Annotated in this window: 46 protein-coding genes and 2 tRNA genes (1 of these 48 running past the window's edge); 20 read left to right on the top strand and 28 right to left on the bottom strand. The window is 44.7% G+C overall.

Annotated features, from left to right (window positions below; genetic code table 11):
• The 10 genes from ACNPNW_RS17460 to pilM form a co-directional block, all read right to left on the bottom strand.
• Positions 1 to 552: FAD-dependent monooxygenase (locus ACNPNW_RS17460; RefSeq protein WP_448767259.1), on the bottom strand; the 552-nt coding region annotated here is incomplete at its 3' end.
• A 72-nt stretch (positions 553 to 624) separates the two neighbouring features.
• Positions 625 to 5,100 carry a glutamate synthase large subunit gene (gltB, locus tag ACNPNW_RS17465; RefSeq protein ID WP_448767287.1) on the bottom strand — a complete coding sequence of 1,492 codons (4,476 nt, stop codon included), beginning with the start codon at positions 5,098 to 5,100 and terminating at the stop codon, positions 625 to 627.
• Between the two features lie 449 nt (positions 5,101 to 5,549).
• Positions 5,550 to 6,428 carry a hypothetical protein gene (locus ACNPNW_RS17470; RefSeq protein WP_448767260.1) on the bottom strand — a complete coding sequence of 293 codons (879 nt, stop codon included), beginning with the start codon at positions 6,426 to 6,428 and terminating at the stop codon, positions 5,550 to 5,552.
• A 10-nt stretch (positions 6,429 to 6,438) separates the two neighbouring features.
• Positions 6,439 to 7,518, bottom strand: a complete 1,080-nt coding sequence (gene aroB / locus ACNPNW_RS17475) for a 3-dehydroquinate synthase (protein WP_448767261.1) — start codon at positions 7,516 to 7,518, stop codon at positions 6,439 to 6,441.
• 28 nt (positions 7,519 to 7,546) lie between these two features.
• Entirely contained in the window at positions 7,547 to 8,083 is a 537-nt protein-coding gene (gene aroK / locus ACNPNW_RS17480; protein WP_005101380.1) for a shikimate kinase AroK, read from the bottom strand.
• A gap of 36 nt (positions 8,084 to 8,119) precedes the next feature.
• Positions 8,120 to 10,288: a type IV pilus secretin PilQ gene (locus ACNPNW_RS17485; protein ID WP_420937435.1), complete on the bottom strand. Its 2,169-nt coding sequence runs from the start codon at positions 10,286 to 10,288 to the stop codon at positions 8,120 to 8,122.
• A gap of 17 nt (positions 10,289 to 10,305) precedes the next feature.
• Entirely contained in the window at positions 10,306 to 10,833 is a 528-nt protein-coding gene (locus tag ACNPNW_RS17490) for a pilus assembly protein PilP (protein ID WP_004732447.1), read from the bottom strand.
• Entirely contained in the window at positions 10,833 to 11,543 is a 711-nt protein-coding gene (gene pilO, locus ACNPNW_RS17495) for a type IV pilus inner membrane component PilO (RefSeq protein WP_448767262.1), read from the bottom strand. The genes ACNPNW_RS17490 and pilO overlap by 1 nt, the downstream gene beginning before the upstream one ends.
• The gene (locus tag ACNPNW_RS17500; protein ID WP_071851535.1) at positions 11,540 to 12,178 is read right to left on the bottom strand and encodes a PilN domain-containing protein; all 639 of its coding nucleotides are present in this window, start codon (positions 12,176 to 12,178) and stop codon (positions 11,540 to 11,542) included. The genes pilO and ACNPNW_RS17500 overlap by 4 nt, the downstream gene beginning before the upstream one ends.
• On the bottom strand, positions 12,178 to 13,236 hold the full coding sequence (gene pilM / locus ACNPNW_RS17505; protein ID WP_005263891.1) for a pilus assembly protein PilM: 1,059 nt from the start codon (positions 13,234 to 13,236) through the stop codon (positions 12,178 to 12,180). The genes ACNPNW_RS17500 and pilM overlap by 1 nt, the downstream gene beginning before the upstream one ends.
• A gap of 165 nt (positions 13,237 to 13,401) precedes the next feature.
• On the opposite strand from pilM, the gene ponA reads away from it, so the two are divergent.
• Entirely contained in the window at positions 13,402 to 15,927 is a 2,526-nt protein-coding gene (gene ponA / locus ACNPNW_RS17510; protein WP_448767263.1) for a penicillin-binding protein PBP1a, read from the top strand.
• A 50-nt stretch (positions 15,928 to 15,977) separates the two neighbouring features.
• On the opposite strand, the gene ACNPNW_RS17515 is transcribed toward ponA, so the two are convergent.
• The 9 genes from ACNPNW_RS17515 to ACNPNW_RS17555 all read right to left on the bottom strand — a co-directional run bounded on the left by ACNPNW_RS17515 (position 15,978) and on the right by ACNPNW_RS17555 (position 26,420).
• Positions 15,978 to 16,781, bottom strand: coding sequence for a putative RNA methyltransferase (locus ACNPNW_RS17515; protein WP_448767288.1), 804 nt, complete (start codon positions 16,779 to 16,781; stop codon positions 15,978 to 15,980).
• A 54-nt stretch (positions 16,782 to 16,835) separates the two neighbouring features.
• Positions 16,836 to 17,954: a phospho-N-acetylmuramoyl-pentapeptide-transferase gene (mraY, locus tag ACNPNW_RS17520; RefSeq protein WP_420937899.1), complete on the bottom strand. Its 1,119-nt coding sequence runs from the start codon at positions 17,952 to 17,954 to the stop codon at positions 16,836 to 16,838.
• Positions 17,955 to 19,358: a UDP-N-acetylmuramoyl-tripeptide--D-alanyl-D-alanine ligase gene (locus tag ACNPNW_RS17525; protein ID WP_420937898.1), complete on the bottom strand. Its 1,404-nt coding sequence runs from the start codon at positions 19,356 to 19,358 to the stop codon at positions 17,955 to 17,957.
• A 9-nt stretch (positions 19,359 to 19,367) separates the two neighbouring features.
• On the bottom strand, positions 19,368 to 20,864 hold the full coding sequence (locus ACNPNW_RS17530; RefSeq protein WP_448767264.1) for a UDP-N-acetylmuramoyl-L-alanyl-D-glutamate--2,6-diaminopimelate ligase: 1,497 nt from the start codon (positions 20,862 to 20,864) through the stop codon (positions 19,368 to 19,370).
• Between the two features lie 11 nt (positions 20,865 to 20,875).
• Entirely contained in the window at positions 20,876 to 22,699 is a 1,824-nt protein-coding gene (ftsI, locus tag ACNPNW_RS17535; protein ID WP_180086801.1) for a penicillin-binding protein PBP3, read from the bottom strand.
• 15 nt (positions 22,700 to 22,714) lie between these two features.
• Positions 22,715 to 22,981 carry a cell division protein FtsL gene (ftsL, locus tag ACNPNW_RS17540; protein WP_370940785.1) on the bottom strand — a complete coding sequence of 89 codons (267 nt, stop codon included), beginning with the start codon at positions 22,979 to 22,981 and terminating at the stop codon, positions 22,715 to 22,717.
• A 76-nt stretch (positions 22,982 to 23,057) separates the two neighbouring features.
• Positions 23,058 to 23,969: a 16S rRNA (cytosine(1402)-N(4))-methyltransferase RsmH gene (gene rsmH, locus ACNPNW_RS17545; RefSeq protein WP_085064331.1), complete on the bottom strand. Its 912-nt coding sequence runs from the start codon at positions 23,967 to 23,969 to the stop codon at positions 23,058 to 23,060.
• 185 nt (positions 23,970 to 24,154) lie between these two features.
• Positions 24,155 to 25,174, bottom strand: a complete 1,020-nt coding sequence (locus ACNPNW_RS17550; RefSeq protein ID WP_129717172.1) for a sulfate ABC transporter substrate-binding protein — start codon at positions 25,172 to 25,174, stop codon at positions 24,155 to 24,157.
• Between the two features lie 244 nt (positions 25,175 to 25,418).
• Positions 25,419 to 26,420, bottom strand: a complete 1,002-nt coding sequence (locus tag ACNPNW_RS17555) for a sulfate ABC transporter substrate-binding protein (protein WP_448767265.1) — start codon at positions 26,418 to 26,420, stop codon at positions 25,419 to 25,421.
• A 393-nt stretch (positions 26,421 to 26,813) separates the two neighbouring features.
• Here ACNPNW_RS17555 and ACNPNW_RS17560 point away from each other — a divergent pair, with 393 nt between their 5' ends.
• The 5 genes from ACNPNW_RS17560 (at position 26,814) to ACNPNW_RS17580 (ending at position 29,498) form a co-directional block, all read left to right on the top strand.
• Positions 26,814 to 27,116, top strand: coding sequence for a hypothetical protein (locus ACNPNW_RS17560; protein WP_004281126.1), 303 nt, complete (start codon positions 26,814 to 26,816; stop codon positions 27,114 to 27,116).
• Positions 27,117 to 27,243: 127 nt separating this feature from the next.
• Positions 27,244 to 28,752, top strand: a complete 1,509-nt coding sequence (gene gltX / locus ACNPNW_RS17565) for a glutamate--tRNA ligase (RefSeq protein WP_448767266.1) — start codon at positions 27,244 to 27,246, stop codon at positions 28,750 to 28,752.
• Positions 28,753 to 28,809: 57 nt separating this feature from the next.
• Positions 28,810 to 28,885: transfer RNA gene (locus ACNPNW_RS17570), tRNA-Ala, on the top strand.
• A 38-nt stretch (positions 28,886 to 28,923) separates the two neighbouring features.
• Positions 28,924 to 28,999: transfer RNA gene (locus ACNPNW_RS17575), tRNA-Glu, on the top strand.
• A 157-nt stretch (positions 29,000 to 29,156) separates the two neighbouring features.
• The gene (locus ACNPNW_RS17580) at positions 29,157 to 29,498 is read left to right on the top strand and encodes a membrane protein (protein ID WP_004281123.1); all 342 of its coding nucleotides are present in this window, start codon (positions 29,157 to 29,159) and stop codon (positions 29,496 to 29,498) included.
• 77 nt (positions 29,499 to 29,575) lie between these two features.
• Here ACNPNW_RS17580 and ettA read toward each other — a convergent pair whose 3' ends face one another.
• Positions 29,576 to 31,237 carry an energy-dependent translational throttle protein EttA gene (ettA, locus tag ACNPNW_RS17585; RefSeq protein WP_005263915.1) on the bottom strand — a complete coding sequence of 554 codons (1,662 nt, stop codon included), beginning with the start codon at positions 31,235 to 31,237 and terminating at the stop codon, positions 29,576 to 29,578.
• 308 nt (positions 31,238 to 31,545) lie between these two features.
• Between ettA and ACNPNW_RS17590 the strand changes: the two genes are divergently transcribed.
• The 11 genes from ACNPNW_RS17590 to ACNPNW_RS17640 all read left to right on the top strand — a co-directional run bounded on the left by ACNPNW_RS17590 (position 31,546) and on the right by ACNPNW_RS17640 (position 44,611).
• A complete protein-coding gene (locus tag ACNPNW_RS17590) occupies positions 31,546 to 32,823 on the top strand; it encodes an O-acetylhomoserine aminocarboxypropyltransferase/cysteine synthase family protein (RefSeq protein ID WP_005263916.1) in 1,278 nt (425 codons plus the stop codon).
• A 295-nt stretch (positions 32,824 to 33,118) separates the two neighbouring features.
• Positions 33,119 to 34,006: an SDR family NAD(P)-dependent oxidoreductase gene (locus tag ACNPNW_RS17595; protein ID WP_174894126.1), complete on the top strand. Its 888-nt coding sequence runs from the start codon at positions 33,119 to 33,121 to the stop codon at positions 34,004 to 34,006.
• A gap of 226 nt (positions 34,007 to 34,232) precedes the next feature.
• Positions 34,233 to 35,015 (top strand): bifunctional phosphoribosyl-AMP cyclohydrolase/phosphoribosyl-ATP diphosphatase HisIE, encoded by a 783-nt coding sequence (gene hisIE / locus ACNPNW_RS17600; protein WP_253100411.1) that lies wholly within the window; start codon positions 34,233 to 34,235, stop codon positions 35,013 to 35,015.
• A gap of 15 nt (positions 35,016 to 35,030) precedes the next feature.
• Positions 35,031 to 36,533 carry a UvrD-helicase domain-containing protein gene (locus ACNPNW_RS17605; protein WP_004281118.1) on the top strand — a complete coding sequence of 501 codons (1,503 nt, stop codon included), beginning with the start codon at positions 35,031 to 35,033 and terminating at the stop codon, positions 36,531 to 36,533.
• Positions 36,534 to 36,574: 41 nt separating this feature from the next.
• Entirely contained in the window at positions 36,575 to 37,957 is a 1,383-nt protein-coding gene (locus tag ACNPNW_RS17610; RefSeq protein ID WP_168730878.1) for an ATP-binding protein, read from the top strand.
• 436 nt (positions 37,958 to 38,393) lie between these two features.
• Entirely contained in the window at positions 38,394 to 41,231 is a 2,838-nt protein-coding gene (locus tag ACNPNW_RS17615) for a monovalent cation/H+ antiporter subunit A (RefSeq protein ID WP_448767289.1), read from the top strand.
• Between the two features lie 4 nt (positions 41,232 to 41,235).
• Entirely contained in the window at positions 41,236 to 41,601 is a 366-nt protein-coding gene (locus ACNPNW_RS17620) for a Na+/H+ antiporter subunit C (protein WP_114541783.1), read from the top strand.
• Positions 41,601 to 43,409, top strand: coding sequence for a monovalent cation/H+ antiporter subunit D (locus ACNPNW_RS17625; RefSeq protein ID WP_448767267.1), 1,809 nt, complete (start codon positions 41,601 to 41,603; stop codon positions 43,407 to 43,409). The genes ACNPNW_RS17620 and ACNPNW_RS17625 overlap by 1 nt, the downstream gene beginning before the upstream one ends.
• Positions 43,409 to 43,927, top strand: a complete 519-nt coding sequence (locus ACNPNW_RS17630; protein WP_448767268.1) for a Na+/H+ antiporter subunit E — start codon at positions 43,409 to 43,411, stop codon at positions 43,925 to 43,927. The genes ACNPNW_RS17625 and ACNPNW_RS17630 overlap by 1 nt, the downstream gene beginning before the upstream one ends.
• Complete coding sequence (locus ACNPNW_RS17635) at positions 43,924 to 44,199, top strand: monovalent cation/H+ antiporter subunit F (RefSeq protein WP_448767269.1); 276 nt, start codon at positions 43,924 to 43,926, stop codon at positions 44,197 to 44,199. The genes ACNPNW_RS17630 and ACNPNW_RS17635 overlap by 4 nt, the downstream gene beginning before the upstream one ends.
• 10 nt (positions 44,200 to 44,209) lie before the next feature.
• The gene (locus ACNPNW_RS17640) at positions 44,210 to 44,611 is read left to right on the top strand and encodes a Na+/H+ antiporter subunit G (RefSeq protein ID WP_253147987.1); all 402 of its coding nucleotides are present in this window, start codon (positions 44,210 to 44,212) and stop codon (positions 44,609 to 44,611) included.
• A 79-nt stretch (positions 44,612 to 44,690) separates the two neighbouring features.
• Here ACNPNW_RS17640 and ACNPNW_RS17645 read toward each other — a convergent pair whose 3' ends face one another.
• The 5 genes from ACNPNW_RS17645 to cxpE form a co-directional block, all read right to left on the bottom strand.
• Positions 44,691 to 45,995, bottom strand: coding sequence for an IS4 family transposase (locus ACNPNW_RS17645; RefSeq protein WP_005104965.1), 1,305 nt, complete (start codon positions 45,993 to 45,995; stop codon positions 44,691 to 44,693).
• 106 nt (positions 45,996 to 46,101) lie between these two features.
• The gene (locus ACNPNW_RS17650; RefSeq protein ID WP_448767270.1) at positions 46,102 to 48,513 is read right to left on the bottom strand and encodes a CSLREA domain-containing protein; all 2,412 of its coding nucleotides are present in this window, start codon (positions 48,511 to 48,513) and stop codon (positions 46,102 to 46,104) included.
• A gap of 9 nt (positions 48,514 to 48,522) precedes the next feature.
• Positions 48,523 to 50,322 (bottom strand): rhombotarget A, encoded by a 1,800-nt coding sequence (gene rbtA / locus ACNPNW_RS17655; protein ID WP_448767271.1) that lies wholly within the window; start codon positions 50,320 to 50,322, stop codon positions 48,523 to 48,525.
• A 120-nt stretch (positions 50,323 to 50,442) separates the two neighbouring features.
• Positions 50,443 to 51,147 carry a DnaA regulatory inactivator Hda gene (gene hda / locus ACNPNW_RS17660; RefSeq protein ID WP_278357081.1) on the bottom strand — a complete coding sequence of 235 codons (705 nt, stop codon included), beginning with the start codon at positions 51,145 to 51,147 and terminating at the stop codon, positions 50,443 to 50,445.
• Positions 51,148 to 51,161: 14 nt separating this feature from the next.
• Complete coding sequence (cxpE, locus tag ACNPNW_RS17665; RefSeq protein ID WP_448767272.1) at positions 51,162 to 52,382, bottom strand: chloramphenicol efflux transporter CxpE; 1,221 nt, start codon at positions 52,380 to 52,382, stop codon at positions 51,162 to 51,164.
• A 135-nt stretch (positions 52,383 to 52,517) separates the two neighbouring features.
• On the opposite strand from cxpE, the gene purM reads away from it, so the two are divergent.
• On the top strand, positions 52,518 to 53,588 hold the full coding sequence (purM, locus tag ACNPNW_RS17670) for a phosphoribosylformylglycinamidine cyclo-ligase (protein WP_448767273.1): 1,071 nt from the start codon (positions 52,518 to 52,520) through the stop codon (positions 53,586 to 53,588).
• A 6-nt stretch (positions 53,589 to 53,594) separates the two neighbouring features.
• Positions 53,595 to 54,224 (top strand): phosphoribosylglycinamide formyltransferase, encoded by a 630-nt coding sequence (gene purN, locus ACNPNW_RS17675; RefSeq protein ID WP_448767274.1) that lies wholly within the window; start codon positions 53,595 to 53,597, stop codon positions 54,222 to 54,224.
• Positions 54,225 to 54,289: 65 nt separating this feature from the next.
• Here purN and ACNPNW_RS17680 read toward each other — a convergent pair whose 3' ends face one another.
• Both ACNPNW_RS17680 and sppA read right to left on the bottom strand, forming a co-directional pair.
• Positions 54,290 to 55,093 (bottom strand): alpha/beta fold hydrolase, encoded by an 804-nt coding sequence (locus ACNPNW_RS17680; RefSeq protein WP_448767275.1) that lies wholly within the window; start codon positions 55,091 to 55,093, stop codon positions 54,290 to 54,292.
• A complete protein-coding gene (gene sppA / locus ACNPNW_RS17685; protein ID WP_004279134.1) occupies positions 55,090 to 56,112 on the bottom strand; it encodes a signal peptide peptidase SppA in 1,023 nt (340 codons plus the stop codon). Before sppA ends, ACNPNW_RS17680 begins: the two co-directional genes overlap by 4 nt.
• A gap of 125 nt (positions 56,113 to 56,237) precedes the next feature.
• Here sppA and ACNPNW_RS17690 point away from each other — a divergent pair, with 125 nt between their 5' ends.
• The gene (locus ACNPNW_RS17690; RefSeq protein WP_004279136.1) at positions 56,238 to 57,212 is read left to right on the top strand and encodes a lysophospholipid acyltransferase family protein; all 975 of its coding nucleotides are present in this window, start codon (positions 56,238 to 56,240) and stop codon (positions 57,210 to 57,212) included.
• Here the strand turns inward: ACNPNW_RS17690 and ACNPNW_RS17695 are convergent.
• A protein-coding gene (locus ACNPNW_RS17695; RefSeq protein WP_448767276.1) for a DNA internalization-related competence protein ComEC/Rec2 crosses the window boundary here: on the bottom strand, positions 57,201 to 57,671 show its 3' end. 1,992 nt of this gene lie beyond the right edge of the window; the window shows 471 of its 2,463 coding nt (coding positions 1,993–2,463); the start codon falls outside the window, past its right edge — the gene reads right to left on this strand; its stop codon occupies positions 57,201 to 57,203. The genes ACNPNW_RS17690 and ACNPNW_RS17695 overlap by 12 nt on opposite strands.

Here is a 57,671-nt window from a genome sequence, read left to right on the forward strand (position 1 = left end):
GATTTCTGGACGTTTGTCAACCACGACAGGTTTTACCCCGTTACGCACCAGAATATCCGCACAGCCAAGTCCTGCAGGACCTGCCCCGATAATCGCGACTTTTTTATTGGTCCATTGCACATTGGACATATCTGGACGCCAGCCCAATGCAAAGGCGGTATCATTGATATATTTTTCTGCATTTCCGATCGTCACTGCACCGAAACCGTCGTTCAGGGTACATGCCCCTTCACACAGACGGTCTTGCGGACAAACACGGCCACAGACCTCCGGCAAGGTATTGGTCTGGTGACACAATTCAGCGGCTTGGAATAGACGGCCTTCAGACACCAGTTTTAACCAGTTTGGAATGTAGTTATGTACCGGACATTTCCACTCACAGTAAGGGTTACCGCAGCCTAGGCAGCGATGCGTCTGATTGGCTGCAATTTCCGCTGTATAAGGCTTATAAATTTCCACAAATTCTGCTTTGCGGACCTCAATCTCTTTTTTCTCTGGATCTTGGCGTGCGACATCCAGGAATTGAAAGTCATTATTCAGGCGTTCTGCCATGTCTCTCTCCGTGGGGAGATGTAAGGGGTTCACAGTTGCCTTACATCTGCCTATGTTTCTGCAGTAGTGGAATTATTGTGGATCAGCTTGAGTTGTTTTTAACAGCGTTTGCAAGTTGGCTGCTTTTGGTTTTACCAACCAGAACTTGCGGCTGTAAAAGTCAAACTCATGGCGGATCTTGTACGCCCAAGCACTACCCGTTTCTTTAATATGTTCATCCAGGATACGACCCAGGAAGGCTTTATGCTCTTCCATCGCTTCGGTGGAAATACGGTTCAGCTCAATCAGTTCATGGTTATAATGATCAACGAAGTCATTATCCAGATCAAGTACATAAGCAAAACCACCAGTCATACCTGCACCGAAGTTATGCCCGACTTTACCCAACACAGTCACGATACCGCCAGTCATATATTCACAACAATGATCACCTGCACCTTCAATCACCGCAAATGCACCCGAGTTACGCACCGCGAAACGCTCGCCCGCTGTACCCGCTGCATATAACTTACCGCCAGTCGCACCGTACAAACAGGTGTTCCCAATAATCGCGGTATTTTGGGTCTGGAATGGCGAACCTTTCGGTGGGAAGATCGAGATACGACCACCGGCCATACCTTTACCAACATAGTCATTGGCATCGCCTTCCAGGCTGATATGCAAGCCACCAGCATTCCAGACACCCAGCGACTGACCCGCAGTACCATTCAAGTGAACTTTCACCGGATGGGCTTCCATGCTCAGGTTGCCATAACGTTTCGCAATTTCACCAGACAGGCGTGCACCAATCGAACGGTCACAGTTACCGATCGTGAAGCTATATTCACCGCCAGTTCCTGCTTCGATGGCAGGTAGAATCTCATCCACCATTTTTTCAGCCAGAATCCCTTTATCGAATGGTGCATTGCCTTGAACCTGACAATACTGTGCTTTACCTTCTGCAGCAGGATGCGACTCAAGCAATTTGCTTAAATCAAGATGTGCATGCTTTGCAGTTTCACCCGGCAAGACTTCCAGCAGATCAGTACGACCAATCAAGTCTTTCAGACTCGATACACCAAGTGCTGCCAGCCATTCACGGGTTTCTTCAGCAATAAAAGTGAAGAAGTTGATCAGCATTTGTGGCTCGCCAATATAATGCTCTTGACGTAAATGGTCTTGCTGGGTTGCCACACCGGTTGCACAGTTATTCAAGTGGCAGATACGCAGGTATTTACAACCCAATGCGATCATTGGGGTTGAACCAAAGCCGAAGCTTTCTGCACCCAGAATTGCTGCTTTGACAACATCCAGACCGGTTTTTAAACCGCCATCTGTCTGTACGCGAACTTTACCACGCAGGTCATTCACACGAAGGGCCTGATGTGCCTCAGAAAGACCCAGTTCCCACGGTGAACCTGCATGATGAATTGAAGAAAGTGGAGAAGCCGCTGTCCCGCCATCATAACCAGAAATGGTAATGAAATCGGCATACGCTTTCGCTACACCTGCCGCAATCGTACCGACACCCGGTTCAGAAACCAGCTTAACTGACACCATCGCCTGTGGATTAACCTGTTTTAAATCAAAGATCAACTGTGATAAATCTTCAATTGAATAGATGTCATGATGCGGAGGTGGCGAAATCAGGGTAACGCCCGGCACAGAGTAACGTAAACGGGCAATGAGACCATTCACTTTACCACCCGGCAACTGACCACCTTCACCTGGTTTTGCACCTTGCGCGACTTTAATCTGGAGAACTTCTGCTGATGTTAAATAAGCAGGCGTTACACCAAAACGGCCCGATGCAATTTGTTTGATTTTCGAGTTACGGATAGTGCCGTAACGCGCTGGATCTTCACCGCCCTCACCCGAGTTTGAACGACCGCCAATCGTATTCATGGCAATCGCAATCGCTTCGTGCGCTTCAGGCGACAATGCACCCAAAGACATGCCGGCAGAGTCAAAGCGAGGTAGGATCTCTTCCACAGATTCCACTTGTTCGACTGGAATCGAGTTGTCTGTTTTCAGTTTAAATAAGTCACGGATCGTTGCGATCGGACGGTTGTTCACCAGTTCTGCATATTCTTTAAAGTCTGCATAATTACCCGAACGTACTGCTTTATGTAGCGAGTTGATTACATCCGGGTTAAAGGCATGGTATTCCTTGCCGAATACAAATTTCAGCAAGCCGCCCTGATCAATTGGTTTACGGTTTTTCCAGGCAATATCCGCCAACTGTTTCTGGTCATTTTCAAGATCGACAAAAGTGGCACCCTGAATACGGCTTGGCACACCGATGAAGCATTTATCCACCACTTCATTAGATAAACCCACTGCTTCAAACAACTGACCACCACGATAAGAAGCAACCGTAGAAATACCCATCTTCGAAAGAACTTTCAGTAGACCTTTTTCAATCCCCTTACGGAAATTGTTTTGTGCATAAATCGGATCACCCAATAACTCACCTTTGGCAACCAGATCATTGATCACGTCATAAGCAAGATATGGATAGATTGCCGTTGCACCAAAACCAAGTAGCACTGCAAACTGATGTGGATCACGGGCAAAACCGGTTTCAACAATCAGGTTGGCATCGGTACGTAAACCAGTCTGGATCAGGTGATGATGCACCGCACCGGTGATCATGAAAGCATTGGCAGGCAAGTAACCTTCACGGATTTTCTTGTCTGAAAGTACCAGCAAAGTTTTACCATCACGAATCGCCTGTGCAGATTCTTCACAAATACGCGCAATCGCCGCTTGCAGACCTTCGGTTTCAGCATAGTTCAGGTCGATATCTGCAATTTCATAACCGGCACGACCTAGCGTACGGATCTGATGCATTTTCGAATTAGACAGTACAGGGCTGGAAATGATCAAGCGGTCGGCATGTTCAGGTCCTTGTTCAAAGACGTTTTGTTCACGACCTAAACAGGTTTCCAGTGACATCACAATCGATTCACGTAACGGATCGATCGGTGGGTTGGTCACCTGTGCAAACTGCTGGCGGAAATAATCCGACACATGACGCACCTGACGAGACAATACCGCCATTGGCGTATCATCACCCATTGAGCCAACCGCTTCCTGACCGCTTTCAGCAATCGGACGCAACAACTGGTCACGCTCTTCAAAGGTCACCATGAACATTTTTTGTGCCGCTTTCAGGCCATTACCTTTTAAGCCTTGATCACATAAATATTCTTCCAGCTCTGGACTGCCTTGCAAACGTACAGAATTTTCACGTAACCATTCACGGTATGGACGCATACGTTTCAGATGATTATTGACATCTTGCGTATCCAGCACCTTGCCGGTTTGCGTGTCGATGACCAGCATTTGGCCAGGACCGACACGGCCTTTAGAAATTACATCTTCAGGTTGATAACCCCAGACACCAATTTCAGAAGCCAATGTGATATAACCATTTTTGGTGATGACCCAACGCGCAGGACGCAGACCGTTACGATCCAGCATACAGATCGCATGACGACCATCCTGAATCACCAGACCTGCAGGACCATCCCAGGCTTCCATATGTTTTGAGTTGAATTCATAGAAAGCACGAAGATCAGCATCAAGTGTTTCCACGTTCTGCCAGGCAGGCGGAACCAGCATACGGAGTGCACGGAACAGATCCATGCCACCGCCAACCAGAATCTCCAGCATGTTATCCAGGCTTGAAGAATCTGAACCGGTACGGTTCACAATTGGATTCAGTTCAGTTAAACCCGGTAATAACGGATTTTCAAATTTTGGTACACGCGCCATGGCCCAGTTACGATTCGCAGTAATGGTATTGATTTCACCATTGTGTGCCAGGTAACGGAACGGTTGTGCCAAAGGCCAGCGTGGCAAGGTATTGGTCGAGAAGCGCTGATGGAAGACCACAATATGTGATTCCAAACGTGGATCAGCCAGATCTGTATAAAAATCTGCAATCGCTTCCGGCATCATCAAGCCTTTATAGCTGATGACCGTTGAGCATAACGTCGTGACATAGAAAGACGTATCATTGCTTAACAGCTGCTCTGCACGACGGCGTGCCAGGAATAACTTACGGTTAAATTCAACCTCAGTCACCCCCATTGGACAGTTAACAATAATCTGTTCAAATGCCGGCATTGATCGCAACGCAATTTCACCCAATGCATCTACATTGGTGGGAATCACACGCCAAGCTAAAACGATTAGACCTTCAGCTTCAATCTCTTTGTTTAAAACCTGTTTGGCGTGTGCCGCAAGTGCAGGATCAAGATTTAGGAATACTGAACCTACAGCAAAGACTTCACTTAAGGTGGTATCGCTTAAGCGTTTTGCTTCTTCACGGAAGAATTTTTTCGGCATTGCCAAGAGCAGACCACAACCATCTCCCGTCTTGCCATCTGCGGCAATACCACCACGATGGGTCATACAACTCAAACTATGAATCGCGGTCTTGACGAGATCATGGCTAGCATCACCCTGCATATGGGCAATTAAACCGAAACCACAGTTATCTTTAAACTCATCCGGTTGGTATAAACCTTGAGCGGGAGCTACATTATTAGGCGATGGCATGTGCATAGCGTACCCTTCTTTCACGAAGCCTCAACAGGCTATTAAACAATCTAAATTTTTCTCTGCGCTGGCGTCTAATGGACTTTCGAAGACCGTCTTGGTAGAGCAAAAGCATTTTTCTTTATTTCTTCAGACTAGTCCTTTTTTAGACTAAATGCATAACAAATAAAGTTTATTCTGCTCATGAATAACATAAAAATCTGGAATAAATATGACATTCATACGGTGTCATCGAATCATTTTTCGCGCTAAAACAGGGAGATTAATTCAATTCATGCACCAATAAAGCAAATTCCATGCCAACAAACAGCGCATAAATTAAAACAATACAGATGACAAAGATTTAGCGCAGAACAGCACTCTAAGGGTTAATTTTAATGTGCATTTTTTGCACCAAAAGCGCTCATTTTTAATTCTTTAATTTTTTTGATGCGCTATTTTAGACCGAACTAATTAAATGGATCACTAATCTCGTTATTTTGAGGACGAGGATTACCACCCTGAGCAGGTCGATTATTGTTATTTTGCGGTTGAGGCGTGCCTTCTACAGCACTTTCAGATTTCTGTACATCGACTACATTTCCCGATGAATCACGGCGCACAATGGTGGTACTAGTAGTTGCAGCATCAGAGCTACGCGGCTTAGGCTCAGCTTGGGTTTGCTGCTGTCTAAGTCGTACAGATTCATCTACTTTCGGCAAAGGCACATTTTTTAAACGAATTTCGTAAAGCTTTTGATTACTGGCCAATTCCTCTGAACCCAGATTATTGACCTGACTGACATATTGCTGCATTTGCACGACTTCAGGTTTAACTGAAGCCGGTAAATTTAACTTCAGTGTAGAGAGTGCCTGATTGGCTTGTGCCGCCGTCTTATATTGACCATACAACAATACATATTGTTCTGGCTGATTTTCACCCGAGATTCTTAAATAAATAAAAGGCTTACGATCGGACTGTTTTTTAAGAAAACTTTTTAAAATGGCTTCATTGGTCACACGAAATAATTCAATTGCATGCTGGTTTTTCGCTTCATTGACAAATTTGGTACCGCGAAATTCCGGCTCATGACTGGCATTCACGACGGTACGTGTATTCAGGTCCAGCGGTTTCACTTCCTGAAAAAGCGCACCAAGATGGGTCATTGTGGCTACTTTTTCCGGCTGAATCTGCAACTGAACTTCAGTTTCAGGCTTTTTTTCAATTTCGACGATGTCATCTGAATCAGTCACCGCCCAAAAAACTAAGGCAGCAAATAGGCAGCATACACCACAGACCAGCCAGAAATAATGCTGAATCTTTTGCCAAGGAGTATGTAATGCTGCCATAAAACTAAACCTATGCCTGACTGGCTAAAATTGCCTGTTTCATTAACTCGAGATCAAAGTCTCGGGTAATCACTGCTTCGCCTAATTGCTTTAATAACACCAGACGCAATTGTCCATTTAAGACTTTTTTGTCATGGGCCATATAGGCCAGAAAATCATCCAGAGGGATTTTAGGACAAACGATAGGTAATTGGGCACGAGAAATGATTTTTTTTGTACGTTCTAAATCTTCTTGAGAAATCCACCCCATACGCTGTGACAGATCCGCAGCCATCACCATACCGGTGGCAACAGCCTCACCATGTAGCCAGACACCATACCCCATGTAGGATTCAATCGCATGCCCAAAGGTATGACCTAAATTGAGTAAAGCACGTTCCCCTTGCTCCTTCTCATCATTGGCTACAATCCGCGCCTTATGCGCACAGGAACGATAAACGGCTTCAGCCAATAATTTCTCATCACGAGCGACCAGCGCATCCATGTGTTCTTCAAGCCAGACCAGAAATGACTCATCGCCTAGCAGCGCATATTTAATCACTTCAGCCAGACCTGCTGAAAGTTCGCGGTCCGGCAAAGTAACAAGCTGCGACATATCCGCCAGCACCACCTGCGGCTGCTGGAAAGCGCCAATCATATTTTTACCCAGAGGGTGATTAATCCCGGTTTTTCCACCAACACTTGAATCTACTTGCGACAGCAAAGTCGTCGGTACTTGGATAAAGTATACACCGCGCTGGAAACAGGCCGAAGCAAACCCGGCCATATCTCCAATGACACCACCACCCAGCGCAAGCACAGTACAGTCCCTGTTAAAACCGGCTTCAAGCAGTGCATCAAAAATCAGATTCAGATGCTGGCTATCCTTGTATTTTTCACCATCAGGCAAAATACAGGTCGCAACACGTTTGTCCAGAGCCTCAATCGCCGTTTGATAACGCTGCAAATAAAGTGGTGCAACCGTAGTATTGCTCACAATCATTACTTGCTTGCCATGAATATAGGGTGCCAATAAGGCCTGTGGATCCAGATCGCTCCCGATAAAAATAGGGTAACGACGTTCTCCGAGTTCTACATATAAGGTTTGCATGCTTGATTAACCACTTTATTCAATGAACTTAGTTTTTGGAAGTAATGAGATTGAGAATCCGCTGCGCCAGATCACGCGCAGCACCCTGATTGGTCTCAATAATATGATGCGCTACTTCACGATACAAGGGATCGCGGACCGCCAATAAATCACGTAACTTTTGTTCCGGATTTTCGACTTGGAGGAGGGGACGGTTTTTATCGCGATAGGTACGTTGCAGTTGAATTTCAACCGGCGTATAGAGATAGACAACAATTCCGCGCTGTTTCAGATAATCCCGATTTAAGGTCTGAGTAATGGCCCCACCACCAGTGGCTAAAACCAGATGGGGACGTGAGGTAAGGTCATTAATGACAGCAGTTTCACGGTCACGAAACCCCTGCTCCCCTTCTTTTTCAAAAATCCAGGGAATGGTCGCGCCTGTTTTACGTTCAATTTCATGATCACTGTCTAGAAATTCACGCCCTAACAATTCTGCGAGATGTCGTCCTACTGTTGTTTTACCGGCCCCCATCGGCCCTACCAAATAAATATTTGGCAGGGTTTCAAACTCTTTGCTTGGCAAGGAGTCACCTATTCGTTTTGTTAAATTCAAAATATATTAATGATTTCTTGAAACACTGTCATTAACAATTCGAGGTGTAACGAAAATCAGTAGCTCACGTTTATTATCCGACTTTAAATCTTTACGGAATAAACGTCCTACATAAGGAATATCCCCCAGGAAAGGTACCTTAGTTTGTGCATTACGGGTTTCTTGCTCAAAAATACCGCCTAGAACCACGGTTTCGCCATTGTCCACCAAGACATTGGTAGTGATCTGGTTTTTGTTAATAGTGAGCTGTCCAGTCGGTGTCGGGTTACCCGGTGAGTCACTGGTAATATTGAGTTCCATCTGTACTTTGCCATCTGGCGTAATGCTTGGTGTGACATCCAGACTTAGCGTAGCATCAATAAATTCCGTAGTAGATACTGCATTCGCACCACCACCCTCTGCTGACTGATACGGAATTTGAGAACCAGAGGCAACAGTTGCTTTCTGCTTGTCTGCAGTCAGTACTTTAGGGGTAGAAATCACCTCACCATAGCCATCTGCCTGAAGTGCAGAAAGCTCAAGATCCAGCATAAAATCAGAAAGGCTGATCAAACCAAAGGAAATACGACTGGCACCTGAACTGGTTACCCCCAAATCCACATTTAAGTTATCTGGTCTTTGAATATCGTAGGTCCAGCGACCTGTTTCACTATCTAGTTCTGGCTCTCTAAGATCCCATAACGTCGTGTCACTACCACCGACCAGAAGATTATTATTGTTGGTAATTCCTTGAGACAGAATCCCCCACTTCACTCCCATTTCTTTGGTGAAGTCCGTGGTAGCTCGCACAATACGTGCTTCAACCATTACCTGCTTTACCTGTACATCGAGCAGATCTACCATATTACGGATTTTATCAATAAAAGGCTGGGTATCATTCACAATAATAGTATTGGTTCGTGCATCAATAGACACAGAGCCACGTGAACTCAATAAGCTTTCTCTCTCATCATTATTTGTAGTGTTACTCGAACTACCTGAACTAGATGCGCCTTTATTCTGCGTAATCAGTTTCTCAATATCAGCGGCTTTGGCATAACTGAGCTGCATATATTCCGTTTGGATAGGCGCAAGTGCAACACTCTGCTTAATCGCCTTAGCTTCTTCCTCTTCAGCCTTTATCAGCTCTGTAACTGGTGCGATCCAGATCACATTGCCATTGCGCCGTTTATCCAGATTTTTGGTTTTCAGCACAATATCCAGCGCCTGATCCCAAGGTACCTCTTTCAAGCGCAAAGTAATATTGCCTTGTACACTGTCTGCGGCCACCATATTAATATCAGTGAAGTCAGCTAAAAGCTGTAAAACACGACGGACTTCGATATCTTGGAAATCTAAGGAAATTTTCTTGCCGGTATAAGCCACAGTTTTAGGACGTAATGGGCTCTTAGCTTCCGGACGTTTCAAGCTGATGGTCAGCTTGTTATCAGTCTGATAAGCCATATATTCATAACTTTCCGCAGACTGAATCGTAATGACTCCTGAACCATTTTGATTCACAGCATCCACACTTGATACCGGAGTCGCAAAATCAGTCACATTAAGACGGCGGGTCAAATGAGCCGGAATCTTGGAACCTAAAGTGCGCACAATAACCTTGGTACCCTGCTGCTGTACATCAACAGGAGTATTATTCCCTAATAGATCAATAACGACCTGGCCCTCACCTTGCGCACCGCGCTGGAAACCAATGTTGCTAATACCCTGAGCTGACTGTTGCTGCACAGGTTGAGTTATGGCCACAGGAGTTGCCGAGTTAATTTTAAGAATAAAGGTATTGCCTTCCACGCGAGTCGTAAAGGCTCCGGCTTCGGTCAGATTTACCGTCAGACGTGCCCGCTGCGCATCCGAAGTGACATCGACCGAACTGGCTTCACGTGTTGCCACCGGAATACTGCTTTGTTTTAAATTCTGTTGGGCCTTGTCAAAGTCCAGAATCAAACGTGATGGTGATTCTAATTGATAGGCCTGTGGTTGTGGCGGCAAACCATTGAACATCACCCGAATCTCAGTTCCTTGTCCAGGAAGCTGCATGGGTACTACATTGGTCATTGAAACCTGCGCACTGGCCGCTTGCATCACCGCAATCGCAACAGCACCCATGGAAAACTGACGAAACACACGATTCATTGTATTAACATCCCCAAAAATAAATTCTTTAATACTCTTATTCATTGTTATTCCTTTAAAACTTATGGCGCCGGCCCGATAAGAACCAGACTTCGCGGACGTTCCACATATCCCTCACGGCCATCTGGAATAATCTCAATCAAATCGATCTGTGTTGGTGTAATTCCAACCACACGACCATGATTAAGTCCCATATAGCTACCACGTTGAATCCGCTCAACCTCACCATCAGGCGTCTGGATTAAAGCCAGAATTTGTCCTGCCTGATTGCGCATACTGCCTTTCATGGTCAATGTTTCGAGCGGATAACTTTCTAGCGGTTGCAGTTGACGTGATAGGTTTGGATAAACCCGTTTCCCCGCCATAATTTTCAGTTCAGCAGCCAGAGAGCTTGGTAAAAAAGGGCTTTTGATCTGATGTGCTGCATAGTTGAAGGTTTCAACTGGCATAAAATCAGGAGCCGGTTCAATTGGCAAAGGTGGCTGATTACGAATATTGGCCATTTCCTGATTGACAGCATCAATGCGTGAATCGCATCCCAATAATAAAAACCCAAGTGTTAAAGCCGAAGTAATCTTAATGTTCTTCATTACTGCGCCCCCTGAGTAGTGCTATTAGCTGCAGCGCTTTCCGCATTACCGACATAACGATAAGTTTTGGCTTTCACCACATAATCAATGACCGGAATTTCAGATTTTTTCTCTTTGTTTTCAGTACCGGTAATGGTGAAATCATGTAGTGTAACGATACGCGACAAGCCGGCAATACTGCTCACAAAGGAACCAAAAGCATGATAATCGCCGGTCGCTTCAATTGAAATCGGCTGTTCAATAAAGAACTCTTGTTTAATTTCAGGTTCCAGACGGATATTTTTAAACTTCAGGCCTGAATTCACACCGCTCAGGTTAATATCTTCAACCAGACCCGGAATTTCAGTTTCTTTCGGTAACTGTTCTAACTGCTGGTTAAAACGAGCTTCCATTTCCTGAAGCTGGATTTGATATTGTTGTAAGTTGCGTAATTTGGATTCTTTTTCACGGAATTCATTCAGCAGGTTTTGTTCCTGGGCACTGGCTTGTGAAATTGACTCAATCGTGCTTCTGATCATAACGAAGTAAATCACAGCAAAGGCCAGTGCGACAATAAAAATCCAGCAGGTAATTTTGACCGATAAAGGCCAGCTACCATAGTTATTTGGATCTAATGTATTGAATTGCTGAAAAAACTTTTCAACAGTCATTTTATTTTTGGGTACAGCGACGACATCCTGGCTGAACTCATCGAATTCTTCATTACTCATGATGATGCCCCCGTAGTTGTAGTGACTGCTTGTTGTTCTTCGTTAAGTACTGGCTGAGCGATCTGATCCAGATCTACCGTCACGGTAAAACTACCATAGGACTCTTCCACACGTGGAATAATCGAGCTCGGCGCCTTTTCTTTGACTTCTTCAGCCACTAGAAAAGCGTTCATAAAGGCATTTCGATACCAAGATGAAGCTTCCAGATTACGGAGCAGTTCTGCTACCGTATTTGGACTTTCAGCCCGACCTTCAATGGTAAACTTGTCGCCGATACGCTGGAATTTGGTGATATACATATTGCTTGGGGTCACCCGTACAATTTCATCAATCAAATGCACCGCAATCGGACGCTGGGTTTGTAAACCTTGAATGAGTTTCATTCGTTCGACAATCGCATTACGCTGTTCTTGCAAACCTTCAAGCGCCTTTAACTGCACATCCAGATTCTGGTTGGTGCTTTGAATCAGCTGATTGGCCTGCTCCTGATCTTGAAGCTTGTGATCATAATAAAACCAGGTTGAACCCGCTGCCGCTAATCCCAAGAAAAGCGCCCCCACGCAGATTGCCACGAATTCATTATTTCTTTTAATTCTTAGCTCATCACGCCAAGGAAGTAAGTTAATTCTTGCCATTAATCAAAACTCCTTAATGCCAAACCGCATGCAACCATGAGTGATGACGCGTCATTTTCGATTTTTTTAATATCAATTTGAGGAGAAAATCCCATTTGTAAAAATGGATTCGCGATCGTGACACGGTAACCGAGTTTTTGTTGTAATAATTTTGCCAGACCTGGAATATTGGCATTCCCGCCGGCCAGTAAAATATGGTCAATCTCATTGAACTGAGAGGATGAAAAGAAGAATTGTAATGAACGGGCTGCCTGTTGTACGACAGCATCCAGAAATGGTTCTAGGACTTCAATATCATAATCATCCGGCAAGGCACGGGTTTTTTTAGCACGCCCAGCTTCTTCAAAGGATAATCCATAACGATTCTGAATTTCCTGAGTCAATTGCTTGCCGCCAAAGACCTGCTCACGGGTATAAATAATCTTGTTGTTCTGCATCACCGACAAGGTCGTCATACTATGACCGATGTCTAAAATACCAACCGTATTGACCCCCATCGGTAAAGTGTCAGAAAATACCTTAAAGGCATTTTCCAGCGCAAAACTTTCTACATCTGCAATCTTAGGCGTTAGACTGCTAATCTCTAAAACTTCAGAACGCGCTTCGACATTTTCAATTCGGGTAGCGACCAGCAGCACATTGACCCGGTTCGGATTGGCAAGACGGTCTGGCAGAACTTCAAAATCCAGACTTGCTTCATCGAGTGGGAAAGGAATGTATTGTTCCGCATCTTCACGAATCTGAACTTCACGTTCATCATCTGACATGTCTGCATCCATCTCAATGATTTTGGTGATGACCATTGAAGTTGGAATTGCAAAAGCGGCCTGATTCGACTGGGTATTACCCAAATTAATTGCACGCCCAAGGGCATCAGCGACTGCTTCTGGGTTTAAAATGTTTTTTTCAACAACACTGTTTTCCGATAATGGGATCAAAGCATAGCTCTCTACCCAGTAACGGCCACTTTTTACAGAAAGTTCTAAAACCTTAACAGAAGTCGAACTAATATCGACTCCTATTAACCCCTTATTTGGTTTACGATATAACCTGCGCACAATACACTTCCTATTATTTTTTTATCCCCAATTTAATCTAACTTACCAATTGGTCCAGTCTATAATTTTATATAGATACAATAACTCATCTAACAATATGGATATCGACAGGATATACTGACCGGTAATTAGTTCGCCATTAGCTCTTATTAAAACTTACTTGTTATGAAAAAGCTATCTTGTTCAGGCCTTGTTCATCCATTTTTTTTGATCATTATCATTATACTGATCTCAATTCCGATGGGTTTCTATGGCATGTATCTCTATATTGCCCCATCTTTGCCTGAAATGTCTACGCTTAAAAAGGCCCCTTTATTAAAGCCTTTACAAGTTTTTAGTTCAGATAATGAATTAATTGCCGAATATGGAGGCAAGCTTTCTGTTCCCGTGAAATATGAACAAATTCCGCCCGAGTTTATTCATGCTTTCCTCGCCGCCGAAGATTCCAGCTTTTTTGAGCATAGCGGAATCAGCTTTAAAAGCTTGGGACGCGCACTCAGTGAGACGGTGACCGGCTCGGATGTACAGACTGGTGGTTCGACCATTACCATGCAAGTGGCAAAAAACTATTACCTTAGCCCTGAACGGACGCTGAAGCGCAAACTGACTGAAATTTTTCTGGCCCGTAAAATTGAGCAAAGCTTAAGTAAAGAAGACATTCTGACCCTGTATGTCAATAAAATTTTCCTGGGGAAAAATGCTTACGGCATCGCAGCAGCAGCTAAAATTTACTATAACAAGAGTTTAGAAGAGCTTTCAATTGCACAAATGGCGATGATCTCTGGACTGCCTAAAGCACCTTCTCGATATAATCCGGTCGCCAATCCCAAGCGCGCCCTGGAACGTCGTAACTGGATTTTGGGTCGTATGCTACAACTAGGCTATTTGAACCAGAGCCAGTATCAGCAAGCCATTGCTGAACCGATTAATCTGGACATGCCGGATCGCAGTACCCGCAATAAATTTCCTTATGTCGGTGAAATGGTACGTTCTGAACTGGTACAAAACTTTGGTGAACAGGCGGTAGATTCTGGTTATAAAGTCTATACTACCATTCATAGTGAACGTCAGGCCTATGCGGAGCAAGCGGTACAAGAAGGTTTAGAGGCTTATGACCGTCGACATGGCTGGCGTGGTGCTGAAGCAAATGATCAACCCCTCGACAAGTTCCGTGCCTATGCCAATACCTATCCCGCGCAAGTGACTCAGGTGGGTAATTCTAGTTTTGAAGCACTCATGCAGGACGGAAGCAGCGTGACTGTTCCCTGGTCAGGTATGTCCTGGGCGCGTCGCTTTCGTAACGTCAACAGTGTAGGTGGCGCACCGAGCAAAGCGTCCGAGATTGTCAAAGTCAAAGACATTGTTCGTTTAAGACCCAATGAAAATAAAACCTCTTGGTCATTGGTGCAGATCCCCAATGTGCAAGGACAATTGATTGCCATCAATCCAAATAATGGTGCGATTGAAGCCATTGTCGGGGGATATAACTTTTATCAGTCGAAATTTAACCGTGCAATCCAAGGCTGGCGTCAACCCGGCTCTACCATTAAGCCTTTTGTTTATGCCCTGGCTTTAGAACGTGGCATGACGCCGCATACTATGGTCAATGATGCACCCATTACCATTGGCAAATGGACGCCACGTAACTCGGATGGCCGTTATCTGGGCATGATCCCCCTACGTCGTGCACTTTATCTGTCACGTAATACAGTCTCAGTGCGCTTATTACAGGCCGTCGGGATTGAACGTACACGTCAGTTATTCATGGATTTTGGTTTACAAGACAGTCAGATTCCACGTAACTATACTATTGCATTAGGCACCCCGCAGGTCCTCCCGATTCAGATGGCGACTGGCTATGCTACCTTTGCCAATGGCGGTTACCGAATTCAGCCGCACTTTATTACCCGTATTGAAGATGCCTATGGCAATACCATCTTTGAAGCCAAGCCTGAATATGCCTGTATTTCATGTATTAATGAAAAAGAAGAAACAGTTCAAGCCACTGACCCTATTACCGCAGATGACGAAGCAATTGCAATCAACAATACAACTTTAGAGCAACAACAGGCCCCACCTAAAGTCTCTGCCGAAGACAGTAATTATCGTCAGGCACAGCGTATTTTAAAATCCAGCTCTGCCTATGACATGGCCAATATTTTGCGTGACGTAATTCAACATGGTACTGGTCGTGCTGCATTAAGAATTGGTCGCAGCGATATTGGCGGGAAGACCGGTACCACGAACGATGCCAAAGACGCCTGGTTTGCAGGTTTCAATGGTAAGTTAGTTACCGTGACTTGGGTAGGCTTTGACCAGCCGACCACCTTAGGTCGCCGTGAATATGGTGGTGTGGCAGCTCTACCGATCTGGACCGATTTTATGGGCAAGGCATTAAAAGGCCAGCCGCAAGCATGGGTACGTTTAGACCGCAATGCCAAGGCACCGGTAAATCGCAACAAGGGGGTTCAGGCTGATGAAGCACAGAATGATCCGTCTTCTCCGCCTCTGGCGACAGCGCTTTACCGTCCTGCACCTGTGGTCGTCCCGAAACGTACAGAAACTGACTTTGAGGATTTACCGGATCAACCGATTCGTTTACCAGATGATGAAGGTTCTGCACCTCAAGAACAGCCTCTTCAGCCAAACCGGGTAGACTCACTGGAAAATCTGATCGAAGAAGTCCAGTAATCTGAAGATATAAAAAAGCCCTCAGTTGAGGGCTTTTTTATATGCATTTTTTATTTCTTTTGGAACAGATAAATCTGATATTGCGCCAGCAATTCAAACTGATCCTGCTGTTCGAGTGCTAAACGGTGTTCCGGCTTGGCCTTATAAGCATAGGGTGTCATGGCAATCAGGTTTTTTAAATCAGCCTGTGGCAAAACCATTGGCGCACCAATCACCTGCTCACTAACCAGATTAAATTCATCTTGTAACTGCTCAACAAACTTCTGCGGCTCGTGTGGTTTCACTTCTTCAAATAAAGCCTCACGCATAGCATATAAATGTTGTGGGGCCGGTGTCACCACCATCAAATAAGATTTTGGTTTTAGGACTCGCAGGATTTCCTGTTTGGGAATTGGACTAAATAAGCTGGTACACAGATCAATCGACTCATCTAATACTGGTAAAGTCGCTCCAGTTCCTACGACCCAAGTCACCTCTTTATTCAGCTTGGCTGCGACCTGAACCGCATTCTTGGCAATATCGACCCCAACGCATTGCAGCACTTCGGCCTGCATGGCATTGGTGTAATAGCCTTCGCCACAACCAATATCTAAAAGATTCTCAATCCGCGACTCGCGAATCTTTTCCACGACAGTCTGTTGCAAAGGCGCATAATAACCTGCGCTGAGAAATGCACGACGTGCCTGCACAGACTCAGGCGTATCTCCCGGGTTTTTGCTGTGCTTGTGCTGAACCACATGCAGGTTCACATAGCCCTGTTTGGCGACATCGTAACTATGATGATTCTCACAGCGCCATTTTCTTTCATTTAAGCTCAACTGCTGGCGACAGACTGGGCACATGAGTAAATTCATCATTTTCTCCAAAATAAAAAAGCCGGCATGCGCCGACTTTTTCCAATGCATTTCTTAGCGCAATTTTAAGGTCATTAGACCCAAAACTACCAGCATAATCGTAATAATCCAGAAACGGATCACCACCTGGGTTTCACGCCAGCCTTTCTTTTCATAATGATGATGTAGCGGTGCCATCAGGAATACACGTTTATTGCGCATTCTTAATGAACCAATCTGCAGGAATACTGAAACCGCTTCCACGACAAAGACACCGGCCATAATCGCAAATACAATTTCCTGACGAACCATGACGGCAATCGTACCCAGCATTGCACCGAGAGATAAAGCACCGACATCACCCATAAACACTTGGGCTGGATGGGCATTGTACCAAAGGAAAGCCAGACCTGCTCCGATCATGGCAGCACAGACCACCACCAATTCAGACGAGTATTTCACATAAGGAATATGCAGATAATTGGCAAAGCGCACATCACCGGCCAGATAGGCAAATACGCCCAGACCTGTAGCGACCAGCACGATTGGCATAATCGCCAGACCATCCAGACCATCAGTCAAGTTCACGGCATTGGATGCACCGTTAATAACGAAATAGGTAAAGATAATAAAACCAATACCCAACGGAATCATCGATAATGGAATACTTAAGTCTTTAAAGAATGGAATCAATAGATCCAGCATATTCGCGGTATGCACCGGATTGGTTTGTTGCTGTGCAATGATATACAAGGCAATACCAGCACCCAATGAACCCACTGAAGTCCAGAAGAATTTTTTCTTCGCAGGCAAACCCGCATTGTCTTTATAACGGATTTTAATCCAGTCATCAGCCCAGCCTACTGCACCAAAAATCACCATCACACCCAGCACAATCCAGACATAAGGATTGGAAAGATCTGCCCAGAGCAAGGTCGAAATCCCGATCGAAAGCAGAATCAGCACACCGCCCATGGTGGGGGTACCCATTTTCTTGGCATGGTTTTCAGGGGCATATGAGCTGACTGCCTGACCATATTTCAGCGCCTGAAGCTTGCGAATCATTACAGGACCGAGCACCAGACCAATGGTCAATGCCGTCAGGACACTGAGCAAAGCACGTAAAGTTAAATAACGAACCACCTGAAACGTGCTGTCAAAGCCCGCCAAATGTTCAAAGAGCCATAACAGCATTTAGAGTTTCTCCATCAATGCAGCCATCAATGTTTCCATATGGGTAAAACGCGACCCTTTAAACAGGAATGACATCGGCTGAGGTTGATGTGTTTCAATCAAACGAATTAAAAACGGTAATGCCTGCTCCTGATTCAGGAAAGCCTGCATTTTTTTACCATATTGCGTACTACGGGCACCTTCTTGTGCGGCAGGCGCAAATTCACCCACAGCCACCACAAAGTTAATACCTTTAATAGAGACCAGATCCCGTCCAAGCTTGTAATGCTCGATTGCGGCAGATGAACCGAGTTCACCAATATCGCCGGTGACCATGACCCGGATGCCCTGCTGCTGCGCCAGAACTTCAGCTGCTGCACGCATCGAACCCGGATTGGCATTATAAGTGTCATCAATAAATAAATAGTCTTTGTGCGGAATAAAGTTCAGACGACCTTTCGCACCGACTGCCTGTTCCAGGCCAGCCACGATATCATCCAGACCAATACCGATCGCCAGGGCAAATGCAGCGGCAGCTGTGGCATTTTCGACATTATGCTCACCCGCAAAAGGCAACTGAACCGTTTTCGAGCCTTGTGGCGTATTCAGGGTAAAGCTTGATGATTGAGCATCAAGGACTACATCGCTGGCATAAACTTCACCGCCAGCACCAAAACTCAAGCTTTTTTCAGTTTTTACTGCGGCACGAATGGTTTCAGCAAAATCATCTGCAGCAGGAATAATTGAGATTTCAGAGATATGCGAATAAATCTCGGATTTCGCGCGGCAAATTCCGTCACGGCCGCCAAACTCACCTAAATGTGCCGTCCCAATGTTAATGATCCCCGCCACATGCGGCTGCACCATTTTCGAGGTGTAATCAATTTCACCCTGATGACTTGCACCGAGTTCCATCACCGCATATTGATGTTCAGGACGCAGCTCCAGCAACATTACCGGCACGCCAAGGTCATTATTCAAATTACCACGTGTCACCAAGGTCGGTGCCAGACGAGACAGAATGCTTCCCAGCATTTCTTTAGTCGTGGTCTTGCCACTACTGCCGGTCAAGGCAATGACTTTGAGTTGAGGATTCTGCTGACGGCGATAAGCGCCCAACAATCCCAATGCCAGACGGGTATCTTCTACCACCAATTGGCAAATATCGGCATCCACCGGACGGCTGACAATGGCAATTTCACAACCTTGTGCCGCGACTTGCGCAATAAAGTCGTGCGCGTCAAAACGCTCGCCTTTCAGCGCAAGAAAAGCATCACCCGCTTCTGCATCACGTGAATCAGTCAAAATCCGCTTGACCTGGCCTACAGGCTTTTTATCATTCAACCAGTAGCCTTGAGTAGCCTGCTGTAATTGTTCTATGCTCCACGGCTCCAGCGCCGCAGTACTTGTTGTTGAGGTATGCATATCTGAATCCTAATGCGCTGAATAGGCTGAATCTGTGTTGCAATGCTGGGCATCAATCGCAGCTTGCACTTCGACCACGTCATCAAACCAGTGACGTACGCCATCAATTTCCTGATAATTTTCGTGACCTTTCCCTGCGATCACGACAATATCACCCGCCTGTGCATGTTTAACCGCAAACTTGATCGCTTCACGACGGTCATGAATTTCATGATAGGTTTTGCCCGAAAAATCAATGCCATTTTTCATATCAGCAAAAATTTGTGCCGGATCTTCGGTCCGCGGGTTATCAGAAGTGAGTACTGCGATATCTGAACCCTCTAAAGCAGCCTGAGTCATCAGTGGACGTTTACCGCGATCACGATCACCGCCACAGCCGAAAACAGCCCAGAGATTTTGTGAAACATGACGTTTCAAGGTCACCAGAACCTGGATCAAAGCATCTGGGGTATGCGCATAATCCACTACAAACAGACGTTCGCCATCACGCAGCACCTGCATCCGACCGGGCGCACCTTTGAGCTGTGGCACAGTTGCAATCAAACTTTCCAAGTCAAATCCGGCCTGTTCCGCCATGATCAGACTGGCCACCAGATTTTCAATATTGAAATGTCCCAGCAATGGACTGTGTACACTAAATTGGCCTTGCACTGTCAGCAGCTTAAACTCGGCACCTGAAATACTGTATTGAATATCCTGAACCTGATAATCCGCCGCATGCGTAGTGGAATAAGTCAAAATTTTCGGTTGAGCCGGATTGTTTTTTGCAGCATCCAGCATGATCTGTGCATGTTCATCATCAACATTGATAACAGCCACTTTTAAAGATTCAAACTGAAATAAGCGTGATTTTGCTTCCGCATAGGCTTGCAGCGTTCCGTGATAATCCAAATGATCACGACTCAAATTGCTGTAACCCGCAATCTCGATATCACAACCATTCAAGCGACCTTGTTCCAGACCATGTGAGCTGGCTTCAATCGAGGCAAATTCCGCACCAGCCTGCGCATAGCCATGCAAGGCATTTTGCAGTTGCAAGGCATCCAGAGTGGTGTGCGAAGATGCTTCCAGATTTGGTAAAATCCCGTTACCTGTGGTACCCATCACTGCACAGGCTTTACCTTGCAGCATGATGAATTCAGCCACCAAGCGAGAAATCGTGGTTTTACCATTGGTGCCGGTAACTGCCAGAATTCGAGCAGCTTGAACAGGTTGAGTCGCTTGCAAATACTGCTTTTGCCATTGTCCCATCAGATGACGTACATCTGCTACCACCAAATTTGGAGATACATCCAGTTCAGTTTCTGAAATCACAGCCAATGCACCCTGATCCAAAGCTTTCTGGGCAAATTGAGCAGTTTTTTCCGGTTGTGACAGACTGGTCAGGGCAATAAAAATTTGTCCCAGTTTAACTTTACGACTATCCAGCTCGAAGCCCTGAAAGGATTGCTTCATCCAGTCAGCGACATCGTGAGGGGTGTAGAGATCTTGAAATGTAATAGACATTGATCACCTATTTACTGGACTTTGGGAGGTTCTAAAGGTTTGTCCAGAGGGACATTCAGCAGACGCAAGGATTCCTGCATCACACGGGCAAAGACCGGTGCAGATACCGTACCGCCATAGTAGGTGCCTTGTGGATTTTCTACCACCACCACCATGGCGATCCGTGGATCACTGACTGGTGCCACGCCGGCAAATAATGCACGGTATTCATTGGTCGAATAACCTTTACGGTCGGCACGCAATTTATGTGCAGTACCGGTTTTACCGGCTACGCGATAACCTGGGATGGTAGCGCGAGTCGCCGTACCACCTGGCAAGGTTGCAGTTTCCATCATCAGCAAGACCTGATCGGCAATCTTGGCATCAATCATCTGCTCACCCTGTGGCTGTTCTTCCAGCTTGTACAGGCTTAACGGTATTTTCACGCCTTTATTGGCCAGCATGGCATAGGCATCGGCCAGCTGTAGCACCGTTGCGTTCAGACCATAACCATAGGACATAGTCGCGACTTCAGATACATTCCATTTGCTCGGCGGCAGGATCAGACCAGCACTTTCACCTGGAAATTTCACCGCTGAACGCTGCCCAAAACCCAGACGCTTATAGAAGGTCGGCAAGGTTTCATAAGGCAGCGACAAGGCCAGTTTGGCCACACCGACGTTAGAGGATTTCTGGATGATGCCACCCAGCGTTAATTGGCCATAATTATGCGTATCGCGAATGGTGTGATTTCCGACCCGCATACTACCGGGAGTAGTATTGACGACTGAATTCGCCGTATATTTACCACTTTCCAAGGCCATCGCGACTGTCAGCGGCTTCATGGTCGAACCCGGCTCGAAAGAATCGACTGCACCGCGATTACGCATGGCATCCTTGTTGAGCAGGCTGTTTTTATCATTCGGGTTATACGATGGCCATGAAGATAGCGCCAGAATTTCACCGGTTTTGACATCTACCGCAATCGCAGTCGCTGAACGGGCATTATTGGCGACACCGGCAGCCGTCAGCTCACGGTACATAATATATTGCAGACGCGAGTCGATACTTAAGGTAATATTTTCGCCCGGTTCAACTTCTTTAATCACTTCCGGTTCTTTGACCCGGTTGCCTTTTTTATCGCGAATGATCTGCTGCTCGCCATCCTTTCCGGAAAGACGGCTATTCAGCTGCATTTCCAGACCTTCAATGCCGCTGCCTTCGCTATTGGTCAGGCCAATAATCTGAGAGTTCGGCTGTGGCTGCGGATAATAACGTTTATAGTTTTTCTCGGTATATACGCCCTGAAAATTACGTTTCATGATCAGTTCGGCCTGTTGTGGCGGAACTTCTTTTTTCAGGATCAGATAACGTGAACGCGGACGTTCTTCCATTTTTTTGCGCAGTTCTGCCCGATCCATACCGACTGCATCAGCCAGCTCATCCAGATTCAGGTTTTTATCGGGTAACTGACGTTTGAGCTTGCGGCTATTCGGTTCTTTTTCCAGCGCCAGCATGGTCTCGTCATAGAGTTTTTTATTGTCAAAATAATCACGTGGATCAATCACAATTTTCATGATCGGAGTACTGATCGCCAATGGAATGCCATTACGATCATAAATCACGCCACGCATCGCCTTGATGGTATTGGTTCTTAAAATATTGGCATTGGCTTTATTTTGCAAAAAATCTTTATTAATAATCTGTACATAGAAAGCACGGCAAATCAGTGTCACAAAACACAGCAGCACCACCGCCCACATGATGTAAAAACGATTGATATAAACATTTGAGGCATTTTTGTCGGTGACCGATTGTTTTTTACGTACCGGTTGCTTCTTTCTCTTGTCTACCATGTCGGAACGCTAGCCTTATTTTTTCTCATCTGAAGTTTGTGGTAAGGAAATCACGACACTTTGTGAAACCGGAGGTGAATACATACGCAGCTGTGTCACTGCACGCGTACCGATCTGTGCCGTCGCGCCGAAAGTTTGCTGCTCAATCAGCAAACGCCCCCACTCTGCATTCAGGTCATCCCTTTCACGCAGATAGGTACTCAGCTTTCTGTTATCCTGACGGTATTCAAATACCTGAAATACCACAAATACTGCACTGATGAAGACCATCAGTATCAGCATGAGATAGATTGTAACTTTTTTCAGCCACAATTTTTCTGTTTTTTTATCAACCACTTCCGTTTTCATGATCTGCCTATTAAGCTAAACGTTCTGCTACCCGCAGCCATGCGCTACGTGAACGAGGATTGGCTTTGACCTCCTCATCACTGGCTTTAACACGAGAAACTTTCTTTAAACGTCGCGTATCTTTCTGTTGTTGTGGCATTCCCCAGCCTGAATCTTCTTCAAGCGTTGACTCTTTTTGAATAAATTGTTTAATCAAACGGTCTTCCAGTGAATGGAAGCTAATTACCGCCAAACGTGCTTCAGGTTTCAAGATTTCAACGGCCTGAGGCAAGAAGATTTCAATATCTTCTAATTCCTTATTAATAGCAATACGAATCGCCTGGAAAGTACGGGTCGCAGCATGCTTATTTTTTTCCCATTTCGGGTGGGCTACTTTTACAATCTCAGCCAGCTTTGCCGTGGTATCAATATATCCGGCAGCTTTAATTGCCTTGGCAATACGGCGACTATAACGCTCTTCACCATATTTAAAAATGATATTCGCCAACGCTTCTTCTTCAATCTGGGTCAGCCATTCTGCTGCAGTTGGACCTTGCGAGTTATCCATGCGCATATCCAGCGGGCCATCTTTCATAAAACTGAAACCACGTTCAGCCTGATCCAGCTGCGGTGAAGAAACACCAAGATCCGCCATCACCCCATCAACCTGTTCAATGCCCAGTTCAGCCAAGGCATCTTTCAGATCAGCAAAGCTGGCATGGATAATTTTAAAACGTGAATCTTCTTGTTCGAGTTCAGCTGCTACAGCCAGTGCTTGTGGATCTTTATCAAAGGCATAGACGCGTGCATTTTCATCTAATTTGGACAGCAATAAACGCGTATGTCCACCACGGCCAAAGGTCCCATCCACATAAGTTCCCGTATTGCGACCCGCCAACAAGGCATCAATCGTTTCGTGAAGTAATACAGAAATATGTGACATAAAAACTCAATCAATAGGGGGAAAAATTTAACTGCACATTATCACCCTGTTTAGACAAAGCTCCAAACGACTTTTTGTAGATAAATATTACTTTCCATAGAGAAAACCGTTTTAGCATTTTTCTCATACAAAAAAGCCTCCAAAAACCGGAGGCTTTTTTCAATCAAGATGACTTGGCAGATCAATTAACGTTTGCTGTTATAAATCTGGTCAAAGATTGCACCATTCACAAAATGGGTTTTCTGTGCATTGGCCCAGCCACCAAAGACTTCATCAATGGTAAAGGTTTTAATTTTCGGGAACTGTGCCGAATATTTAGCTAATACTTTTTCATTACGTGGACGATAGAAATGCTTAGCCGCCATTTCCTGACCCAAGGGTGAATACAGGTAATTGATATAACCTGTTGCTAACCATTTATTGCCATTTTTCTCCACGGTACGATCCACAATCGCCACTGACGGTTCAGTCAAAATCGTAATCGATGGATAAACGATATCAAACTTGTTTTTACCCAAGGTTTTTTGCGTGACCAAGGCTTCATTTTCCCAAGTCAGCAATACATCGCCAATCCCACGCTCGGCAAAGGTGGTCATTGAAGCACGTGCAGCAGAATCCATCACTTTCACGTTCTTATAAAGCTTGCCGACAAAGTCCTGTGCTTTGGCTTTATTACCACCTGGCTGTTTCTCGGCATAACCCCATGCAGACAGATACACCCAACGCGGCAAACCGCCCGTTTTCGGGTTAGGCGTAATAATTTGCACGCCTGGTTTGGTTAAGTCATTCCAGTCCTTGATGCCTTTCGGATTGCCCTTGCGTACCATGAATACGATCGTCGAGGTATAAGGTGCCGAGTTGTGTGGGAATTCTTTTTGCCAGCCTGGCTGAATCTGGCCAGATTTCACAATTTCTTCGATGTCATTGGCCAGCGCCAAAGTCACCACATCACCTTTCAGGCCATCGACCACAGAACGTGCTTGTTTGCCCGAACCGCCATGTGACTGCTTGAAATTCACATCCAGACCGGTGCGGTTTTTCCAGTAAGCACCAAATGATTTATTAAATTCATCATAGAATTCACGCGTGGCATCATAGGATACATTCAGAAACTGACGGTCTGCTGCTTGTGAAGCAGTCGCGGTCATGCCTAAACCAGTCGCCAATAAGGCAGCACTAAATAACGATTTTAATTGAATTTTCATGGCAGCACGGAGTTTATCTTCATTAGATATAACTATATGAAATAAAATCATTTATCGCAATTCACCCTACAACATCACAACACGATAAAATGAAAGGTTTTTCTACATTAATATTTTGTTTTTAAAAGGAAAATACTATTTATTATTCTACTTATATCTAATATATAGAATTTTATGCATTAGATATAAAGAAAATGGATAACACTTTGGCCATTTTCTTTATTCCATCTAGACTACAGCTTACTTATCTTTTTTCATTGTAAATCTGGTCATAAATCGCTCCATTCACAAAATGTGTTTTTTGCGCTTTAGCCCAACTACCAAAGACTTCATCAATGGTAAAGGTCTGGATTTTCGGGAACTGAACCGAATATTTGGCAGCGACTTTGGCATCCCGTGGACGGAAGAAATATTTCGCAGCCAGCTCCTGCCCTTTCGGTGAATATAAATAGTTCAAATAGCCTTTTGCCAGATGGGTCGTGCCATTTTTATTCACGTTCTTATCGACAATCGCTACCGATGGCTCGGCTAGAATTGAAATGGATGGATAGACGATATCGTATTTGTCTTTACCCAGACCTTGGGTCGCCAGCAAGGCTTCATTTTCCCAGGATAAAAGCACATCACCAATACCGCGCTCGGCAAACGTCGTCAGTGAACCACGGGCACCGGAATCTAACACTTTGACATTTTGATAAAGTTTTTTCACCAGCTCTCTGGCTTTCGCATCATTACCGCCGGGCTGTTTCAGTGCATAACCCCAAGCAGAAAGATAGATCCAACGCGGTGCGCCACCGGTTTTCGGATTTGGGGTAATAATGTCCACACCCGCTTTGGTCAGATCATTCCAATCTTTAATTTGCTTTGGATTCCCTTTACGTACCAGGAATACAATCGTAGAGGTATAAGGTGCCGAATTACTCGGAAACTCTTTTTGCCAACCTTTCTCGATTAAACCTGCATTGACGATTTCTTCAATATCATTGGCCAAGGCCAAGGTTACGACATCGGCCTGCAAACCATCGACCACTGAGCGCGCCTGCTTGCCTGAACCACCATGCGACTGTTTAAAATTAACCGTTTGTCCGGTTTTCTGCTTCCAAAATTTGCCAAATTCTTCGTTATATTCCTGATAAAATTCACGGGTCGGGTCATAAGAGACATTCAGGAAATCTTTGGCAATGGAATTCTGTACTGCTGTTCCCACTAAAATTGTCAAGATTGCGGATGCTATTATTTTTTTCATTTGATGTAACTCATTGTTTATATGACCTGCACTATACAAATCAAAAATAAACATAACAATCATATATTTATAACAATATCTACAATCTATTTCTGATTTTGAGATATCTTCTAACAATTAAATCCGGATACATATTCTGCTAGAAAAGTAATCTTCTGCTACAATATAAGACAGTTCTTCACGTTCTCTTCACAGTTGTCTGTTAAAAATAGGCCACCAAAACAGGAAATTACGATTTTTGGTAATTTTCCACAGAGTTATATTATTTCTTTTGTAAAAAATGTGACTTGGTTCTACTTCTTTATGATCAACTGTGATTAAATTGTAGACAGAGTATTAAAAAAACATTTTTAACAAAATAAAACCAACCAGAAGTAAGGAGGAAGTTTGGATATGAAATTTACATTATTCACAGCCAGCATCCTAAGCCTGATTATGTTGTTCTCGATTCAACTCGGTCATGCCGTTGTTGTGAAGACAGATTTGCCGAAGCCTACAGTAAGCACTGTTGAAAGCAAGACTTCGCCGATTGAAAAAGCGATTCAGCAACAAAAAACTGAAAAAACACTTCAAACAGAAGATAATCTAAAAGTCTTGACTGCATTTAAAGTCGCACCTTCGCAAAATTTCTTTGCAGAACAGAATTACCGCTTCACCCGCTTTGTCCAAAGTATTTTTTCGAGCGCTCATTCTTAATCAGCCTCAACAGCGCTGAATATTCCCGGATTTAAAAGCCACATCATTCAATGTTGAATAAAGCATTAAGTGATGTGGCTTTTTCGCTATAATAGCTGCAATTTTATATCTAAGATTAGATCCGGCTATGACTGTTCGTACTCGTATTGCACCTTCTCCTACTGGTTTTCCGCATGTAGGTACTGCCTATATCGCCTTGTTTAACTTATGTTTTGCTAAACAGCATGGCGGTGAATTCATTCTTCGTATTGAAGATACTGACCAACTGCGCTCAACGCCTGAATCTGAAAAAATGATCCTGGATTCATTGCGCTGGCTGGGTCTGAACTGGTCTGAAGGTCCTGATGTCGGTGGCCCGCATGCGCCGTACCGCCAGTCAGAACGTATGGATATCTATAAAAATTATGCCTTGGAACTGGTAGAGAAAGGTCATGCCTTCTACTGTTTCGCAACTGCAGAAGAACTGGATCAAATGCGTGCAGAACAGCAGGCACGTGGTGAGTCACCACGTTATGACGGTCGTGGTCTAAATCTTTCTGAAGAAGAAGTGGAGCGTCGTTTGGCTGCTGGTGAAGCGCATGTCATTCGTATGAAAGTGCCAACTGAAGGCGTATGTAAATTCAATGACATGCTACGCGGTGAGGTCGAGATTCCTTGGGCGCAAGTAGATATGCAAATTCTACTAAAAACCGATGGGCTGCCGACTTATCACCTGGCTAACGTAGTAGATGATCATTTGATGCAAATCACCCACGTAATTCGTGGTGAAGAATGGATTCCATCTGCTCCGAAACATCAGTTGCTGTATCAATATTTCGGTTGGGAAATGCCGGTACTCTGCCACATGCCACTACTACGTAATCCAGACAAATCAAAACTATCTAAACGTAAAAACCCGACTTCAATTAACTACTATAGAGACATCGGTGTACTGCCTGAAGCCTTGTTGAACTACTTGGGTCGCATGGGCTGGTCAATGCCAGATGAAAGTGAAAAATTCACTCTGGCTGAAATGATTGAACATTTTGATATCAAACGTGTATCACTCGGTGGTCCGATCTTTGATGTCGAGAAATTGAACTGGTTAAATGGTCAATGGATCAAGGCACTCAGCCCGGCTGAATTACTTGACACCTTATTGGCCTGGAAAGCAGACCGCGCAAAACTGGAAGAAATTGCAGCTGCGATTCAACCGCGTATTAACCTGCTGTCTGAAGCAGTAAATTGGTCTGCGCATTACTTCAACCACTTCCCGACTCTGTCTAAAGAACAGTTTGAAAGCAAGAAACTGTCGGATGAACAGGTACGTCAAAGTCTTCAATTCGCAATTTGGCGTTTAGAAAGCCTGTTTACTTGGAATAACGATACGGTGAGCCAGACCTTGATGGACTTGGCGACACAGATGGAAATCAAGCTACGTGATTTCATGCCTGCGTTCTTTATTGCGATCGCCGGTTCGACTGCATCTACACCAGTAATGCAGTCGATGGTGACCATTGGTCCTGATTTAACCTTTGCACGTTTACGTCATGCGCTGGAAATTGTCGGTGGTCCAAGCAAAAAAGAGCTGAAAATCTGGGAAAAACTCAATGAAAGCTTAAAGTTGCCGAAAAATGAAGCAGTTGATCAAGCTTAATTAATTTTTGTGTTGACGTGTGAGTGCGATATCCCTAATATAGCGCTCACACAGACTGGGGTCATAGCTCAGTTGGTAGAGCGCTACAATGGCATTGTAGAGGTCAGGAGTTCGATCCTCCTTGACTCCACCAAATCAAGTCTTGCTTTAGCTGTGTTATTTGCCTCAATTGTCCCTATCGTCTAGAGGCCTAGGACATCGCCCTTTCACGGCGGTAACCGGGGTTCGAATCCCCGTAGGGACGCCATATTCAAGATCATCGTAATATATTATGGTGATCTTATAAAAAACCCAAGCATTGCGACTTGGGTTTTTTATTGCCTGTATATTTTATGTTGGGCAATATTTCGGTTTCTTCGCATCTTCCGATAAAATAATCAGTAATTTAGAATTTTGGAGTTGTAATGCAATATCGTTGCCCTAAGTGTCAAAGCCCGAAAATCATGCCAGTGGCCCAGCCAGGTCAAGCAGCTCCACGTCCAGTGGTTCCTAAAAGCTTAATGTTTCTGGTCCCTGCCCTGTTCCTGTTATTATTACTGGTCATTATTAGCATCGCGATGTGGATTTTTGGCGATGGTGCAGGTACCACTTTACAGACTGCGACTGTGATCGTCTTTATTCTTTCTTTGATCGCAGGTTTTATGTTCTATAAAGATCTACCTGATTTTAAAATTTCAATGCAGGCATTCATGCAAACACAAAAGAAATGGAAATGCCGTGAATGTAATCATGAGTGGGAAATCTAATTTACCCTCCACCATATAATAAACATAAAAAAACCAGCCCTGAGGCTGGTTTTTTTATTTACAAAAGTCGGAGATGATTAAACACCGATTTTGCGATATTTTTGACGCTTCGCTACAAGATCATCACCATCACGCTTACGGCGATATTCTTCAAACTCAGCATAGTTACCAGTGAAGAATTCAGGGGTTTCACCTTCAAATGACAAGATGTGCGTTGCAATACGGTCCAGGAACCAACGGTCATGCGAGATCACCATCACAGTACCTGGGAATACCAGAATGGCATCTTCAAGTGCACGCAAGGTTTCGATGTCCAAGTCGTTTGATGGTTCATCGAGTAGGATAACGTTAGCACCCATTTGCAGGATTTTCGCAAGTTGTAAACGGTTACGCTCACCACCTGACAATTGACCTACGCGCTTTTGCTGATCTTGGCCTTTAAAGTTAAAGCGACCGATATACGCACGAGATGCGATTTCGTAATCACCAATCTTCAAGATATCTAAACCACCAGACACTTCTTCCCAGACAGTTTTGTTGTTGTCTAGCGTGTCACGGATCTGACCGACATAAGCCACTTTAACCGATTCACCCAGCGTTACCGTACCGGTATCTGGTTGCTGTTCGCCAGTCATCATACGGAATAGCGTGGTTTTACCCGCACCGTTCTCACCCACGATACCCACAATTGCAGCAGGTGGTACTGTGAACGTTAAATCTTTGTACAGTAAGCGATCACCAAACGATTTACTGATGCCTTCAACTTCTACAACCTTGTTGCCCAGACGTGGGCCAGGTGGAATGTAGATTTCAGAAGTTTCGTTACGTTGTTGGAATTCGCGTGAGTTAAGCTCTTCAAAACGCTCCATACGCGCTTTGTTTTTCTTTTGCTGACCTTTGGCATTAGAACGAACCCATTCAAGTTCTTTTTTCAATGCTTTAGCAAAAGATTCTTCCTGCTTGTTTTCTTGCTCTAAACGGGCATTTTTTTGCTCAAGCCAAGAAGAGTAGTTACCTTGATACGGAATACCCATACCACGGTCAAGCTCAAGGATCCATTCTGCAACGTTATCCAGGAAGTAACGGTCATGCGTAATCGCAACGATGGTACCCGGGAAGTCTTTCAAGAAACGTTCCAACCAAGATACAGATGAAGCATCTAAATGGTTCGTCGGTTCATCGAGAAGCAACATGTCTGGTTTAGACAGAAGTAAACGGCACAGCGCCACACGACGACGTTCACCACCTGAAAGCTTAGATACATCTGCATCCCAAGCAGGCAAGTTCAATGCTGCAGCTGCTTGATCCATCTGGTTCGCAAGGTTATGCGCATCCCAAGTCTGGATAATCGCTTCAAGCTTCTCTTGCTCTTTCGCAAGTGCATCGAAATCCGCATCTTCTGCTGCATATTCAGCAAAGACTTCATCCAGACGTGCCAAGGCATCAAGCGGTTCACGTAAACCATCTTCGACGTTACCACGAACGTCTTTAGTTTCATCTAAAGGTGGTTCTTGCTCAAGATAACCGATTTTTATACCCGGTTGCGCACGTGCTTCACCAGAGAAATCTTTATCTACGCCCGCCATAATACGAAGCAAGGTAGATTTACCTGCACCGTTTAAACCAAGCACACCAATTTTAGCGCCTGGGAAAAATGATAAGGAGATGTCTTTCAGGATTTCGCGCTTAGGCGGAACCATCTTCGACACTCGGTTCATCGTGTAAATATATTGGGCCACGTAGGACTCCTCAACTGAAAAACCAAATGGGGTTAAAACAACCACCCCAGCTCAAAAATGAGCGAAAAAATAATCGGCTATTATACGCAGAAAGCTGCGAAAACATAAGCCATTGCCATGAACTTCAATGCATTGTTACAAGTTTATTGCTGATGTTTTTTTAAACAGTTGTTTTCAGTAAAATAAATGACTCAAATCCAGGCCGATATATGAATATTTCATATATTTATTTCAATAAAATTGCACTTTTACTCATATGTGAAAATGCTACACTCAAGCCATAAACTTAAACAAGAAGATCAAACAGAATGAGTTATAAAGCAGAAACCCTTGCGATTCATGCAGGTTATACCCCAGAAGCAACCACCAAAGCTGTTGCAGTGCCGATTTACCAAACCACGTCTTATGCCTTTGACAATACTCAACATGGGGCCGATCTCTTTGATTTAAAGGTTCAGGGCAATATCTATACCCGAATTATGAACCCGACCACTGCGGTTCTGGAACAACGTGTCGCAGCACTGGAAGGTGGAATTGGCGCGCTGGCTTTGGCCTCTGGCATGGCTGCGATTACTTATGCGATTCAGACCATTGCGGAAGCCGGTGACAACATTGCTTCTGTGTCAACACTGTATGGGGGTACCTATAACCTGTTTGCCCATACCCTGCCAAAACAGGGCATTGAAGTCCGTTTCTTTGATTATGAAAAGCCGGAAAGTCTGCGCCAGCTGATTGACGAAAAAACCAAACTGGTCTTTGTCGAATCGATTGGTAATCCACTGGGTAATATTATTGATCTGGAAGCCATTGCTAAAATTGCACATGAATATGGCGTACCGGTGATTGTCGACAATACCGTTGCCACCCCAGTACTACAAAAATCTTTCGACTTTGGTGCGGATATTGTGGTGCATTCCCTGACCAAATATATCGGTGGTCATGGCAATTCAATTGGCGGCATTATTGTGGATAGCGGCAAATTCCCGTGGGGTAAATACCCTGAACGTTTCCCCGCCCTGAATACGCCTGATCCAAGCTACCATGGCGTGAACTATGTCGAAGTTTTGGGGGAAGCAGCATATATCGCACGTGCGCGTGTAGTGCCACTGCGTAATACCGGCGCTGCGATCAGTCCGCAGAATGTGTTTTTGATTCTGCAAGGTCTGGAAACTTTAAGCTTGCGTATGGAACGTCATACCGAAAATGCACTGAAAGTCGCTGAATATCTGCAAAAACATCCTAAAGTGAAATGGGTCAATTACGCCGGCCTGAAAGATCACCCACAGCATGCCTTGGCACAGAAATATGTGAAAGGTAAACCTTCTGCCATTCTGACCTTTGGGGTAGAACATGGTCTCGAAGGCGGCACACGTTTTATTGATGCCCTGCAATTGTTCACCCGTCTGGTCAATATCGGCGACGCTAAAAGTCTGGCCTGCCATCCGGCGACTACTACGCATCGTCAGCTCAATGCCGAAGAGTTAAAATCGGCAGGCGTCAGTGAGGATATGGTGCGTTTATCCATTGGGATTGAACATAGTGATGACCTGATTGCCGATCTGGAACAGGCGCTGGCGGCCGTTTAAAAAGGTGCCCGAGCCGCTTCGAAACCTCATCATTTTGGTGAGGTTTTTTTATTTATTTTCTAAAACAGCCACTTGCTTTGCTTTTTATTTTCATGTTAAAAGTTAAATGAAAGAGTGAACACAAATAGAGCAATTACTCTAATTTTTATTTTAATTTCAATAGTTTAATTTATAGATTTTTCTGAAGAATTGGTTATCATATCTGGACTCACCTTCGCTCTCATCTTCTGTTAGAGCGCCATAGACCTTTAATAAAAATAATTTGAACGCTGACTTCAAATTAGGGATAACAAACGTGAAAACTAGACTACACAAACAACTGGAAAAACGTGTTGCAGGTAAAACCGTCCTGATTACCGGTGCATCCAGCGGTATTGGTTTAACGACAGCACATCAACTGGCTGATGCAGGTGCCCATGTTTTACTGGTGGCCCGTACTCAGGAAACCCTAGAACAAGTAAAATCAGAAATTGAAGCCAAAGGCGGCAAAGCCTCAATCTTTCCATGTGATTTAAACAATATGGAAGCGATTGATGAAGTTTCCAAACAGATTATTGCCTCAGTCGATCATATTGATATTCTGATCAATAATGCAGGACGTTCGATTCGCCGTGCGGTGCATGAGTCAGTAGATCGTTTTCATGATTTTGAACGGACTATGCAGCTGAACTATTTTGGCGCGGTGCGTCTGGTGATGAATATCCTGCCGCAAATGATGATTCGTCGCGCAGGTCACATTATTAACATCAGTTCGATTGGCGTACTGGCCAATGCCACCCGTTTTTCGGCCTATGTCGCTTCAAAAGCTGCACTGGATGCCTTTAGCCGCTGCCTGTCTGCAGAAGTGCATTCGCATAAAATCGCAATCACGTCGATCTATATGCCTTTGGTGCGCACCCCGATGATTGCGCCAACCAAAATTTATAAATATGTCCCAACACTTTCTCCGGAACAAGCGGCTGACCTGATCGCCTATGCGATTGTGAAACGCCCGAAGAAAGTGGCAACCGGTTTGGGCCGTCTGGCCTCCATTACCTATTCCATTGCACCGGATATCAACAATGTCTTGATGTCGATTGGTTATAACCTGTTCCCAAGTTCAAGTGCATCTGTGGGCCAACCACAAAAATTAAACTTGGTGCAAAAAGCATATGCGCGTCTGTTCCCGGGCGAACACTGGTAATTTTTCATACGGACAATTTAATTAAAATACGAGCCGCCGACCGGGCGGCTTTTCTATGTCTCAGTTTTGCAAGATCTGAAATAAAGTGGACTGATTTAGAAAACCACGACACAGTCTGTCCTTATCAACACAGATTTTTGCCGCAAATGCTGCGAGATCACGTACACTATCAGCGGATATTTCCTATCCGTATTTTTATATTTTGATTGAAATGATGGAAACCCTTATGAACAACGCGCAATGGCTCGATGAAGTAAAATTTAACGAACAAGGATTAGTCCCTGCCATTGCCCAGCATCATCAAACTGGACGTGTGTTGATGGTAGCCTGGATGAACCGTGAAGCCTTGGCTTTAACTGCCGAAAAAAATCAGGCAGTGTATTTCTCTCGTTCACGCAGCAAGTTATGGCATAAGGGCGAAGAATCAGGACATTTTCAGACCGTACATGAAATCCGTCTGGACTGTGATGCCGATGTGATTGTATTGCAGATTGAACAGCATGGCGGTATTGCCTGCCATACCGGCCGTGAATCATGCTTCTATCGCAAGCTCACGCCAAATGGCTGGGAAATTGTCGATGCACAGTTGAAAGATCCCTCTGCGATTTATGGCGAAAAATCCACGAATCCGCATACGCTGGCGATGGAAGCGTCAACCGCCCAATCTGAACAGGTCGAAGTCCTGTCTTATCTGGGTCAGATGATGGCAGAACGTAAACAGGCTGATCCAGATTCATCTTATGTGGCCAAGCTCTACCATAAAGGTTTAAACAAGATTCTGGAAAAAGTCGGTGAAGAAAGCTTTGAAACCGTGCTGGCAGCCAAAGATTATGACCAGAATGCTTCTGCAGATCATAAAAATGATCTGATTTATGAAGTGGCAGACCTGTGGTTCCACACCATTGTGATGCTGGGTTATTTCGACTTGGATGTGCAATTGGTATTAAATGAACTGGCTCGTCGCCAAGGCTTGTCCGGCCTGGTTGAAAAAGCCAATCGTCAGCATTAAGTCTTGAATTCATCTGTGTCTGATTTAAAAAAACCGACCGCGACCTATGAGCAGGCGACTGCTATTGATAACGCACGTCTGGGCAAATCCTTTAAGGTGATTGCCTATGCGGGCACAGGTAAAACCACCACCCTGCAAATGATCAGTGATGCCATGCCGCAAAGACGTGGCATGTATCTGGCTTTTAACAAGGCCATTGCCAGTGAAGCGCAAGCCAAATTTCACCGGGGTGTCGATTGCCGTACTTTTCACTCGCTGGCGTTTCGCAGTGTTCCACGTGGAGTCACCGACAAACTGCGCTTGCCACGCTTGAGTCCAAGTTTTATTGCCAAAGAATACCGGCTTGAACCGATGACCATGCGCCGTATGATGGGTGGGCGTTATGAAAAATATGTCTTGATGCCTTCGCGTCTGGCAAGTTTGGTTGCCAATGCGGTCGGCTATTTCTGCTCGACCAGTTCGCAATACCCTGCCCCACGGCATATTCAGGCGCCGAGCTGGTTGCATCCGGATGATATCGAGACTTTACAGAAGAAACTTTATCCGGCAGTCGAACGACGCTGGCTAGAGTCGATTGATCCAAATCATCAGGCCGGCATCGGTCATGACATTTATCTGAAGCTCTGGGCGCTGTCTGAGCCAAATATCCCGGCCGATTATGTGCTGTTCGATGAAGCTCAGGATGCCGATCCCTTAATGCTGGGGATTTTGCTGAAACAGCGCAGCACCCAGGTGATTTATGTCGGAGACGCGCATCAGCAGATTTATGCCTGGCGTGGTGCAGTGAATGCCATGCAGCAACTACCTTTACCTGAATCACGTCTGACCACCTCATTTCGTTTCGGTCCTGAAATTGCCCTGAATGCCAATGCCATTTTAGGTGCCTTAAATGAAACTGTGCCTTTACTCGGCAATCCGTTGTTAGATTCTAAAGTCGTGAATAAACCGCATACCAAAATGCGGGATGCAATTTTATGCCGGACCAATGCCCGCGCCATGGAACTGTTATTAGCAGGTTTAGTTCGTGGGGATAAAGTCAGTCTGCAAGCCGATCACGTCAAACTGAATCGTTTTGTCGATGCGGCCGCCATGCTGAAACAGGGCAAACGTGTGGTTGATGTACCGGAACTGGCCTGGTTTAACTCCTGGCATGATGTCCATGAATACTGTGAAACCAATGAAGGCAGTGACATCAAGCCACTGGTCAAACTGGTGGACGAACATGGCACCGATCCGCTGAAAAAAGCTCTGGCTAAAATCACACCAATTGCCCAGGCTGATTATATTATTTCCACGGCGCACAAGGCCAAAGGCCTAGAGTGGGATCGGGTTCATATTGAAGATGACTATCAGTTTAAGCTCAATGAAAAAGACCATAAAATTAGTGATGAAGAATTAAGATTACTTTACGTGGCCTGTACACGTGCTAAAGTGAGTTTAAATATTCATCACATTTATGACCTGATTCAGCAACTGAAGATCAAAATGCCGCAGTCGCTTCGGCAGGCAGTCGGTTAAGGTGCATGGCATGGATGTAAACATCATAGGACAGGTGATCTATGCACATCCAAGCGCTTCAACTGAAACATACCCTGCATTTTTTCGACATTCAGCTTCAGTTTAATTATCCGCAATGCCCGGTTACCTTGATTCTGGGCAATCAGGGAACTGGCAAAACTACGCTTTTACGTTTTAGCTATCAGGCATTGACCTGGTTTGCAGCCCGTTATCGTGATAGCCGTGCTGCGGGTCTGGTGATGCAAGATCAGGACATCATGCAAACCCGGCTGCAATCCAAAATCGATATCCAGATTGGTTTTCCTGAAGAGATGGGCAGCTTGCCAGAATCCAGTCAGTCTGAGCCTGCGAACCTACAAAGCTGTTCATGGCAAATCTACAAGACTTTAAACAGTCAGGGGCTGGGTTTTAGCAAAGCAGAAACCTCACAGCTTGAAAGTGTGCTCAGCTTGTATCAGAAAGCCCGCTTGCACGATCCCCTGCTCGGCTTGCCCCTGATTGCCTATTATCCTGCTGAACGTTTTACCAATGAAGTCAATCTGCTCAACAAAAATAACCCGGCCATTCTCCAGTCCGCACATGCTTATGAAATCACTGCGATTCCTTTCACCACCTTTGCCCGTTTTTTTGAATGGTTTCGTGAAATCAGTGATATTGAAAATGCGCAAAGTGCCAAGGTTATGAACCAGATTTTGGCGCGTGCCTTGCAGCAGCCTGAGAACATTCGAGGAAATGAACTGGCCCGGCAGATCGAGAAAGCCCAGGCACATCTGCATGCACCGAATCTCAGCGCTTTAAAACAGGCGTTGTCGCTGATCCTGCCAGAAGTCAGCCAGATTTATTTAAAATACCAGCCCAAGCTGCAACTGATGGTGACCTATCAGCAACAGACCTTTAGCTTCCAGCAACTGCCCAACAGTATCCGCAACTGGATTGCACTGGTGGGTGATATTGTGCGGCGTCTTTGTCTGTTGAATCCCAACAGTTTATTCCCTTGCCAGGAAGGTACAGGCGTTTTGTTGATTGATGCAATTGATCATCAACTGGATCAGGAGATGGCAGCAGTGATCCTGTCACGCCTGCATCAGGCTTTTCCTAACTTGCAGATTATTGCAACCGGCAACCGGCCTGAATTACTAGAACAGGCGCAAGGCTTTCAATGTCTGAAACTGGAAAATAAACAGCTGCACCCCATTCATCTTGAAAGTATGAAAACCCAGTTTGATCAGATCTACGCAGAGCTGGAATTGCAGCGAAATAAAGACCTATCTTCCGAAGATACTTTATTGGAAACGGTCACCGAACCCGTCACACTGCTTGCAGTATTGCAAATGATCCGGGAACAGCTCAATCCCGAACAGCAACAGGAACTGCTGGCTTTACTTGCCCAGGATCCTCAACCGACACTACCTCAGTCGCTCTAAACAGATTCAAAAAAATAAGAGCGACTGTTTGAGTAAACAAGGAAGCCTTTTCAGCATTCTCTTTTTGCCCTGATTAAACTATTTTGAGTCAAATTTACAATCAATGCCTGCAATTTAATCTTAATTTTCGGTCACTTCTGGATGATCTGTTTAAGCATGCAGCGCCTGTTAAATCCGAGCCGGCGTATAATTTATAAGTTCCACATAAAAACGTTGATGTTGTTGTTATCCTGTAATATGATCGGTTTTATTTGCGAATTTCATTGTAAAATCGGAATTTGCTATCGTTTATAAGTTGCGCAATACAACTGTTTTATATTCTTTTTGAATATTCTTTTGGCTTTCAAGATTGAGAAGTTTGGGTCGCTCCTTGGGGTCCTGTAATCCTTGAAAGATAAAGATTCACCTTAGGTTGGTCAAAACCTAAATCATGACAATGGATACGAGTGTGCTGCCGATTATTATATTGTTACCGTTAGTATTAGGCACAACCCTTGTCTCGTGGCTGAAGCAATTTTCGCGCGGGGTAACGGCTTTAGGGGCAATTGGTGTCAGCCTCAGCAGTTTCTTATTATTATTGAGTCAGGCGCCCGCCATATTTGATGGTGCAGTGATTACCCAGACCTGGTCCTGGCTGCCCCAGCTCGGCATCGATTTCAGTTTTCGCCTGGATTCTCTGGGACTGCTGTTTGCCTTGCTGATCAGCGGAATTGGTACACTGATTTATATTTATGCCTATTATTATCTCAATCCAAAAAATTCACTGAGCAAACTGTATCTCCTGCTGATGCTATTTATGGCGGCGATGCTCGGAATTTCATTGTCGAATAACCTGATTATCTTATTGATTTTCTGGGAACTGACCAGTATTTCATCTTTCCTGCTGGTGGGTTACTGGAGCAATTACGAAGCGGCGCAACGTGGTTCGCGTATGGCCCTGACCATTACCGGAATGGGTGGTCTGGCGATGCTGGGCGGTTTTGTCCTGCTTGGTCAAATTACCGGCACTTATCAGCTTGACCAAATCCTGACGATGACTGAGCAGATTCAGTCCCATCATTTATTTGTTCCAACCTTGTTGCTGATTTTACTTGGTGCCTTTACCAAAAGTGCGCAGTTCCCGTTCCACTTCTGGTTGCCGAATGCCATGGCTGCACCGACACCGGTCTCTGCCTATTTGCACTCGGCCACCATGGTCAAAGCCGGTTTATTCCTGGTCGCACGTTTGCTCCCGATCTTTGCCGGCGCTGCACTGTTTCATAATATTGTGACCTTTGTTGGTCTGTTTACCCTGTGCATGGCCTCCTTCTTTGCCATTTTTAAGGAAGACCTGAAGGGCTTACTTGCCTACTCCACCATCAGTCATTTAGGTCTGATCATGTGTCTGCTCGGGATTGGCTCACCACTGGCCGTTGCAGCAGCAATTTTCCATATTATTAACCACGCCACCTTTAAAGCGGCACTGTTTATGATTGCCGGCATCATCGATCATGAATCTGGTACCCGTGACTTACGTAAATTGTCTGGCTTGTGGCAATTACTGCCATTTACCGCCACGCTGACCATGATCACGGCAGCATCCATGGCGGGTGTACCCTTGACCAATGGTTTCCTGTCCAAGGAAATGTTCTTTACCGAACTGGTCGCCAGTTTAAGTGGTCCACTTATGGTCGGCTCTGCTATTGTCGCGACACTGGCCGGGATTTTTGCGGTCGCTTATTCCATTCGACTGGTGCATGGGGTCTTTTTCGATGGTCCGCTAGGCAAGCAGGTCCCGAATAAAGATGCACATGAACCGGCCTTTGGTATGCGCGCACCGGCCACTTTGTTAGCAATTTTATGTATTTTAGTCGGTCTATTGCCCGCGCTTCTAGTGGAAAAAATTGTCAACAGTACCACTCAAGCGACGACCCAAAATTTTGCTTTTGAAGGTACTCATCTGGCGCTTTGGCATGGTTTCAACCTGCCCCTGCTGATGAGTGTGATTGCTCTGCTCGGCGGAATAATCTTTTACTTTTCTCTCGCCAAAGGTGGCGCCTTACGTGAAATCGACTTGGATCCAAAACTGGGCCGCTTACAGGGCCGAGTGCTGTTCGACCTGTTTTTGAAAAATTTGCTGCTGAATTCACGCCGTTTCCGCCGTGCCACTGAAAATGGCAAATTGCAAAGCTATTTATTGTGGATTGTAATTTTTACCGTCGGGCTGGTGGGGTTCCCATTACTCAGCAATGCAGTGGGTACGGGTACACGCGAGCTGACCCATGCCCCTGCCCTGGCGATTATCTTGTGGTTACTGCTGTTCTCTGCCTGCTGGATGCTGCTGTGGTTCCATCATGAGCGGATTAAAGCGGTACTGATTAGCGGTGCAGTCGGCCTGGTCGTCACCATGGTCTTTATCGGCTTCTCGGCGCCCGATCTGGCATTGACCCAGATTACGGTCGATGTGGTCACCACGGTTCTACTACTGATGAGTTTATCTTTACTGCCTCAGTTAACACCGTATGAATCGAGTCCGACCCGTCGCTGGCGTGATGCCATTATTGCCTTGGGCGGCGGTCTCGGGATTGCGGCAATTGCCTGGCTGATCATGACCCGTGATCACAATTCCATTTCATGGTTCTTCCTGCAACAGTCGATTCCACTGGGCGGCGGAACCAATGTCGTGAATGTAATTCTGGTCGATTTCCGTGGTTTCGATACCTTTGGCGAAATTACTGTACTCGGTATTGCGGCCATTGGTGTACTCAGCCTGATGGATGGCATGCGTGCGCACGGTACCACCATGACGCAGGGCCTGACCTATCGTTTTAATCCTTCCCCGCTGATGTTGCGTATTACTGCATCCTGGATTTTGCCGGTCGCGCTGGTGGTCAGCCTGTATATCTTTTTGCGTGGCCATAACCTGCCGGGCGGTGGATTCATTGCCGGACTGGTGACTTCACTGGCACTTATTATTCAATATATTGCAGTGGGACAGGACAAAACCGAACAGTTGCTTGGCGCCAAATCCGGTCGCCTGTATGAAATCTGGATCGGGATCGGCTTAACGATTGCAGGGTTGACCGGAATCGCGGCCTGGTTCTGGTCACGTCCATTCCTGACCAGTGCACATATTTATGTCTCTCCGCCCATCATTGGAGAAATGCATCTGGCTTCGGCTGCACTGTTTGATGTCGGCGTCTATGTCACTGTTGTCGGTGCGACCATGCTGATGATTTCGGTCTTGGGCGATTCACGTCACTCAAGCATGACTGGCCCCGTACCAAGAGGATAATAGAATGATCAGTTTAGAATTTTTATTAGCCTCTGCGATTGGCCTGCTGACAGCCACAGGCATTTATCTGATCCTGCGTGCCCGTACCTTCCCGGTGGTGTTGGGCTTGGCCATGATTGGTTATGCGGTCAACCTGTTTTTATTTGCCATGGGCCGGATTCAGATGAATTCGCCTGCAGTATTAACCGAAGCCGCGAATGTGACTGATCCACTTCCTCAGGCACTGGTGCTAACGGCCATCGTAATTGGCTTTGCCACCACTGCCTTTATTGTCCAACTGGCACTGCGTAGCCGCTACGAATCAGGAACAGACCACGTTGACTCAAAAGAAGACATCCCCCAGATTGATCCACGTGAGGATGAGCCTTAATGACTGATCTTCTCAATTTCTGGACTCAGCATACTCCTATTTTCAGCATTCTTTTGCCGGCCTTTACCGCTTTTGCTCTGGTACTTTTAGGCAATCCGGGTGCCGGCTCTCTGATCACGGACTGGCGTCAACCCTGGCGTCGTGGTATCAGTCATCTCTCGGGCATCTTGGGCCTGATCATTGCCGTCAGCTATCTGATAAACAGCAGCGAGGGCCAAATCAGCGTATATACCCTCAGCGAATGGGCAGCACCATTTGGAATCGTGCTGGTGCTGGATCAGCTCTCGGCCATGATGTTGGTATTGACCTATGCACTCGCCTTGCCTGTGGTCTGGTATGCCAGCAAAGAATGGGACTTACGTGGCCGTTACTTCCATGCCATGGTGCATTTCCTGCTGATGGGCTTGACTGGGGCATTCCTGACTGGTGACTTGTTCAACCTGTTCGTGTTCTTTGAAATTTTGCTGATGGCGTCCTATGTACTACTGTTGCATGGACAAGGTAAGGCACGTTTTCAGCTTGGAATTCATTACGTCACCATTAACCTGCTGGCGTCTGCGCTGTTCCTGATTGGACTCGGGATGATTTATGGCAGTGTCGGCAGCCTGAATATGGCCGATGTGGCTCGCTTGATGCCTACTCTCGCTGAAGATCAGCATAAACTGGCGGTTGCCGGTGGCTTGATGCTATTCGTAGTCTTTGGGATTAAAGCGGCAATGCTGCCGGTGGGTTTCTGGTTACCCAAAACCTATGCCGTGGCCACGACTCCTGTTGCAGCGCTCTTTACCATCATGACCAAAGTCGGGATTTATGCAATTTTGCGTATTAACGGCACGGTTTTTGATGATGAATATAGTCATCAAATTCTGATGAACTGTCTGCTGGTAATTGGTCTGGTCACATCCGTCTATGGTGTGATTTGTGCGATTGGCACCGAACGTCTGCGCCGTTTTGTCGGTTTTATGGTGCTGTCTTCAGTCGGAACAATTCTGGTGGCCATTGGCCTGAATAACACTGCGGCTTGGGCTGGTGCACTATATTACCTGGTACACAGCACCCTGATTGCCGCCGCCTTTTATATTCTTTCGGGTTGGATTACCTCACAGCGCGGTGAATTTAAAGATCATTTTAAAATCGCCCCACTGATGAAACAGAACAAGCTGGTTTCGATTGTCTATTTCATCATCGCCTTGATGATGGCAGGCCTGCCACCGTTTAGTGGATTCTTCGGTAAAATCTTTATTTTGCAGGCTTCTGCTAATTCAGATTATCAGATGATTATTATCCTGACCATTTTGCTGGTAAGTTTTCTCAGTATTCTGGCTTTTACCCGGGTCGGTTTTATCCTGTTCTGGCGTTCGAGCAGACCTGAAGATGATCTTGATTCTGAAGAGTTTCATAAATATGAAGCCCTGCCGAGTAAAGCGCCGGCACGTAATGACCGGGTGATTTATATATTGCTGGCAGGCTTAACTGCCTACGTGGTGTTTGCCGGACAGATTTATCAATATAATTATCAGACTGCGGAACAGATCAAAAACAATTCGGTCTATGAAGCCGCGCTGTTAAAACCGGATGCAGAAGGTCAGTTTATTAGCGTCCAGCCATTCGATCCGAAGTATTTGCCAGAAACCAAATATGGTGGTGAGGTGATAGATCCTAATGCGCATCTGATTCCTTATGTGATTTCAGAAGCGACCTTGAAAGGCGAACATATTTCAGAATTCAAGCAGCGCCAGATTGACCAGCAGCACATTGAACAGACCGAATATGATGATAATCAACTTAAACCGGCGGAGGGACCTTAATGGCTGAATCATTATTTCAACGCTGGTTCCCGCATCCGCTGGTTTCTGTGATTGTGGGACTGAGCTGGGTTTTACTGGCACACAGCCTCGATGCTGGAACCCTGCTGATGGCCTTGCTACTCGCAGTCATCATTCCACGCATGGTCGAACCCTTTATTGACTATACCCCCAATATCCAGTGGACTCCTGCCCTGCGTCTGTTCTTTGTCGTAGTTTGGGACATTGTAGTAGCCAATATTAAAGTCGCAAAACTGGTACTTGGTCCAACCAAGAACCTGCATCCGAAATGGTTCCGTGTACCTTTAGACACTGAACATGAAGAAGTTAACACCTTGCTGGCGATGATTATTACCACCACACCGGGCACGGTATCTGCAGGGATTGACCAGGATCGTGGCGATATTCTGGTGCATGCCTTAAGCACGGAGGATGAAGCAGCAGAAATCGAAACGATCAAAGAGCGCTATGAACGCCCGCTCATTGAGATTTTTAATGCACGATCAGGAGAAAAAGTATGACGATTCTACCTTATGCATTAATGATTTGCCTGGGTGCGGTAACCATCTCCATGTTACTGTGTCTGATCCGGCTGATTACCGGCCCTTCTATTGTGGACCGCTTGCTGGCACTAGACACCCTGTTTCTGAATGCCACCTGTCTGGTGGTGATTTTAGGAATTTACTGGAGCAGCACATTTCTGTTTGAAGGCGCTCTCTTGGTTGCGATGCTGGGCTTTGTTTCTACCGCAGCCTTGGCGCGTTATTTCACCACTGGCCATGTCATCGACTAGGAGTTTTTAAATGTCTTTAATTTTAGAAATACTGGTGTCGATTTTTCTATTGATTGGTGCTTTCTTTATGCTGGTCGGCGGAATCGGGATGGTGCGCTTGCCCGATCTGTTCATGCGTCTGCATGCACCGACCAAATCCAGTACCTTGGGCCTCGGCAGTTTCTTAATTGCAGCAATTATTTTCTCTGCCATGTATGGCCGTTTCGGCTTTGCTGAAGTGCTGATTACCCTGTTTGCCTTTATTACTGCGCCGGTATCCGCCAATCTGATGGCACAGGCTGCATTGCATTTGCGTTTACGTTCTTTGAGTGGCGAAGTGCCGGAAACACTGGAACGTCCCCTGCCCTGGCAGCGTTCACGCCGTCGTACTTTTTATGAAAAGAAAATCAATCGCAATGATGATTTAGGTTAATTGAGCAAGTAATTTAAGCTCTCCTAAATCTCAAAATAGAGAGATAAAAAAAGCCACCCGAAGGTGTAATGCCAGTCAGTTAAGAAATTGACTGGCATTTTCTTGGGTATTTCTGCGGTTTTCCTTTCACAACTCGTGGGCAACTTCTAACCCTTCTCTCAGGCAAAACATACCTCCTCGATTTCTCCAGTAAACTTTCTAGATGTTTAGGTAAATTCCCTGCGGAGTCTAAAGAATCAAATCTTAATATATTCAGGATGCTGATAGAGGCAATATGAAAGCTGATTCTCAAAGGACTGACTTTTGCACGTTGAGCCATATGTTTCATTTGTCTTCTTAGAATATTATAGGCAATGAAGACCCCCCATAATTCTTGATAAATTAAATCAGGTTGCTTGCTCCTCAAATGCTTACCTTCCTGTAAATCACTTTTGATTTCTCGGTAACACATTTCTATTTCCCAGCGCTGGGCATAAAGCTTCGCCAAGCCTATCAGTGGATATGCCTTTGAATCCATTAATGAAGTGATATAACGTCTAATTTTCCCTGCCTGCTCAACTTCAATCAAACGCGCTTCCCAATATTCTCCTAATGATGGATTTAGCTTCCTGGCTCTAGCTGAAAGAGGCATTTTGATTTGAAAGTCATGCGGGGAATTACGTTTAATGATCTCATAGCGTAAATTATCTTTTGCTCTCATTAACCAATGACTGGCTTCTACTCGTGTTTGCCAGTCAATCAAGAAATCAGCAGAGAAATAGGCTCGATCAAACAAGGTAATACTATGCGATGGAGGACATAATCGATTTGCCAGTGTAAGTTCACCCTGATCCATGCTACCTATTTGGGCATCAATGATTTCATGGGTGCTGGTATTTACCAGGCAGGTTGCTCTCACTTGTGGATAAGGGGCTGCAGCGGTTTTACCCTTAGATGAGCCAAAGTGTTCAAAATTCTCGTCTGTATAAGGCATAGACCAAACCACCCCGTCAACAGCACATACACTAAGGCCATGAAAGTTTGAGTATTGCTGTTGGGATTCTTCAAACCAGGCTTGGCTGAGTAGAGAAAACAAGGTATTCAAGGGCTCTCGTCCTAAACGTTGTCGTGCTTGCACTGCTGCACTGGGGACACAATATTCTGTTGTACCAAACACAAGTTTTAGTTGCTCTACGACATACCCGATCGGTTGATCTCGAAATAGGGCAAGCCCAATTACCAGCCATACCACATGTTCGGCAGGTAATTTTCTTCTCCTGATAGAAGCCTTACCTGTTTGATGTAGGCTTTCTTTAATCCAGTTTAAATCAATGAGTTCACTGAAATGGCTGAGTGAAGGCAAAGAATGTTGAAGGGTGCAATCTAAATTTTCAGATAAAGTCATAAAAAAAATGAGCGTATTGGCATACACTCATTTTTACTACATTTTTCTAATGTCTGCTTAACTGACTGGCATTATCCATATGGAGGCTTTTTATATTTATCATATTTTATTTTCTTAAGCGGCGATAACCTGCAAGTCCTAATAATCCCAGAAGTCCCCAAATACCAACTCCCCCTCCACCACTTGAGGAAGTATTCGTATTTTTAACTGTATTACGCAACAAGATTACTGCTGTTTCTGACATTTTTTCATCAGCATCAAAAATTGTATACTCCATGCTGTAATCGGCTTGGCTTAGATTATTCTTCACACTAAATGTCAGCTGCCCACCATAACAGGTTTCTCGTTCATAAGTATCAGGACAAGCTCCTTGTCGCTCTGCCTTCAGCGAAACTCCCGCAGGAAGCTTAACAATACGAATCGGAATCTCTTTTCCATCTTTGTCCTGATAAAAAACTGATTTACCGGATGGCAGCGGCCCATCCCCGTCATCGCTATCATTTTCGAGCGGATTTACATTCACGGTAAGATTATTCTCTGGACTAATCCGGTATTCATCATCTTTTGCGATAGGTGCAATGTTTTTAAAAGCCGCTCTCAAGAGTCCTAAACTGCTCGCACCTGTCGCCTTGTCTTTCAGCGTATAAGTACAGAACTCCATATCAATGAGGCTGGTTTCTTTACCATCTATGCGATACATCATGATCCGGTTTAAATCAGGTTTCCACTCACATTTAAGATTTGGATCATTTGGGTTTCCCTCTACACTGGTTGAATTACCTGTACCAATTAACTTACCAACACCCAAAGTTTTTACACTTACGTCATAATTTTTTGAGTTAAATACTTTAGTTTGAACTGTATTTCCGGACAGTGTTTCTTGAGGCATGGCTAAGACAAAGGGATTAATATAAATTGCACGGTATTGCTGATATTGCTTGGTATATTTCAGCAGATCTTCGTATTCTTTTAATTCTTCCTTTAAGCCAGGCAGCTCATCTACCGGGGTATTTTTATCCGCAATAATTCTTTCAATATCATCTATATTTTCTTGATAAAAGGCATTTAACCCCACCAAGTTGTTATTGTTCAGATCCGTAATATCTGCTGCAGTCAGACGTCGAATTTCAACTGAACCAATTTCGCAGGTGTTTTTTGCATCTGGATTCAATGTCAAGGTTGATCCAATCACACGATCAATCACACGTTGATCTCGATCACTACAACCACTAACTCCGATATCGACTAAATCTGTTGTCGTCTGATTATCTCGTGGGTAATACATGCCTAGAAAACGGTTATCAATAGCAGGTTCAAGATAATGTGTTAACAAACTGCTGATCGCACTGTTAGAAACATCCAGATTAGTTGACGTGACATCCTCTTTTAATGCCGGCAACACACAACGCGAAGGTCCAGTATTTGCAATTGCATTTCGATTTGTAGAGGATTCAACACGTTGTTCCGTAGTCGGATTTCCATCATTTAAGGCATATTCACAAGATAACCCCTGATTAAAGGCTAAGATGTTAAAATTTAAATACTTATAACCAGTATTGTCATAAAATAAGGTGGATTGAGCTGTATTTTCAACAATAGTATTACTCAATGCCGTTAAGCTAGAGAATGTACTGAGTGGACGATTCGCTTGATTCGTCATGCGTACAATATGTCCTGTGGTACTTGCAGTATTCTTCGCAATGGTAGAATTAACAATTTCTACTGTGGCATAGCCACAAAAATCAATAATACTGTTAGTAAGATCTGAACCATTTTTAACAATACTACTGGAATTAATTTTCACATTGGTTTGAGTTGTACCTAAATTTCCCTGACAGTCCATCGCCAGAACGCTACCATATGAACTCGCCTGATTTTTTTGAATCAAAGAATCCTGAATGATAATATTCCTTTCTGTATTCATCGCTACGCTATAAATAGCCCCACCTTCTGCATCGGCTCTGGAATTGACTATTTCACTGGTATTAATACTTAAAGGTCCTGCTACATAGAAAGTACCACCATTGCCTTTATCCAGACTGTTTGTTGCTGCATAACCATCCTTTAAGATCAGATGATGAATGTCTAGACTGGATTGACTGGCAATACTGTTAAAAATACGGGTTTTCCCCTGACCCGAAATCGTGGTTTTTAAAGCTTCTCGGGTTGGATATAAATTCGTAATCGGACTACGACTGGTATAACTAAGTGGTGTTTTTCCATAAATTTTGAGTGCAGATTCTACGATCAACTCTCCTTCCAGTTTGTATTCGCCTGCTTCAAGCTGGATGACATCTGGTGCTGAGCCATCTAATCGAAGTGTACGTCCTACATTACATCCACCATAAGATTTATCCAGTTTTGCAGTCCTAATGGCTTCTCGCAAAGAACAGGCATTATTATTCTCGCCATCTTCATCCACAAAAGTAGTGACATATATCGTTTTATCTTCGGCTGCCATTAAACTCATGGCAGATAAAATCATGGCCGCAAGCAGTCCTTTTTTATAATTTTTCATGATTTATCCTTAATCTTTTAATCCACGGCGTAAACCTATTAACCCGAGTAAAATCAGTAATCCACCATATCCTAATGAGCCACCTGAAGTTTTGACTGCTTTGTCTTCCATTTCATTTTTTGGTTCCTGAACAATCTGAGTAGTAATAGCCATATAAGGTTTACTTTTATTAAATCGTGTAGATGAGGTCACCACTTGTAGTTCGAAAATATCTGCTCCATGCCAGGTAGAATCCGGGGTATAAACGACATTGCCATGAATATCGATGACTGTTTTACCCTTGGAAGCTGTTTTGGTTTGTACTACTTTCAAACAACCATCTTGCCAAGGCTCACCCGTCGGATTCTGACCAACAATGGCATTACACTGTTCTTTTGGAATTAAATCACTATCTCCCAGATAAGATTCAATTGAAAACTTGGCATTTTCACCCTTTAACAGGTCTTGTCCCACCAGACTACCCGAAGTCGGGATCGTGATTTCAACTGCACCTCGATCACAAAACAGGTTATCCATCAAACGGTTGATCCCACGCTGATCTGCTGCCTCACATGTTACCGTTGGATTTGCCAGATTCAATCCTGTGCCTCTATTCACAATTGGCGATTCATTCACAAGCATATAGTTCAACAAAATTCGTGGGCGCATATAACCGAGAAATTGTCCTTTAGGAACGCTGTATGGACAAAGTATGGCATTATTATTTTCTTCTAGGGTCTGACAAGCACCTTCACTTTTATCTGAGGATTCAGCAAAAAGTCGTGTACCACTCCAGAACTGATTTGGTGCGACTGTATCCCCTACACCACAGGAGGCTGTCAGCAGATTATTTTGCGACAAAGTCTTGTCACCAGTGATAATTTGGCAATCCTGTGTACCATTTCTTAAAATAATACTATTCGCTACATAAGCTCTGCCATACGGCGCATGGATACGTAAAGCAGTATTTTCATTATCAACCATGGTGAGATTATTCAATCCCATCCCGTCCATGACATTAATAAGTACACCCTTATTTTTTAGTATCGTACTACTTAATACCTCCCCACTAATACCTTGATCTTTACTGGAGTCAGCAAACTGTCCCGCGCTATAAATATTGGTTGCTGAATTATCCAGTGTCTGGTTATTTTTAAGTACACTTTGCAAAATAAGGAAATCAGGTAGCTCGCTATACAGGATCGCGCCTCGTTGGGCTTTGTTATTTTCGATCAGACTATTTTTAATTTCTGCACGGCTTGTTAAGTTCTGACCAAACTTGCCAGCATTATAAATTGCCCCACCCAAGTTGGCAGCAGCATTAAATAGACGGTTATATTCTAGAATTAGCTGACCTTTATTATAAATTAGGCCACCTTGTTCAGCACAACTGGTTTTACCACAGCCTTCGAGATCCAGTTCTTTCAAATTTAACTGAACCAGTGTATCTGTACTATTGATCCGAAAAAGATTATCGGTACCTTTCATTTGAATATGGGCATTATGCAAGCCTAATGCTTTTTCATCCGTACTGAATTCGCTATCACTTTCTGCGACCGAACGGATGGTAAGAGATTTTTTAATCGCGATATGCTGGTTCAACACATAGGTATTTTTTTCTTTTAAAATAATGGTACTGGATGAGTTCTCCCCACCACAGCCCATAAAACCTGCTTTAGCTAAGCCACGGTTAACATACTCAACAGCTTCTCGAAGTGAACATTCCTTGTCATCTTTTTCAATATCTTCTGTAGTGGTTACAATAATATCTGCACTATACGACTGCCCCGCTATACATAGCAAAGCTATGCCTATGCTCTTCTTGAGCATAACCTTCTCCTTAATTTTTATTTCTTTCTTTTTCTTCTAAAGTTGCAGAATCCTTGCAACAGAGAATTATTTTGCCTTACTGTGGCATAGACTGAGTAATTACTCAAGATTTTTTATGATTTACCGATATTCGTCAATCAAGGCATATATCTGCCGCAGATTGGCATTGCTGACTTTCAGCTTTTCTCCTTTAAGTAATTGAATAATCTGCTCTAATCTTTGAAGCAGCACTGAAGTTTGATGTGGTCCATGGCTTAGTAAATAGTCAAATATTTGAGGGTCTAAATGGATCCCACGACGATCGAGTACCGAGGAAACCAGCGCATAGCGATCAGCATACAGGCTACCACTCGGAACACGAGTACTGACCGCCTGCGTGAGACGAGATTGTAAATCTGGCAATTCAAGTTTGAGTTCTATAGGTGCAAAACGTGACGAAAACACCAACTGTCCACCACCTTCATTATTATAATTAATCAAGTGAAAGACGGCGCGTTGCCAATGAGGTACGCCGCTAATTGCTTCGATATCATCAAGTGCCACCAGATCAAAACGATCCAGAGAAGTAATCGCCTCAGTCGGTGCATCTAAAAGCTCAAGCAAAGATACCTGAATTGCAGATTTACCCACTTCAAGATAAGAGTCACAGATGGCAGACAATAAATGACTTTTACCTGTCCCGGCTCCACCATAGACATAAAAGCGGTTGATCAGGCTTGCATGTAATTGACGGACAGCATCAATGACATGCCCCCAACCCGGCCCTGAAAAATCACTGATTCGGGCATCGAGCTGAGGTTCTATATCTAACTGCAATTGACGCATATGATTTTTTGGCCTTATGAGTCTTTACGATGAGGATCGTGAATTTTACTTGAGTTATCCTCTGCTTGCAGCGGTTTTTTCTGTGGCTTTTTCATTTCAATATCAACATCTAAATCTGCTGTTTCAATGTTGATTGAACCGGTAGAGGCATCTTGCATGACAACAGCCCGATCACCATAAAATGGCGTATGTTCATAATACTCACGGATATGCCGCAGTAGTACCACAATCACGGCTGCCACCGGTAAGGCAATCAGCATGCCCAAGAAACCGGCCAGTTGCGCACCTGCCAGAACTGCAAATACTACAGCTACAGGAGAAAGACCGATTTTATCACCCAACAGGAATGGTTGTAGAATATAGCCTTCGACTGCCTGCCCGACCATAAAGACAATCCCGACCAATACCAGTTGCCACCAGTCGATTCCAAATTGGAAAAAGGTTGCAATGACTGCGGCAATAATTCCAACCGCAAAACCAAGATACGGAATGATACTGCACAATCCGGCAATCATCCCGATGATCAGGCCAATCTCTAGGCCAATGAGTTGGAGTCCCACTGCATAAACCACGCCCAGCAGAACCATGACCAGGAACTGACCTTTGACAAAGGCACCTAAGACACTATGACATTCACTCACAATATTTAAGGTTGTTTTTTCATAAGGACGGGGAATTAGACGACGTAAGCTGTCCAGCATACGATCCCAATCCAGCAAGAAATAAAAGGCAATAATCGGAATCAGGACAATCGTGCCACCAATCTGGATAAAGTTCAGACCAGATTGTGCCAGTTTCAGCAGCATCGCCTGAATACTGTCCGCACTATAATTGGTCTGGACATAGTCCATTACTACTGAGGAAATCTGATCGGTATCGATTTCCATCGGGACCAGATTAAAGCTATCGGAAAGCCAAGGTAAGAACGTGTAATTGATCCAGTGAATCCCGGCCGGAATGCTATCACGCGCATACATCAGCTGCTGCCAGACCAGTGGCACCAGATACCACATGACTAATGTAACCACGATCCCAATCCCGATAAATACAATACTGATCGAGAGCCATCGAGCCAGCCCAATGCGGTGCAAAACATCGACCAAGGGGCTAAATAAATAAGCAATTAGAAAAGCTGCCACAAAAGGAACCACAACTGGTTTAAGCAGATATAAAACCCAAAGTATCAATGCTATACCAGCAAGTATAAGAATGCGCCGTAAAGTACGATCGACCATAGAATCTTGCCTTTTCTCTATTAATCATTCTAAAAATTAAAATATTTTAATAAAGATAGCATTTTAGGCCACAAATACCATAAGAGTTTTACATATTCAGGTTATAATCGCACCCGCGAATGCGGAGACTTCATTATGAGCAACTCAACTTCTACCCCAAACACTGGTTTAAGCTACAAAGATGCAGGTGTCGACATTGAGGCGGGCGACGCGTTAGTCGATCGTATCAAATCTGTCGCTAAGCGTACCTCACGTCCCGAAGTTATGGGCGGTCTAGGTGGCTTTGGTGCACTTTGTAAAATTCCTAAAGGTTATGAAGAACCTGTTCTAGTATCTGGCACAGATGGTGTTGGTACAAAATTACGTCTGGCACTGAATTTGAACCGTCATGACACAATTGGTCAAGACCTGGTTGCAATGTGCGTGAATGACCTTCTTGTCTGTGGTGCTGAACCACTGTTCTTCCTTGATTATTATGCAACTGGTCACTTAAATATTGATGTTGCTGCAAATGTAGTCACTGGTATTGGCGCTGGTTGTGAATTTGCTGGCTGTGCATTAGTTGGCGGTGAAACTGCTGAAATGCCAGGCATGTATGAAGGCGAAGATTACGATCTTGCAGGTTTCTGTGTCGGTGTTGTTGAGCAAAGCAAAATTATTGATGGCTCTAAAGTCAAAGCGGGTGACGTTTTAATTGGTGTAGCTTCTTCAGGTGCGCACTCAAACGGCTACTCACTGCTTCGTAAAATCCTGGACGTGAAAAACGTTGACCTGAATCAAATCGTGGATGGTCGCCCACTTGCAGATGCTGCAATGGAACCAACACGTATTTATGTCAAACCAATTCTTGAACTGTTAAAACACGTTGATGTGCATGCGATGGCACACATCACGGGTGGTGGTTTACCAGGTAACTTGCCGCGCGTACTTCCAAACGGTGCTCAAGCGCTTGTGAATGAATCTTCTTGGGAGTGGCCTGAGCTATTCAAGCTTCTACAACGTGAAGGCGGCGTAGAACAATTTGAAATGTATCGTACTTTCAACTGTGGCGTCGGCATGGTACTTGTTGTTGATACCGCTGATGCAGACAAAACTGTTGAATTACTCAACCAGCTTGGCGAAAAAGCATGGGCGATGGGTCAGATTCAAGACAATGCTGAATCAGTTGCAGGTGCAGACGAAAAAATTCGTGTGATCTTTGCGTAATTTCGCATGACTAAAATTGCTGTACTTGTTTCGGGTAGTGGATCAAATCTGCAAGCCTTGATTGATGCCAATCTTTCAGGCCAAATTGTAGGCGTGATTTCCAACAAACCTGAAGCCTTTGCTTTAACACGTGCACAACAGGCAGACATTCAGACTGCAATTATTGAACACAAGCAATATCCAAACCGTGAAGCTTTTGATGATGTCATGCATCAACAGCTTTTGGACTGGGATGTGGATCTGGTGGTACTTGCCGGCTTTATGCGAATTTTAAGTGGAAAATTTGTGAAAGCCTGGGAAGGGAAAATGTTAAATATTCATCCTTCCCTGTTGCCTTATTATAAAGGTATGCATACGCATCAGCGTGTACTCAATACCGGTGATGTTCTGCACGGTTGTACGGTGCATTATGTTACGGCTGAACTGGATGCAGGCCAAGCGCTTGCCCAAGGTGTTCTCAAGGTTTCTCATCATGATACGGTAGAAAGTTTGGCAACACGTGTGCATAGCCTCGAGCATGTGATCTATCCACAAGTCGTAGAATGGATTTGTAGCGGAACGATTCAACATACTAAAGATGGTGTGTTATATCGAAATGAGAAAATGCAAGCGCCTGTTCAATTCTGCAAGTTCTAAAAAAATTTAGATATAAAAAAACGCATCCTCGGATGCGTTTTTTTATTTCCAATATATTCAATAATTCAAGCAGACTGTTGCTGAATCAGCTGTTTGACCAAGCCAGCTACTTGATCAGGTTGTTCCAATGGGAACATATGTCCACCATCCACCACGGTAAAAGGAATACCAAACTTCTTTTGCACTTGCTGCGGGAACTTGCGGGCCAGAAATGGACCTTTCTCGGCAACGACCAAATGCACAGGAATTTTTGGTTTTGCCTGAGGCAACCACCATAGCGATGGATTGGTTCTAAAGACTGCCACCTCATCCATTTTAGGAATAGTGAGTTCTACCCCGCCTCGGATGGGATCCTCTTGCAAGGCATAATCAATATAAGCTTGGAAGCAATCTGCATCAAAATCCTGATAAAAACCTTTAGGGCGCAGCAATTCAGCGGCTTGTTCACGTGAATCCCAATGGTCACGACGGCGTTTGGACAGACCGGCTGGAGACATTTTATCCAAAGCTTTTAAGCGCAAAGTCTTGGCAATATGCAAGGCAAAGGCTTCTTTGCCCATAATCATCGGCGGGTCCAGCATGATCATTTGTGAAAATAGTTCCGGACGCTGCAAAGCCGCTTGCAGAGTTAACACGGACCCCAAAGAATGCCCCAGACCAATGACAGGTCGTCCATGGGACTGGCGCACAATACTATCAATCACTTGCTGGGTCAGGCTTTTCCAATGGTTATCAATCGGATAACGCTTATCTGGCCCTAAAAGCGGCACATAGATAATATCGTAATCATCTTGCAATCCATCAAACAGCTTTTTATAGACTTTGGATGGCACGCCATTGGCGTGCGCGAAATGAATCAGTGGTTTCATTGCAGTGTCGTGCTGTTTTCTGACTGAAGCTTCTGTGCAACCGAAGAAGCAATTCCATCCCCAATCGATGACCCCATACGACCCAAGACTGATTCAAATGGACTATATTCAATGGTGTAATTCAACGCTTTTTCAGTTTTCAGTTCACGTTTCAAGGTATTTAAGCTACCGATACGATCCGCAATACCTAATTTCACCGCCTGATCACCGGTCCAGAACAAGCCAGAGAAAATGGCAGGATCATTGGATTTCAACTTAGCCCCACGTCCCTGTTTCACTGCATTAATAAAGTGACCATGCACATTATCTAGCACACCCTGTACATGAGCTTTTTGCGCAGGATCAACTGGCTGAGTCATCGACAGTAAGGCTTTGTTTTCGCCTGAGGTCATAGTGCGATCTTCAACACCTAATTTTTGCAATAGATTAGTCACGCCATAATTCGGCATGATCACCCCAATTGAACCGACCAAGCTCGATGGATTGACAATAATTTCGTCCGCAGCTGAAGCAATATAATAAGCACCTGAAGCCCCAGTATCGCCAATCACGGCATACAGTTTTTTCCCAGGATACTGTTTTTTCAGATACTGAATTTCCTGCCAGATTTCATCCGACTGTACCGGCGAACCGCCAGGTGAGTTAATATTCAGCACCACTGCTTTACTTTGTTTATTTTCAAAGGCTTTTTTCAATGATTTGATAGTATTGCTACTGTTCACACTCTGTTTGTCAGCAGCAATCGTACCCACTATATCCACGACTGCGATATGCGAACCCGCAGCAGCGCTAGCATCTGAAGAAACTGAACTACAGCTTTTGCCTAATGCCAAAATGACGACAAGCAGATAAGCAAAAGTCAGAAATTTAAAGAAAATTCCCCAACGGCGCGCACGGCGCTGTTCTTCAACAGAAGCTAAAACTGCTTTTTCCAGCAGTTTCCATTCCGGACCAGTCGGTTGAACTGGCTGTTGCGTATTTTGTATTTGATTTTCAGGTTTTGGTGGCCAATCGGACATAAATAATCCAATAAATTGATTTATATTGAATCCATTATATACACTGAATCGGGTAATTCTGTCTAAACAAAACGTTTTCGCCTATAATAAATTTTGTTCTCTTTTTTTGTACTTAGACGAAATCAATGACGAAACAGGGCTCACGGAATTCAGCTTACGGATTACTCAAATACATTAGCCGCCAACCGCTTCCGGTTTCTCGCTGGATGGCCCGTATTCTGGCCTTTATTGTGAACAGTTTTAAAGTCACTAAAACTTCGGAAGTCATTCGTCTGAACCTTGAAATCAGTCTTTCAGAACTGTCTAATCAGGAACGTGAACAGATTAACCGTGCTGCGGTTCGCAATGAATTAATGTCATATTTCGAGTTCTTTACTATTTGGGGCTCAAGCAATCAGAAAAATCTTAAACGCGTTCATCGCGTTATTGGCGAAGATCTACTTCATGATGCCATTGCACAAAATAAAGGCCTCGTGTTAATCGTGCCGCATTTTGGTACCTGGGAAATTATGAATGCCTATATTGCCCAGTTCACTTCAATGACCATTATGTATAAACCTGTGAAAAATCAGGCTGCAGATCAATTTGTACGGGCTGCCCGTAGCCGGGAACAGGCGCATCTGGTACCGACTGATGAATCGGGCGTCCGTCAGATTTTTAAGGCCTTAAAACAAGGCGGTACTACGGTCATCCTGCCGGATCATACCCCGAATATCGGTGGTGAATATATTCCATATTTCGGTGTGCCTTTAGCTACGAGTAATTTGAGTGCTAAGCTGATTCAAAAGACCAAAGCGCGTGCCCTGTTTTTATATGCTCTACGTAATACTGAAGATGGATTCGATATTTTTATCGAAGCAGTTGATGAAAAAATTTATAATGGCAATGCCAATCAAGGCACACAAGTCATTATCAATAGTATTGAAAATTTAATTCGTCGCCATCCGGAACATTATCATTGGAGTTATAAACGCTTTAATGCGCATCAAGACTTGGGAAATCTCTACAAACTTGAGCATGAACAAGCTTTGGGCAAAGTAAATGCATTAAGAACTCAAGAACTACATAAAGTTTCGCCCATATTGGAATCAGTCACTTAAGGGCTGACGATACAACCACTGCCATTCATGTCGTTCGGCAGAAAGCACCAGTTTTGAGCCTTGTTGCTGGAAGTGCACACTCCCCTGTTCTGCTGTGGTCAATAAGGGAATATTAAGTGCTTTCAACCGTTGCTGGGTCAGTTGGCTCGGGTGGCCATAACGGTTAAATTTCCCAGCCGAGGCAATCGTCAATTTAGGCCGCAAAACTTCTAAAAATTGATAGGCTGAACTGTGCTGACTGCCATGATGCCCGAGTATCAGCACATCGACCTGAAGTTCGGGATAGTCTTGGAGCAGCTGATATTCAGTTTCCCAACCCGCATCCCCCGTCAGTAAAAAGTTTTGATACGGTCCGGCATTTTTAACTTGCAGATATATCACACAAGAGCGGTCGTTTTTATTGAAGTTTGGCGTATTTAACTGCTGCTGCCGAGGTGCCAGAATTTTAAAGTTAATCGT

The sequence above is a fragment of the Acinetobacter endophylla genome, from assembly GCF_053543775.1.

Bases quoted from the DNA above. Each gene is read 5' to 3' on its own strand.
- ACNPNW_RS17525 (WP_420937898.1), bottom strand. From the start codon at position 19,358: ATGCATACCTCAACAACAAGTACTGCGGCGCTGGAGCCGTGGAGCATA.
- aroB (WP_448767261.1), bottom strand. From the start codon at position 7,518: ATGCAAACCTTATATGTAGAACTCGGAGAACGTCGTTACCCTATTTTT.
- gltB (WP_448767287.1), bottom strand. From the start codon at position 5,100: ATGCCATCGCCTAATAATGTAGCTCCCGCTCAAGGTTTATACCAACCG.
- ACNPNW_RS17690 (WP_004279136.1), top strand. From the start codon at position 56,238: ATGACGAAACAGGGCTCACGGAATTCAGCTTACGGATTACTCAAATAC.
- purN (WP_448767274.1), top strand. From the start codon at position 53,595: ATGACTAAAATTGCTGTACTTGTTTCGGGTAGTGGATCAAATCTGCAA.
- rsmH (WP_085064331.1), bottom strand. From the start codon at position 23,969: ATGTCACATATTTCTGTATTACTTCACGAAACGATTGATGCCTTGTTG.
- rbtA (WP_448767271.1), bottom strand. From the start codon at position 50,322: ATGCTCAAGAAGAGCATAGGCATAGCTTTGCTATGTATAGCGGGGCAG.
- hisIE (WP_253100411.1), top strand. From the start codon at position 34,233: ATGAACAACGCGCAATGGCTCGATGAAGTAAAATTTAACGAACAAGGA.
- ftsI (WP_180086801.1), bottom strand. From the start codon at position 22,699: ATGGTAGACAAGAGAAAGAAGCAACCGGTACGTAAAAAACAATCGGTC.
- mraY (WP_420937899.1), bottom strand. From the start codon at position 17,954: ATGCTGTTATGGCTCTTTGAACATTTGGCGGGCTTTGACAGCACGTTT.
- ACNPNW_RS17530 (WP_448767264.1), bottom strand. From the start codon at position 20,864: ATGTCTATTACATTTCAAGATCTCTACACCCCTCACGATGTCGCTGAC.
- ACNPNW_RS17555 (WP_448767265.1), bottom strand. From the start codon at position 26,420: ATGAAAAAAATAATAGCATCCGCAATCTTGACAATTTTAGTGGGAACA.
- ACNPNW_RS17590 (WP_005263916.1), top strand. From the start codon at position 31,546: ATGAGTTATAAAGCAGAAACCCTTGCGATTCATGCAGGTTATACCCCA.
- ACNPNW_RS17470 (WP_448767260.1), bottom strand. From the start codon at position 6,428: ATGGCAGCATTACATACTCCTTGGCAAAAGATTCAGCATTATTTCTGG.
- ACNPNW_RS17620 (WP_114541783.1), top strand. From the start codon at position 41,236: ATGATCAGTTTAGAATTTTTATTAGCCTCTGCGATTGGCCTGCTGACA.
- ACNPNW_RS17630 (WP_448767268.1), top strand. From the start codon at position 43,409: ATGGCTGAATCATTATTTCAACGCTGGTTCCCGCATCCGCTGGTTTCT.
- ftsL (WP_370940785.1), bottom strand. From the start codon at position 22,981: ATGCTGATACTGATGGTCTTCATCAGTGCAGTATTTGTGGTATTTCAG.
- purM (WP_448767273.1), top strand. From the start codon at position 52,518: ATGAGCAACTCAACTTCTACCCCAAACACTGGTTTAAGCTACAAAGAT.
- ACNPNW_RS17580 (WP_004281123.1), top strand. From the start codon at position 29,157: ATGCAATATCGTTGCCCTAAGTGTCAAAGCCCGAAAATCATGCCAGTG.
- ponA (WP_448767263.1), top strand. From the start codon at position 13,402: ATGAAAAAGCTATCTTGTTCAGGCCTTGTTCATCCATTTTTTTTGATC.
- ACNPNW_RS17560 (WP_004281126.1), top strand. From the start codon at position 26,814: ATGAAATTTACATTATTCACAGCCAGCATCCTAAGCCTGATTATGTTG.
- pilO (WP_448767262.1), bottom strand. From the start codon at position 11,543: ATGAGTAATGAAGAATTCGATGAGTTCAGCCAGGATGTCGTCGCTGTA.
- sppA (WP_004279134.1), bottom strand. From the start codon at position 56,112: ATGTCCGATTGGCCACCAAAACCTGAAAATCAAATACAAAATACGCAA.
- ACNPNW_RS17650 (WP_448767270.1), bottom strand. From the start codon at position 48,513: ATGAAAAATTATAAAAAAGGACTGCTTGCGGCCATGATTTTATCTGCC.
- ACNPNW_RS17645 (WP_005104965.1), bottom strand. From the start codon at position 45,995: ATGACTTTATCTGAAAATTTAGATTGCACCCTTCAACATTCTTTGCCT.
- ACNPNW_RS17490 (WP_004732447.1), bottom strand. From the start codon at position 10,833: ATGAAGAACATTAAGATTACTTCGGCTTTAACACTTGGGTTTTTATTA.
- ACNPNW_RS17640 (WP_253147987.1), top strand. From the start codon at position 44,210: ATGTCTTTAATTTTAGAAATACTGGTGTCGATTTTTCTATTGATTGGT.
- ACNPNW_RS17515 (WP_448767288.1), bottom strand. From the start codon at position 16,781: ATGAATTTACTCATGTGCCCAGTCTGTCGCCAGCAGTTGAGCTTAAAT.
- ACNPNW_RS17500 (WP_071851535.1), bottom strand. From the start codon at position 12,178: ATGGCAAGAATTAACTTACTTCCTTGGCGTGATGAGCTAAGAATTAAA.
- ACNPNW_RS17485 (WP_420937435.1), bottom strand. From the start codon at position 10,288: ATGAATAAGAGTATTAAAGAATTTATTTTTGGGGATGTTAATACAATG.
- ACNPNW_RS17550 (WP_129717172.1), bottom strand. From the start codon at position 25,174: ATGAAAATTCAATTAAAATCGTTATTTAGTGCTGCCTTATTGGCGACT.
- ACNPNW_RS17615 (WP_448767289.1), top strand. From the start codon at position 38,394: ATGGATACGAGTGTGCTGCCGATTATTATATTGTTACCGTTAGTATTA.
- ACNPNW_RS17635 (WP_448767269.1), top strand. From the start codon at position 43,924: ATGACGATTCTACCTTATGCATTAATGATTTGCCTGGGTGCGGTAACC.
- gltX (WP_448767266.1), top strand. From the start codon at position 27,244: ATGACTGTTCGTACTCGTATTGCACCTTCTCCTACTGGTTTTCCGCAT.
- ACNPNW_RS17680 (WP_448767275.1), bottom strand. From the start codon at position 55,093: ATGAAACCACTGATTCATTTCGCGCACGCCAATGGCGTGCCATCCAAA.
- ACNPNW_RS17625 (WP_448767267.1), top strand. From the start codon at position 41,601: ATGACTGATCTTCTCAATTTCTGGACTCAGCATACTCCTATTTTCAGC.
- cxpE (WP_448767272.1), bottom strand. From the start codon at position 52,382: ATGGTCGATCGTACTTTACGGCGCATTCTTATACTTGCTGGTATAGCA.
- hda (WP_278357081.1), bottom strand. From the start codon at position 51,147: ATGCGTCAATTGCAGTTAGATATAGAACCTCAGCTCGATGCCCGAATC.
- ACNPNW_RS17610 (WP_168730878.1), top strand. From the start codon at position 36,575: ATGCACATCCAAGCGCTTCAACTGAAACATACCCTGCATTTTTTCGAC.